The 57671-nt window shown below is 63.5% G+C and carries 51 protein-coding genes and 1 pseudogene (2 of these 52 running past the window's edge); 36 read left to right on the forward strand and 16 right to left on the reverse strand.

Going from position 1 to position 57671, the window contains the following annotated elements:
- The 27 genes and pseudogenes from nosZ to IPM16_11275 form a co-directional block, all read left to right on the forward strand.
- Nucleotides 1-679, forward strand: partial view of a Sec-dependent nitrous-oxide reductase gene (gene nosZ, locus IPM16_11145; protein ID MBK9123658.1) — the 3' portion only. The gene continues 1313 nt to the left of window position 1, outside the view; the window shows 679 of its 1992 coding nt (coding positions 1314-1992); its start codon lies off the left edge, out of view; the stop codon is at nucleotides 677-679.
- 93 nt (nucleotides 680-772) lie between these two features.
- Nucleotides 773-1447, forward strand: a complete 675-nt coding sequence (locus IPM16_11150) for a cytochrome C (protein MBK9123659.1) — start codon at nucleotides 773-775, stop codon at nucleotides 1445-1447.
- 3 nt (nucleotides 1448-1450) lie between these two features.
- A complete protein-coding gene (nosD, locus tag IPM16_11155; GenBank protein MBK9123660.1) occupies nucleotides 1451-2902 on the forward strand; it encodes a nitrous oxide reductase family maturation protein NosD in 1452 nt (483 codons plus the stop codon).
- The gene (locus tag IPM16_11160; GenBank protein ID MBK9123661.1) at nucleotides 2899-3783 is read left to right on the forward strand and encodes an ABC transporter ATP-binding protein; all 885 of its coding nucleotides are present in this window, start codon (nucleotides 2899-2901) and stop codon (nucleotides 3781-3783) included. Before nosD ends, IPM16_11160 begins: the two co-directional genes overlap by 4 nt.
- Nucleotides 3776-4630, forward strand: coding sequence for an ABC transporter permease subunit (locus IPM16_11165; protein MBK9123662.1), 855 nt, complete (start codon nucleotides 3776-3778; stop codon nucleotides 4628-4630). Before IPM16_11160 ends, IPM16_11165 begins: the two co-directional genes overlap by 8 nt.
- On the forward strand, nucleotides 4627-5373 hold the full coding sequence (locus IPM16_11170; protein ID MBK9123663.1) for a FixH family protein: 747 nt from the start codon (nucleotides 4627-4629) through the stop codon (nucleotides 5371-5373). The genes IPM16_11165 and IPM16_11170 overlap by 4 nt, the downstream gene beginning before the upstream one ends.
- 61 nt (nucleotides 5374-5434) lie before the next feature.
- Nucleotides 5435-6412: a c-type cytochrome gene (locus tag IPM16_11175; protein MBK9123664.1), complete on the forward strand. Its 978-nt coding sequence runs from the start codon at nucleotides 5435-5437 to the stop codon at nucleotides 6410-6412.
- Nucleotides 6413-6608: 196 nt separating this feature from the next.
- On the forward strand, nucleotides 6609-7619 hold the full coding sequence (locus IPM16_11180) for a LacI family DNA-binding transcriptional regulator (protein MBK9123665.1): 1011 nt from the start codon (nucleotides 6609-6611) through the stop codon (nucleotides 7617-7619).
- An 87-nt stretch (nucleotides 7620-7706) separates the two neighbouring features.
- Nucleotides 7707-8690, forward strand: coding sequence for an ADP-ribosylglycohydrolase family protein (locus IPM16_11185; protein ID MBK9123666.1), 984 nt, complete (start codon nucleotides 7707-7709; stop codon nucleotides 8688-8690).
- A 72-nt stretch (nucleotides 8691-8762) separates the two neighbouring features.
- Nucleotides 8763-9362, forward strand: coding sequence for a sugar ABC transporter permease (locus IPM16_11190; GenBank protein MBK9123667.1), 600 nt, complete (start codon nucleotides 8763-8765; stop codon nucleotides 9360-9362).
- Nucleotides 9355-9705 carry a sugar ABC transporter permease gene (locus IPM16_11195; protein ID MBK9123668.1) on the forward strand — a complete coding sequence of 117 codons (351 nt, stop codon included), beginning with the start codon at nucleotides 9355-9357 and terminating at the stop codon, nucleotides 9703-9705. Before IPM16_11190 ends, IPM16_11195 begins: the two co-directional genes overlap by 8 nt.
- A gap of 14 nt (nucleotides 9706-9719) precedes the next feature.
- Nucleotides 9720-10604 carry a carbohydrate ABC transporter permease gene (locus tag IPM16_11200; GenBank protein MBK9123669.1) on the forward strand — a complete coding sequence of 295 codons (885 nt, stop codon included), beginning with the start codon at nucleotides 9720-9722 and terminating at the stop codon, nucleotides 10602-10604.
- Nucleotides 10605-10650: 46 nt separating this feature from the next.
- Nucleotides 10651-11937 carry a sugar ABC transporter substrate-binding protein gene (locus tag IPM16_11205; protein ID MBK9123670.1) on the forward strand — a complete coding sequence of 429 codons (1287 nt, stop codon included), beginning with the start codon at nucleotides 10651-10653 and terminating at the stop codon, nucleotides 11935-11937.
- Between the two features lie 147 nt (nucleotides 11938-12084).
- Nucleotides 12085-14166, forward strand: a complete 2082-nt coding sequence (locus IPM16_11210; GenBank protein ID MBK9123671.1) for an ADP-ribosylglycohydrolase family protein — start codon at nucleotides 12085-12087, stop codon at nucleotides 14164-14166.
- Between the two features lie 18 nt (nucleotides 14167-14184).
- Nucleotides 14185-15705, forward strand: coding sequence for an acetate--CoA ligase family protein (locus IPM16_11215; GenBank protein ID MBK9123672.1), 1521 nt, complete (start codon nucleotides 14185-14187; stop codon nucleotides 15703-15705).
- Between the two features lie 3 nt (nucleotides 15706-15708).
- Nucleotides 15709-16605 (forward strand): annotated as a pseudogene (locus IPM16_11220) (CoA-binding protein).
- Entirely contained in the window at nucleotides 16603-17406 is an 804-nt protein-coding gene (locus IPM16_11225) for a citryl-CoA lyase (GenBank protein ID MBK9123673.1), read from the forward strand. The pseudogene IPM16_11220 and the gene IPM16_11225 overlap by 3 nt, the downstream one beginning before the upstream one ends.
- A 20-nt stretch (nucleotides 17407-17426) precedes the next feature.
- Entirely contained in the window at nucleotides 17427-19565 is a 2139-nt protein-coding gene (locus IPM16_11230) for an alpha/beta hydrolase (protein ID MBK9123674.1), read from the forward strand.
- A gap of 132 nt (nucleotides 19566-19697) precedes the next feature.
- Complete coding sequence (locus tag IPM16_11235; GenBank protein MBK9123675.1) at nucleotides 19698-20393, forward strand: M48 family metallopeptidase; 696 nt, start codon at nucleotides 19698-19700, stop codon at nucleotides 20391-20393.
- Between the two features lie 297 nt (nucleotides 20394-20690).
- Complete coding sequence (locus tag IPM16_11240; protein MBK9123676.1) at nucleotides 20691-21188, forward strand: CHRD domain-containing protein; 498 nt, start codon at nucleotides 20691-20693, stop codon at nucleotides 21186-21188.
- A 131-nt stretch (nucleotides 21189-21319) separates the two neighbouring features.
- The gene (locus tag IPM16_11245) at nucleotides 21320-21964 is read left to right on the forward strand and encodes a hypothetical protein (protein ID MBK9123677.1); all 645 of its coding nucleotides are present in this window, start codon (nucleotides 21320-21322) and stop codon (nucleotides 21962-21964) included.
- Nucleotides 21965-22089: 125 nt separating this feature from the next.
- Nucleotides 22090-22857: an IclR family transcriptional regulator gene (locus tag IPM16_11250; GenBank protein ID MBK9123678.1), complete on the forward strand. Its 768-nt coding sequence runs from the start codon at nucleotides 22090-22092 to the stop codon at nucleotides 22855-22857.
- A 141-nt stretch (nucleotides 22858-22998) separates the two neighbouring features.
- Nucleotides 22999-24576, forward strand: a complete 1578-nt coding sequence (locus tag IPM16_11255) for an ABC transporter substrate-binding protein (GenBank protein MBK9123679.1) — start codon at nucleotides 22999-23001, stop codon at nucleotides 24574-24576.
- Nucleotides 24577-24648: 72 nt separating this feature from the next.
- Nucleotides 24649-25605 (forward strand): ABC transporter permease, encoded by a 957-nt coding sequence (locus IPM16_11260; protein ID MBK9123680.1) that lies wholly within the window; start codon nucleotides 24649-24651, stop codon nucleotides 25603-25605.
- Complete coding sequence (locus IPM16_11265) at nucleotides 25598-26509, forward strand: ABC transporter permease (GenBank protein MBK9123681.1); 912 nt, start codon at nucleotides 25598-25600, stop codon at nucleotides 26507-26509. The genes IPM16_11260 and IPM16_11265 overlap by 8 nt, the downstream gene beginning before the upstream one ends.
- 18 nt (nucleotides 26510-26527) lie before the next feature.
- Nucleotides 26528-27319: an aldolase gene (locus IPM16_11270; protein ID MBK9123682.1), complete on the forward strand. Its 792-nt coding sequence runs from the start codon at nucleotides 26528-26530 to the stop codon at nucleotides 27317-27319.
- 32 nt (nucleotides 27320-27351) lie between these two features.
- A complete protein-coding gene (locus IPM16_11275) occupies nucleotides 27352-28242 on the forward strand; it encodes a dihydrodipicolinate synthase family protein (protein ID MBK9123683.1) in 891 nt (296 codons plus the stop codon).
- 9 nt (nucleotides 28243-28251) lie between these two features.
- Here the strand turns inward: IPM16_11275 and IPM16_11280 are convergent, their stop codons facing one another.
- From IPM16_11280 to IPM16_11325, 10 genes are all read right to left on the reverse strand, one after another.
- The gene (locus tag IPM16_11280; protein ID MBK9123684.1) at nucleotides 28252-30039 is read right to left on the reverse strand and encodes a fumarylacetoacetate hydrolase family protein; all 1788 of its coding nucleotides are present in this window, start codon (nucleotides 30037-30039) and stop codon (nucleotides 28252-28254) included.
- Nucleotides 30036-31910, reverse strand: coding sequence for an exo-alpha-sialidase (locus IPM16_11285; GenBank protein MBK9123685.1), 1875 nt, complete (start codon nucleotides 31908-31910; stop codon nucleotides 30036-30038). The genes IPM16_11280 and IPM16_11285 overlap by 4 nt, the downstream gene beginning before the upstream one ends.
- A gap of 3 nt (nucleotides 31911-31913) precedes the next feature.
- Nucleotides 31914-32921, reverse strand: a complete 1008-nt coding sequence (locus IPM16_11290) for a Gfo/Idh/MocA family oxidoreductase (GenBank protein MBK9123686.1) — start codon at nucleotides 32919-32921, stop codon at nucleotides 31914-31916.
- Nucleotides 32922-32944: 23 nt separating this feature from the next.
- The gene (locus IPM16_11295; protein MBK9123687.1) at nucleotides 32945-33613 is read right to left on the reverse strand and encodes a putative N-acetylmannosamine-6-phosphate 2-epimerase; all 669 of its coding nucleotides are present in this window, start codon (nucleotides 33611-33613) and stop codon (nucleotides 32945-32947) included.
- Between the two features lie 122 nt (nucleotides 33614-33735).
- A complete protein-coding gene (locus tag IPM16_11300) occupies nucleotides 33736-34413 on the reverse strand; it encodes an ABC transporter ATP-binding protein (protein MBK9123688.1) in 678 nt (225 codons plus the stop codon).
- A gap of 2 nt (nucleotides 34414-34415) precedes the next feature.
- Nucleotides 34416-35276, reverse strand: a complete 861-nt coding sequence (locus IPM16_11305) for an ABC transporter ATP-binding protein (protein MBK9123689.1) — start codon at nucleotides 35274-35276, stop codon at nucleotides 34416-34418.
- Nucleotides 35277-35287: 11 nt separating this feature from the next.
- Nucleotides 35288-38515, reverse strand: a complete 3228-nt coding sequence (locus IPM16_11310; GenBank protein MBK9123690.1) for an FtsX-like permease family protein — start codon at nucleotides 38513-38515, stop codon at nucleotides 35288-35290.
- On the reverse strand, nucleotides 38512-41922 hold the full coding sequence (locus IPM16_11315) for an FtsX-like permease family protein (protein ID MBK9123691.1): 3411 nt from the start codon (nucleotides 41920-41922) through the stop codon (nucleotides 38512-38514). The genes IPM16_11310 and IPM16_11315 overlap by 4 nt, the downstream gene beginning before the upstream one ends.
- 135 nt (nucleotides 41923-42057) lie before the next feature.
- Complete coding sequence (gene xylB, locus IPM16_11320; GenBank protein MBK9123692.1) at nucleotides 42058-43545, reverse strand: xylulokinase; 1488 nt, start codon at nucleotides 43543-43545, stop codon at nucleotides 42058-42060.
- Nucleotides 43542-45479 carry an alpha/beta fold hydrolase gene (locus IPM16_11325; protein MBK9123693.1) on the reverse strand — a complete coding sequence of 646 codons (1938 nt, stop codon included), beginning with the start codon at nucleotides 45477-45479 and terminating at the stop codon, nucleotides 43542-43544. The genes xylB and IPM16_11325 overlap by 4 nt, the downstream gene beginning before the upstream one ends.
- Before the next feature lie 213 nt (nucleotides 45480-45692).
- On the opposite strand from IPM16_11325, the gene IPM16_11330 reads away from it, so the two are divergent.
- Complete coding sequence (locus tag IPM16_11330; GenBank protein ID MBK9123694.1) at nucleotides 45693-46187, forward strand: GIY-YIG nuclease family protein; 495 nt, start codon at nucleotides 45693-45695, stop codon at nucleotides 46185-46187.
- A 76-nt stretch (nucleotides 46188-46263) separates the two neighbouring features.
- Complete coding sequence (locus IPM16_11335) at nucleotides 46264-47148, forward strand: hypothetical protein (GenBank protein ID MBK9123695.1); 885 nt, start codon at nucleotides 46264-46266, stop codon at nucleotides 47146-47148.
- Between the two features lie 84 nt (nucleotides 47149-47232).
- Here IPM16_11335 and IPM16_11340 read toward each other — a convergent pair whose 3' ends face one another.
- Complete coding sequence (locus IPM16_11340; GenBank protein MBK9123696.1) at nucleotides 47233-47796, reverse strand: DUF4203 domain-containing protein; 564 nt, start codon at nucleotides 47794-47796, stop codon at nucleotides 47233-47235.
- 371 nt (nucleotides 47797-48167) lie between these two features.
- On the opposite strand from IPM16_11340, the gene IPM16_11345 reads away from it, so the two are divergent.
- The 7 genes from IPM16_11345 (at nucleotide 48168) to IPM16_11375 (ending at nucleotide 53393) form a co-directional block, all read left to right on the forward strand.
- On the forward strand, nucleotides 48168-51338 hold the full coding sequence (locus IPM16_11345) for a tetratricopeptide repeat protein (GenBank protein ID MBK9123697.1): 3171 nt from the start codon (nucleotides 48168-48170) through the stop codon (nucleotides 51336-51338).
- A 296-nt stretch (nucleotides 51339-51634) separates the two neighbouring features.
- Nucleotides 51635-51802 carry a hypothetical protein gene (locus IPM16_11350; protein MBK9123698.1) on the forward strand — a complete coding sequence of 56 codons (168 nt, stop codon included), beginning with the start codon at nucleotides 51635-51637 and terminating at the stop codon, nucleotides 51800-51802.
- Nucleotides 51803-51846: 44 nt separating this feature from the next.
- Nucleotides 51847-52014 carry a hypothetical protein gene (locus IPM16_11355; GenBank protein ID MBK9123699.1) on the forward strand — a complete coding sequence of 56 codons (168 nt, stop codon included), beginning with the start codon at nucleotides 51847-51849 and terminating at the stop codon, nucleotides 52012-52014.
- 44 nt (nucleotides 52015-52058) lie between these two features.
- Nucleotides 52059-52226: a hypothetical protein gene (locus IPM16_11360; protein MBK9123700.1), complete on the forward strand. Its 168-nt coding sequence runs from the start codon at nucleotides 52059-52061 to the stop codon at nucleotides 52224-52226.
- Between the two features lie 39 nt (nucleotides 52227-52265).
- Nucleotides 52266-52433 carry a hypothetical protein gene (locus IPM16_11365; protein MBK9123701.1) on the forward strand — a complete coding sequence of 56 codons (168 nt, stop codon included), beginning with the start codon at nucleotides 52266-52268 and terminating at the stop codon, nucleotides 52431-52433.
- A 46-nt stretch (nucleotides 52434-52479) separates the two neighbouring features.
- Entirely contained in the window at nucleotides 52480-52794 is a 315-nt protein-coding gene (locus IPM16_11370; GenBank protein MBK9123702.1) for a hypothetical protein, read from the forward strand.
- A gap of 110 nt (nucleotides 52795-52904) precedes the next feature.
- Nucleotides 52905-53393: a hypothetical protein gene (locus IPM16_11375; protein ID MBK9123703.1), complete on the forward strand. Its 489-nt coding sequence runs from the start codon at nucleotides 52905-52907 to the stop codon at nucleotides 53391-53393.
- Here IPM16_11375 and IPM16_11380 read toward each other — a convergent pair.
- The 5 genes from IPM16_11380 to IPM16_11400 form a co-directional block, all read right to left on the reverse strand.
- Nucleotides 53369-53764 (reverse strand): hypothetical protein, encoded by a 396-nt coding sequence (locus IPM16_11380; GenBank protein MBK9123704.1) that lies wholly within the window; start codon nucleotides 53762-53764, stop codon nucleotides 53369-53371. The two genes, IPM16_11375 and IPM16_11380, sit on opposite strands and share 25 nt — an antisense overlap.
- 161 nt (nucleotides 53765-53925) lie before the next feature.
- Nucleotides 53926-54711, reverse strand: coding sequence for an inositol monophosphatase (locus IPM16_11385; GenBank protein ID MBK9123705.1), 786 nt, complete (start codon nucleotides 54709-54711; stop codon nucleotides 53926-53928).
- Nucleotides 54708-55793, reverse strand: a complete 1086-nt coding sequence (locus IPM16_11390) for an ABC transporter ATP-binding protein (GenBank protein MBK9123706.1) — start codon at nucleotides 55791-55793, stop codon at nucleotides 54708-54710. Before IPM16_11390 ends, IPM16_11385 begins: the two co-directional genes overlap by 4 nt.
- Nucleotides 55790-57532: an iron ABC transporter permease gene (locus IPM16_11395; GenBank protein MBK9123707.1), complete on the reverse strand. Its 1743-nt coding sequence runs from the start codon at nucleotides 57530-57532 to the stop codon at nucleotides 55790-55792. The genes IPM16_11390 and IPM16_11395 overlap by 4 nt, the downstream gene beginning before the upstream one ends.
- A gap of 81 nt (nucleotides 57533-57613) precedes the next feature.
- On the reverse strand, nucleotides 57614-57671 hold the 3' end of the coding sequence (locus IPM16_11400) for an ABC transporter substrate-binding protein (GenBank protein ID MBK9123708.1). Its footprint extends 1031 nt past the window's final position; the window shows 58 of its 1089 coding nt (coding positions 1032-1089); the start codon falls outside the window, past its right edge; it ends in the stop codon at nucleotides 57614-57616.

Raw genomic sequence — 57671 nt, forward strand, 5'->3', positions numbered from 1 at the left:
TTATCGCCCGCAGGATGGATGGTCGCTGATCAGCAAGGTGCCGGTGCAGTACAACGTCGGTCACATCGCGGCTGCCGAAGGCGACACGGTCTCGCCTGACGGTCAGTTCCTCGTCTCGCTCAACAAGTGGTCGGTCGACCGCTTCCTGAGCACCGGCCCGCTGCTGCCGCAGAACTTCCAGTTGGTCGACATCGGGCAGGAAGGCGACACGCTGCAAGTCCTGTACGACATGCCGATCACAGCCGGCGAACCGCACTACGCGCAGATCATTAAGGCGGACAAGCTGGCGCCGTGGGACGTGTACCCCGAGGTCGGCTGGAACCCGCTCACGCAGTCGGTCGACCCGAACTCGGTCACGCAAGGCACCGAGGGCGTCACTCGCGAGGGCAACGAGGTCACCGTCCGCATGACGGCCGTCCGCAGCCACTTCACGCCGGAGCACGTCGAAATCCAAGCCGGCGACAAGGTGACGTGGACGATCACCAACGTCGAACGCGCACGCGACGCCACGCACGGCTTCTCGATCCCCTACTACGGGATCAACCTGAGCATCGAACCGGGCGAGACCATCACGTTCGAGTTCGAAGCCACGGAACCGGGCGTCTTCAGTTGGTACTGCACTGAGTTCTGCTCGGCGCTGCACCTCGAAATGATGGGTTACCTCACGATCCAGCCGTAACAGGCGGCTCCCCCCGGACGGGACAGGCGCATGGGGCCTGTCCCGTCCCCCCGGGGAAGCAAACCACTGTGTCGGTAGGGAAGAGAGAAGAGAATGGCTACGCAGACCATGAACCAAGAACACGTTTACCCGCAGAGTACGCAAGCCACGGCGGCATCGTCACGTTTGGTGCGATGGCTGCCGACCGGCATGCTGCTGATCGCCGCCATACTGCTGGTCGCGTCGATCGCGTTCCCCTATTGGGGGTTGGTGCTCGAAGCACCGCAGTACCCCGGAGGCTTGGAGATGCGCGTATTCATCAACTACATGACGGGCGACGAAGATCCCCGCCTCGATGAAGTGCGTGAGATCGACGGCCTGAATCACTACATCGGCATGAAGTCGCTGTACGACGCTGCCACGGTCGAGCGCGCCATCGCAGTTCCGGGCGTGATCATCATGGTCGTATCGCTCGCGGCCGTCGCGTTTGTTCGCCGTCGCTGGCTGTGGTTGTTGGCTGTCCCGGCGATCGTGTTTCCAGCAGTGTTCCTCGGCGATCTGGCCTACTGGCTCAACCACTATGGTCAGAACCTCGACCCGTATGCTCCACTTTCGAGCGCGATCGGGCCGTTCACGCCGACCATCCTCGGCGAGGGCATCATCGGTCAGTTCCGTACCGTCGCGTACGTCAGCCCGGGCTGGATCATGGCTGCCACGGCTTCCGTTCTAGTGCTGGGCGCACTGCTGATCCGGTGGTTCGAACACACGCGAACCCGCAGGGGGCAGTAAGCCATGACGTTGAAGCGGATTGCCCCCGTATTCTCGCTGATCGCGCTGCTCGGGCTTACGATCGGCGGCGCGCACGCGCAGGCAGACAGCGTCCTAACTGTCGCTCCGGGCGCGGCTTACGAGACCATTGACGCCGCGATCGCCGCTGCCTCCGACGGCGACGTGATCGAAGTGCGCGGCGGTCAGTTCGACGCGCCGCTGCTCATCGACAAGTCGGTCACGCTGCGCGGCGTCGATCAGCCCGTGATCGATGGTCATGGCGAGGGCAGTCTCGTCCTCATCGCGGCGCCGGACGTGCGATTCGAGGGCTTCACAGTCCGCAATTCGGGCGCGAACGTCAACCACGAGGACACCGGTATCGTCGTGCAGGCCTCGCGGGTGACACTGGCCGATAACCGGGTCGAAGATGTCTTGTTCGGCATCTACTTCGCGGAGGGCCACGACGGAATCTCGCGCGGCAACACCGTCCGCTGCTATGACCGCGAACTCGGCCTGCGAGGCGACGGCATCCGGGTGTGGTACAGCAATCGTGTCACGATCACCGGCAACACGGCCATCAACTGCCGGGACACCCTGATCTGGTACGCGCAAGACATATTGATCGAAAACAACGTCTTCCAAGATGGCCGCTATGGGCTGCACTTCATGTACAGCAGCCACGCCACTGTCGAGAACAACACGTTCGAAGGCAATTCGGTCGGCAGCTACCTCATGTACTCTCAGCACCTCACCATGCGCGGCAATCACATGGTGGAAAATCGTGGGCCGAGCGGTTACGGCATCGCGCTCAAAGACATGGACTACGTCACTCTGCAAGACAATCTGCTCGTCGGCAATCGAGCTGGCATCTATATCGATAACTCACCAGCGCTGTACGGAATCACGAACTCCGTAACCGGCAACTTTGTCGCCTACAACGACATCGGCATAGCCGGGCTGCCGTCGACAGCGCGCAACGACGTACGGAATAACACCTTCCTTGAAAATACGCAGCAGGTGAGCGTGCTCGGGCGCGGCAATCTGCTGGCAAACACATGGTCGCAGAACTTCTGGAGCAATTACGTCGGCTATGACGGCGACGGCGACGGGATCGGCGACGTGCCGTTTCGCGCCGAGAAGCTGTTTGAAAGCCTGATCGACGGCGAACCTGCACTGCGGCTGTTCCTTTACAGCCCGGTCAGCCAAGCCATCGACTTCGCCGCGTCGGCGTTTCCATCGCTGCGCCCCGACCCGAAAGTCATCGACGAAGCGCCCGCCATGCACTACGCCATCCCCGCCGCCGCAGCGCAGTCCGCCCAAAGCGACGGACTGGCCCTGCTCCTCGCGGCAGGCGCGCTGATCGTCCTTGGCAGCGCCGTAGTCGTCTTCGGCATCGGCATCCAGCGCGGGGCTAGCCGCACGCGAAACCCCGTGAGTACATCGCAACATTTGACACCGGAAAGCGGGGCATCATGATTACTGCGAGCAACCTGACCAAGCGGTACGGCAAAGTCGCCGCTCTCAACGACGTTTCGTTCACCATTGAGGCAGGCGAAGCGGTCGCACTATGGGGCGCGAACGGGGCCGGCAAGACGACGACCCTGCGCTGTCTGCTGGGCGTGCAGGGCTTCGAAGGTTCGCTGACCATCAACAATATCGACGTGCAGCGGCACAGCAAAGCGGCGCGGGCAGCCATTGGATACGTGCCGCAGGAAGCCACGTTCTACGACATGACGGTCAACGAAACCGCGCAGTTCTACGCCCGCTTGAAGAAGGCCGATCCACATCGTGCCGCAGAGGTGCTGGAACAGGTGCAGTTGAGCGAACACGCCGGCAAACGCGTGTCGATGCTGTCCGGCGGCATGAAGCAGCGCCTTGCGCTGGCCGTCGCGCTGCTGGCCGATCCGCCAGTGCTGGTGCTTGACGAACCGACCGCCAATCTCGATGTCAAGGCACAGCGCGACTTCATCCGCACCATTCAGAGCCTCAATCATGCCGGTAAGACGATCGTGTTCTCCTCGCACCGGCTTGACGAAGTGGTCGCGCTCGGAACGCGCGTGCTGGTCCTGTCCGAAGGCCGCCTGATGCTCGAATGCCGTCCGCATGAGCTGGCGAGCAAGCTCGGCCTGCACCGCTGGCTTCGGCTTTGGGTTCCGGTCGAACACAAAGACAACACGCTGAACGTCCTCGGCCAAAACGGATTCACCACCATGCCCAACGGCACCAGCATCTACGTTCAGGTCAATGCCGACGGCAAGATCGCCCCGCTGCGCTCGCTTCAGCAGGCCAGCATCCCGGTCGAGGACTTCGAGCTGATCGACGGCGAATTGATGCCGCAAGGAGACAGCCATGCTTGAGTTTGCCAACGTCCGTGCCATAGCTCGCAAAGAACTGCGGGACGCCCTGCATAACCGCTGGTTTCTGGTGTTCACGATCGCGTTCGCCGGGTTGGCGCTCACGCTGTCGACGCTGACGCAGCCCGGAAGCAGCACGTTTCGCGCGATGAGCTACAGCCGCACCGCTGCCAGCCTGATCAACCTCGTGCTGCTGTTCGTCCCGCTGATCGGCCTGACACTCGGCGCGGCGAACATCGCCGGCGACCGCGAGACCGGCGCGCTGGCCTATTTGCTCGCACAGCCCGTCAACCGCGCCGAAATCCTGCTCGGCAAGTACGTCGGCATGGCGTCTGCGCTGCTGGCGACGTTGACGCTGGGCTTCGGTGCCGCGGGTTTCGTCCTCGCGCTTCAGCTCAGTCTGCAAGATGCCGGTGGCTACCTGCTCACCGTCGCGCTGGCCTACCTGCTCGCGCTGGCGATGCTGAGTCTGGGCTTCCTCATGTCCATTCTGGCGCGCAAGACAGCAACCGCGCTTGGCGGCGCGCTCTTCCTGTGGCTGCTGCTCGTATTCATCGGCGACCTCGGCATTATGGGCACAACCGTCTCGATGCGGCTGCCGATCGAGGCCGTCTTCTTCGTTTCCGTGCTCAATCCGCTGCAGATGTTCAAGATCGCCTCGATCCTGTCCGTTCAGGCCAACCTCGAAGTGCTCGGCCCGGCGGGTCTCTACGCAACAAACCAATTCGGCGCGCTGCTGCTTCCGCTGCTGGTCGCCGGATTGCTGGCTTGGGTTGTCATTCCGCTGGCTGCCGCTGTGCGCTTTTTCGGCCGACAGGAACGGTTTGTTATGAAAGCGAGCACCCGATGAAGACGCCGATCACCGTACTCTGTGCCGCTGCGCTGACGATCGCGCTCGCTGCATGCGGGCAGTCGAACGGTTCATCCGGCGCGGCGGTCGACATCGATGTCGCCGTGCGGGCGGAACCGGAACAACTGGCCGTCGGTGAAACCACCCTCGTCGTCACGCTTACGGACGCGACCGGCGCGCCGGTTGACGGCGCATCGGTCCGCGCCCATGGCGACATGGATCACGAAGGCATGGAGCCTATCGACGGCGAGGCCAGCTCAGGCAATCACGGCGAGTACCGCGTGCCGTTCGCATGGACGATGGGCGGTGGCTGGATCGTCACCGTCACGGCCAAGCTGTCGGACGGCTCGGAAACCTCGCAGACTTTCGAATTCTTTGTTGAGGCGATTTCCAGCGAGAGCGTCATCAACCGGCAAAGCACGTCCTCGACGGATGGCAGCGCCGTCACGATCGCCTATCAACCCGACAACAACCCCGCCCTTCTCGGCGATTCGACGGTGACGATTGTTGTGACCGACCACGCCGGCGCGCCAATAACCGATGCCACCGTGTCGGTGCGCGGCGATATGGCGCATCACGGCATGATGCCGTCGACCGGCGAGGGGTCGCACCACGACGACGGGCATTACGTCGTCCCGATTCAGTGGACGATGGTGGGCGACTGGCAGGTCACGGTGCACGTCACCTTGCCCGACGGGCGCATTGGCGAGCGCGTTTTCGACCAGCAAGTCGTCATTGAGTAAATCGGGCGCCGCCTGTAATTGCGAAGCAGGCACGTAACACGCGACAACGGAGAGCGTAATCATGTCTCAACAGAACGACAGCAGCAACCAAGTCAATCAGTACGGGCACGCCGCGGGCGCGATCATGGTGGTCCTGTTCATCGTCATCATTATGATGATCGCGCAGGAGTCGGCGGGCATTCCGGTGGCGTCGCTGCCACGCCCGGGCGACAAGTCGCCCACCCCGACGATCACCGCGACGCCGACCGAGACACCGTTGCCAACGGCTACTGCGACGTCGACCCCGACCGAAACGCCACTGCCCACCGCAACACTGACGCCTTCGCGCACACCGCTGCCGAGCAATACGCCCGTTCCCCCGAGCGAAACGCCGGCAACTGATTCAGGCGGCGGATCGACCACAAATTACGATCCGGCAGTCGTGTCTCGCGGCGAAATGCTGTTCGTCTCGTGCGCCGCATGCCACGGCCCCGACGCGCGCGGCATTCCGAACCTTGGCAAAGACCTGATCGACAGCGAGTTTGTCGCGGCCCAGACCGACGACGCGCTCGTGCAGTTCATCATCACCGGCCGGCCGATCTGGGACCCTCAAAACACAACCGGTATCGACATGCCCGGCAAGGGCGGTAATCCCACGCTGACGAGTGACGACATTCACGCGATCGTGGCCTACATCCGCACGCTGACCGCGGAGAGCAGCGGCCAGTCCGGCGCAGCTCCGGTATCGAACGCCGACGTCGCGTACGACCCTGCGCTGGTTGCCGAAGGCGAGCGTCAATACCCGGTATGCGCCGCATGTCACGGTCCGGATGCTCGCGGTATCCCGAACCTCGGCAAAGACCTCGTCGACAGCGAGTTCGTCGCCGGCCTCACCGACGAGGCGCTGCTGGACTTCATCAAGACCGGCCGACCGATCTGGGATCCGCAAAACACCACCGGTATCGATATGCCCGGCAAAGGCGGCAACCCGGCCCTGACCGACGACCAGATTCTCGGAATCATCGCGTATATCCGCACGTTGGCCGCGTCGGGAGAGTAGCGCCAACTAGCGACCGTTCCATTACTTACCATACACGAACTACGTACTGCGACGCGCAGTGCCACAGCGGAGGCCTTCGGTTCGACGGCCTCCGCTGCTTTGTCCACTCAATGCCGGACTGTGGAGCAGTTTGACAGATTCGGAATCCGTGTTATGCTCGAAATGAGCACGTTCTCATTTCGAGGTTTTGCACGAAATGTCACGTTGGCCCACCATCATCGATGTCGCAAAGCTCGCCGGAGTATCGAAGGCGACTGCGGCACGCGTACTGAATGGGCAGCAAGACCTCGTGCGCGAGAACACCCAGCAGCGCGTCCTCGCCGCGGCGAAGGAACTGGGCTACGTACGCAACGCCGTCGCAGGAAGCTTACGCACCGACCAGACCTACATGGTCGCACTCTCCATCCCTGACATCACCAACCCGTTCTGGCCCGACGTCGCGCGCGGCGTTCAGGACACGATGGAAGCAGAGGGTTACGCGACCGTCATCGTCAACAGTGACTGGAAATCCGAGCGCGAGACCAAGTTCCTGACCCTCGTCCGCCGCAACCGGTTCGACGGACTGATCATCAACGCGGTCGACACCTCGTCGCATGAACTGGAGACGCTCAACATCCCCGTCGTGATCCTCGGCAGCGGCAGCAATCACCCGCGCCTCGATGCGGTCGGCAGCGACACCGTACAGGGCACCGACGCCGCGCTTCAGCATCTTTACGACCTCGGCCACCGCAAAATCGGTTTGATCTCCGCGCTGAACCGCCGCCGCTTCTCGACTCAGGCCGACCGCTACATCGCCTTCCACGAACGGCATCATCTACCGCTGGAACGCGCAATCTTGATCGAAGGCGACTTCACGGAAGACGCGGGATACGACGCCATGCGGCGGCTGATGAGCCTTCCGCAGCCCCCGACTGCGGTGCTCGCGTCCAACGACAACATCGCCATCGGCGCAATGAAAGCGGCCCGCACGCTGGGACGTCGTATCCCCGAGGACGTGTCAATCGTGGGGATGGACGACATCCACGCCGCCGCTACGACCTCCCCTGCCCTTACGACCGTCGCCAAACCGAAGTACGACATCGGCGTGACGGCCGCACGCATCTTGATCCAACGAATTTCGGAACCGGAGGTGACTGTCGTCCAGAAACGGAAGCTGCCATGCGAGTTGATCATTCGGGAGTCGACGGCCGCGCCGCCGGCCCTGTAAGTTGCAGGACGAGTTTCTTGGCGTCGTGCTGAGAACGTTCTCAGTTCTTGGCGCAATCGGGTTTCTTGGCGAATAGGTGCAGGTTCTATGACAAGTTCTGTTTATGAAGATCGTGCAGCGGGGTGTCTGGTCGGGCTTGCGGTCGGCGACGCTTACGGCGACCTCGGCCGGCGTGACGCGTACCGTCAGCGCTACGGCATCATCACCAACCTCTACGACGACGCGCGCAGCACCGACGACACCGAGTTCGCCATGCTCACCGCGCAAACCCTGATCGACTGCGGCGGCGACTTGACGACCGAGCATCTGATCGCCTCGTGGCACAAGTACATCATCAGCGAGGGCGGCGTCGCGGAGCGTGGCGGCAAACCGCTGTACGGCGCGGTCGCTAACCTCGAACGCGGCATCCTCCCGCCCCTCTCCGGCAAAGACAACGTCCAGAACAACGACGATGGCGCGGCAATGCGCATCGCGCCTATTGGAATCGTTTGCGCGGGCAATCCGGCACGTGCGGCTGCCATGGCGCAGATCGAATCGGAGATCAGCCACGCCGCCGACGGCATCTGGGCGGCGCAGGCCGTCGCCGCCAGCGTGGCAGTGGCCGTCGACGGCGGCAGACCGGACGACATCATTCAGGCCGGACTCAACGTCATCCCGCACGACAGTTGGCTGAACCGCGCAATGATGCGGGCGTTCGGCATCTGCGATGCGGCGGGAAACATCGAGGACGCGTGGGAAGGCTTGCATACGCAGCTCTGGACTCCGGTGCACTCGATGGCCGCGGAAGCGATCCCGCAGGCTTACAGCATCTTCAAGCTGACCGGCGGAGACTTCAGGCGCGGCATGTTTTGGGCCGGCAATTTCGGGCGTGACGCCGACACGATTGGCGCGGTCGTCGGCGCGCTGTCCGGCGCAATCCACGGCCTAAAGGCGATTCCGCCCGAGTGGGTCGAGAAGGTGCGGCAGCCGGCCGGCGTCTGCCTGCGGTTCGCCGCCCGCATGGACATCGTCGAGACCGCACTTCAGCTCACGCGGCTTCGCACGTCGCGGCACACGTCGAACGGCACCTAGTGTCTCTGCAAATTACGCACCTCGCCGCGTCATCTCGCCCGCAGATAATCGGTGATTTGAAAGTATGTTGACATGATTACACTACCGAGAATAGGCATCTGGCGCGACCTTTCGGAAAGCCGGCGCAGGGAAGCGCTCACGGGCTACCTGTTTATCTCGCCGTGGATCATCGGCTTCATCGTGTTCTTTCTCGGGCCGATCATCGCTTCGCTAATCCTGAGCTTCACGCGCTGGAACATCGTGGGCGATCCGACGTGGGTCGGCCTCGACAACTACACGACGATCTTCACAGAAGACCTGCGCTTCAAGAAGTCGGTCGAGGTCACGCTGACCTACTCGCTGCTGTACCTGCCGCTCGAAGTGATGTGCGGCATCGGCTTGGCCGTACTGATGAACTTCAAGCTGCGCGGTATCGGCATTTTCCGCACGATCTTCTACATGCCGTCGGTGGTGCCGCAAGTCGCCGCCGCGCTGGTATGGGTGTGGATGCTGAATCAGCGCTACGGCGTCATCAACACGCTGCTGAGCAACGTCGGCGTCGACGGGCCGAACTGGCTCGGCAGCCCGCATTACGTCTTGCCCAGCCTGATCATGATCGCGTTGTGGGGCGTTGGTGGCAGCGCGATTATCTATCTTGCCGGCCTGCAAAACATCCCCGGCGGTGATGTATGAAGCCGCCACCGTGGACGGGGCCAACGCCTTCCAGAAGTTCTTCCGCATCACCCTGCCGCTGCTGTCACCGACGATCTTCTTCCAGTTCGTGCTGGGATTGATCGGCGTGTTCCAGACGTTCACGCCCGCCTTCATCGCCGCAGGCGAGACCGGTGGCCCGCTGCAGTCCGGCCTGTTCTACATGCTCTACATCTATAACCGCGGCTTCATCTCGCTGCGGATGGGTTACGCGTCGGCGCTGGCATGGATCATGACGGTCTTCATCTTGATCGTGACGGTATTCGTGCTGCGAAGCTCGCGCTATTGGGTGTACTACGAAACCGATCGCAGCCAGAACCGGTAAGAGGAGACGAGACAATGTTGGCCAACCGAATTGCCCGTCCCGAGTCCGGCATGGCGGGTCCCATGCCAGTCGGCAAGAACCGCTTTTGGCACAATGTCTTTGGCTACGGCCTCCTGCTGCTCGTCGCTGCAGCCCTCATGCTTCCGCTGTACTGGATGGTTTCGACGTCGATCAAAAGCGCCGAGCAGATGTTCGAAATCCCGCCGGTGTGGATCCCCAACCCGGTCGATTTCGGCAGCTTTCCGAAGGTCTTCCAGGAGGTGCCGTTCGGTCGCTTCCTACTCAACACCGCGATCATCGTCGCCCTCAACATCATCGGCCACTTGTTCTCGGTGACGCTGATCGCTTACGGCTTCGCGCGCATCCGGTTCCCGGGCCGCAGTGTCCTGTTTCTGATCATGCTCTCGACGCTGATGATCCCGTATCACGTCACGCTCGTGCCGCGGTTCATCCTGTTCTCGAAGCTGGGCTGGATCAATACGTACCTGCCGCTGACCGTGCCTGCGTTCACCGGCAGCGCGTTCCTGATCTTCCTTGTGCGCCAGTACATGATGAGCATCCCGTACGACCTCGACGAAGCGGCTTACATCGACGGCGCCAGCCGCTTCGATGTGTTCTGGCGGATCATCCTGCCACTGTCGCGGCCGGCGCTGATGCTAGTCGTCGTCTTTACTTTCGTCGGCACGTGGAACGATTTTCTTCAGCCGCTGATCTACCTCAACGACCCCAATATGTTCACGGTGTCGCTGGGCCTCAGTTTCTTTCAAGGAGCGCGCGAGACCAACTGGAACCTGCTGATGGCCGGTTCGCTGTTGGCAACCATCCCGCCGCTCATCCTGTTTTTCATCGCGCAGCGTCAGTTGATTGGAGGGATTTCTATCGAAGGACTTAAGGGCTAAATCGTCAATAAGCGCAAGACCGTTTCGTAAACGCAAGGAGAATGTCATGTCCAAGAGACTGCTTGTCGTCACCCTCGTACTCACGTTACTGCTGCCGCTTCTCGCCGTATCTGCGCAGGATGAGCCGATCGTGACAGTGACGTGGTGGGCCACCGAGCGCGGCCGCGACACCGCCGCCACCCGTGATATGCACTTCACGCTGGCGCGCACGTTCGAGGAGAGTCATCCGAACATCCGCGTCGCTCTATCGCTCTATCCAAGCCGGGCGTTCGCCACGCGCGTCCTGACCGCAATCGCCGCCGGTGAAGGCCCCGACGTGTTCTATCATTACTTCTCGCCGGACGTCGCGCTTCAGGGCTTCCTTGAAGACCTGACGCCGTACATCGAGGAGTCTGGCGCGGCCGCCAACTGGTTTGCCAGCGGTGTGAATCGTGGCGTCTATGAGGGCCGTACGTATGCCGTCCCGCGCGATGCAGTGTCGGGGTTCGTCGCCTATAACAAGGATCTGTTCGACGCGGCCGGCGTCGCCTACCCCGAGGATGGTTGGACGATCGCTGAATACCGCGCGCTTGCCAACCAGCTCACCGACCGCGACAACGACATTTATGGCGTCGGTGCGATCGTCGGCGGCGAAGGCTGCATGTTGTGGTCGCCGTTCTCGTTCAACCTTGGTGCCGAGCTGACCAGTCCGGACGGCCGCGATGTCGTCGGCTACATGGACACGCCCGAAACCGCCGCTGCAATGACGTGGTGCTTGGAACTGGTCACCGAAGATCAGGTCACGGCGCCGGCCGAACTGCAAGATCAGTTCGGTGAACTGGTGTTCCTGTCCGGCAACGTCGCCATGCAGTCGATCTCCGACTGGGAGCTGGCCGCGATCATGGAACAGGCCGACTTCAACTGGGGTGTCGTCGCACCGCCGCGCTTTAATGAGGACACCGAAGTGATCCCGTGGACCGACTCCTACATGTACTACATGTGGAACGGCAGCGATGACAAGGAAGCCGCGTGGGAGCTGATCGAATGGTTGTCCGGCCCTGAGGCGCAGCGTATCGCCGCCGAGGCGGGCGTGTGGTCGCCTAACGGCCCAGCCATTTGGGAAGAACTCGGCTGGAATGAGGACCCGATCCGCGGTGTGTCGTACAACCAGCTCGTCGCCTCGGAACTGGTGCCGAACTACCTGCGCAGCCAGTACTTCTGGGACTGCGTGGCCGGCCCGCTGAGCGACGTGCGCGTCCGTTGGATCGAAGGCGGCGAGCGTGACGTCGCTGCCATGCTGGCCGAAGGCGCCGCTCAAGCGCAGGCGTGCTTGGACGACAACTACGGCGAATAGCCTGAACGAGTGTCGAGTTTCACGGTTGTGGGCGGCCCGCGGGCTGCCCACAACTCGCGCGAACTACATATATATAATGGAAATGCGAAGCGTTTTAGCCTGCCGAAGTACTTGATCGAGAATAGACCGCATGTCGAAAGGATTTCGATGATCCCGCAAGACTACGACGAACGCGTTTATGCCGGATGGTTGGGCAAGTGCATCGGCGTCCGGTTCGGCGCGCCGCTCGAAGGCTGGTGGTACGAAAAGATCCGCGACAACGTGGGCGAGGTGCTCACCTACCTGCGCGAGGACAGCGGCAAAATCTTCAAGCCGGACGACGATACCGCGCTGCCGATGATCCTGATTCGCGCGTTCGAGCTGTTCGGAACGTCGACGGCGATCACGCCGCAGCAGTTCGGCGAGACGTGGCTCAACTTCCTCGGCGACGGGCACGGCACACTTTGGTGGGGCGGCTACGGTGTCTCGACCGAGCACACCGCCTATTGCAACTTGGCGGCAGGCATCCCTGCGCCGATGTCCGGCAGCATCGCGATGAACGGCGCGGCCGTTGCCGAACAGATCGGCGGCCAGATCTTCAGCGATATCTTCGGACTGATCGCGCCTGGCGACCCGGCACGTGCCGTCGATCTCGCCGAGAAAGCCTCGTCCGTCTCGCATGACGGTAACGGAATCTACGGCGGGCGATTCATCGCCGCGATGGTTAGCGCGGCCTTCAGCGAGCGCGACCCACGCGCCTTGCTCAACATCGGCCTCCGGCACATCCCGGCCGACAGCGAATACGCCCGCGTCATCACCGCCATGCAGCAGGTTCACGCGGGTCAGCCCGACGACTGGCACGCCGGCTACGCGCATCTTCGGGCGAATTTCGGCTACGATCGCTACCCCGGCGAGGTTCACATCATCCCCAACGCCGGCGTGATCGCGCTGGCGATGTTGTACGGCGACGGGAACTTCAGCCGCACGATCCAGATTGCCAATATGTGCGGGTGGGACACTGACTGCAACGTGGGCAACGTCGGCGCCATTATGGGCGTCGCGGTCGGGTTGGACGTCATCGATAATTCTTGGCGCGAGCCGATCAACGACCTGCTTATCACCGCCAGCAACACCGGCACGCGCAATATCTGGACGATCCCCCAATGCGCTGACCTGTTCGTCAAGGTCGGGCGGGCGCTGCAAGGTCAAGGCACGCGAGCCAAGCCGCGTTATCACTTTCAATATCCGGGATCAACCAGCAGTTTCCTGCCGACTCACGGCGAGCTTGGCAGGCCGATTCATCAGGCGCAGCGCGTCTACCTAGGCGTACCATGCCTACAGACCAGCATCCGCAAGCTGAACAAGAAGGGTGAAATCCGGGTCGGGACACGCACGTATTACAACCCGAAGGAACTCAGCGGAAACTACTACGGCGCGGCGTTCTCCCCGCTGATTTACACGGGCCAGACCCTACACGCCGAGGTTTGTGTTCCGACTGACGCGCCGACCACGATCCGCGCGGGGCTGTATGCCCAGGCACACGACTCGAGCATCGTTCAGGCCGAGGCCGTCGATCTTGTCCCCGGCCAATGGCAAACGCTGCAGTTCACGATTCCGCGCCTGCACGATGTGCGCATCGACGAGGTCGGGGTGACTCTGCGCAACCTCGGCGAGCCGTGGGAGACCGGCGCGTTCTACATCAAATCGCTGGACTGGGACGGAACCCCCGATTGGCTCACCACATTCGCCAACGACTACGCCGAGTCGGGCGGCATTAGCCAGTGGACGCGGGTGCGCGGGTATTGGCGGATCGAAGGCGGCGCGTACCACGGCAGCGGGGTCGGGCTGTGCGAGTCATACACCGGCGATCCGGACTGGACGGACTACCGGCTCAGCGTCGAACTCACGCCACTGCTGGGCGATCAGCACGGCGTGCTCGTGCGCGTGGGCGGGGCGCGCCGCAGCTATGCCGTGTGCTTGGACGCCGATCAAACGGTGCGGCTGTACCGCAACGAGTCCGGTTACGCGTGCAAAGCATCTGCGCCGTTCGCATGGACGCACGGGCGCACTTGTACACTCACGGTCACGGCCAGCGGAAGCACGATCCGCGCCGAAGTCTCCGACGGCGAGAACGCACAACATCTCGAGTGGACCGACGACTTTCCGCTGCTATACGGCCAGATCGGCCTGTGCGCGTGGAACAACAGTCACACGCGGTTCACGAAGGTCAGCCTTCAACCCATCCCCTAGCGCCAAGCGAGGACAGCGATGGCCAAACTTCACGAGTATCAAAGCAAGGCGCTGCTGCAGGCCGCCGGCATTGAGACGCCGCCGTCGCGCCTTGTGACGACCCCTGCCGAAGCGGCCTCCGCCGCGCAGGAATTCGGTCGGGTCGTCCTCAAGGCGCAGGTCTGGACGACTAGCCGTGCCGCACAGGGACTGATCCAATTCGCAAGCACACCCGACGAAGCCGAACGCCATGCTTCGGCGCTGCTGGGGCGGGCCATCGGCAGCTTCACGGTTGACCATTTGCTGGTCGAGGCGCAGGTCGGCATCGCCCGCGAGTGCTACCTCGGCATCATCCTCGATGACCGGCAGCGCGCGCCGGTGATGATTTTCAGCAGCATGGGCGGCAGCGGAATCGAAGATATCGCCAAGGCGCACCCCGACCGCATCGCCCGCCACACCATCGACATCGCCACCGGCCTACGGGACTATCACGCCCGCGACCTCGCGATTGCCGCAGGAGTCGACTCCGCGCAGATCAGCCGACTGTCGGACGTGATGCTGCGCCTCTGGGACGTCGCCCGCACGTACGAAGCACGCAGTGCCGAGATCAATCCGCTGGTACTGACGGGCGATGGCCGCTGGATGGCGCTGGACGCGCGCACCACCGTCGACGACTACGCCGTCTTCCGGCACGCCGATCTCGGCATCGAGATGGCGCGCGAGTTCGACCGTCCCCCCACGCCGCTCGAACGGATCGCGTGGAACGTCGAGAAGGACGATTACCGCGGCACGTTCTACTTCATCCAGATGGAGACCGGTTTCCAAAAAGGCGAGCGGGTCATCGGGTTTATGGGCAGCGGTGGCGGCGGCAGCATGATGAACATGGACGCGCTCGTCAGTGCCGGCTTCCGCATCGCCGACTTTGTCGACACGAGCGGCAACCCGCCGGCCAGCAAGGTCTATCGCGCCGCGCGGATCATCCTGAGTCAAAGCGGAATCGACGGCTTCTACGCCGGCGGCAGCGGCGTCGCGAGTCAGGAGCAGTACCTGTCCGCACGTGGATTGGTGAAGGCATTCATGGACGCGCCGCTGACCGTACCGGCGGTCATTCGCATTGGCGGCAACGGCGAAGAATTAGCCATCGCGACCCTGCACGACGCCAACGGCGCCTTCCCCGCGCCGGTCGAAGCCTACGGCCGCGACGCCTCGCCAGAGTTCTGCACCGACCGACTGCGCGACCTGATCAGCCACTACACGCCGCTCGATGCGCCGCCGGCTCGCAGCGAACCCGAACCCGCCGAACCGTACACCTTCGACACCGTGACCGGCGGGACGATTACGCTCGATCATGCCGTATGTCGCACGTGTGAATCTAAGGCGTGCATCACTGCGTGCGAGCCGCAAATTCTCTCGCTTGAGGACGGCGTTCCGGTGCTGAACATCACGCGCGAGGATGCACGCAAAGGACGCTGTACGGAGTGCCTCGGCTGCGAGGTGAACTGCCACCTGTACGGCAAGGGCGGCGGGCGAATCCGCCTTCCGATTATCGGACTGGATTAAACCATGGCGATCATCGCAACGTCACACAAGCGAGTCATCGTGCAAGGAATCACCGGCCGCGAAGGGATGTCGCGCGCCCGCTTGATGTTGGATTACGGCACGCAGATCGTCGGTGGTGTCACGCCCGGCAAAGGCGGACAAGACGTTGCCGGCGTCCCGGTGTTCGACTCCGTGAAACAAGCCTGCGGCGAACTCGGCGCGGTCGACACCAGCGTGTTGTTCATCCCGGCGCCGCTGGTGCGCAATGCGGCGCTGGAAGCGATCGACGCCGGAATCAAGACGCTGGTCATCGTGCCGGATCGCGTGCCCGTCTACGACGTGCTAGAGATCGACGCGGCAGCCCGCAGCAACGGCGCGCGGTTCGTCGGCCCCAACACGCTCGGGGTGCTCAGCCCCGAGCAGGCCGTTTTGGGCATGATGGGCGGACGGGCCGCGGCAATCCGCGAGTGGGCAATCGCCGGACCGGTCGGCATTACCAGCCGAAGCGGCGGTATCACGACCAGCATGGCGTACTATCTGGCGCGTGCCGGTATCGGCGTGTCGACCGCCGTGCACGTCGGAGGCGACAGCATCGTCGGTATGCCGCACGCCCGCGTGCTGGAACTCTTCGAGCGCGACCCGCAAACACGCCTCGTCGTCATGTTCGGTGAAATCGGCACCTCGCAGGAGGAGGAAGCGGCCGACCTGATCGAACGCGGGTTGTTCACCAAGCCGTTGATTGCGTATGTCGGCGGCAAAGGCGCAAAGGAAGGCACGCGCTTCAGCCATGCTGGGGCGATCATCGAAGGCGGGCGCGGAGGACATGCCGGCAAGGTCGCATGCCTGCGCGAGGTGGGCGCGCATATCGCTGAGCACTTCAACGACATACCGCAGATCGCCGCCGAAGTTCTGGCGGGTCTGCCAGCGCCCAAGCCCGCGACATCGTCCGCAAAAGACCCTGCACAGGCGTGGTCAACGGCGATCACTGATATTCAGCCCAACGCCATCCGACTGCGCGGCAAGCGTATCGATATGCTCATGGGCGAGGTCACGTTCAGCCAAGCGATTTTCCTCGCGCTGACCGGCCATCTGCCTAACGCGCATATCGCCCCGCTGCTGGACGCCATGTTCGTCTCCTCGATCGACCACGGCACGACACCGCCGTCGACGTTGGCCGCGCGCACCGCCGCCAGCACCGGCGCACCGATGAACGCCGCCATCGCAGCGGGACTGCTCAGCATCAACGCGTTCCACGGCGGCGCGGTGGAAGACGCCATGCGCATGATCGCCGACGTGCAGGCGCGCGTGTCGGGAGGAGCGACGCTCGACGACGCGGCGCAGGCATTGGTCGAGGAATACCGCGCCGCCAAGAAGGTGCTGTCTGGCATGGGGCACCGCGTCCACACCGCCGACCCGCGCACGCGTCAGCTTCTCGCGCTGGCGCATGAGAGCGGGGTCGCGGCCGCGGGTGTCGATACGATCCGAGCGTTGGAGCGCGCGTTCACGCGCGTCACCGGCAAGACCCTACCGATCAACGTGGACGGCGCGCTAGCCGCGATTCTCACCGACCTGCACATCCCGCCGGAACTTGGCAACGCGTTCTTTATGATCGCGCGCGTGCCCGGCCTCGTCGCTCATGTCGCTGAAGAGAAGACGCGCGAAAAACCCATGCGCGTGATCTACCCCAATCAGGCCGTTTACGACGGGCCGGAATCGGAATAATGGCATCGGAGTCCCTGCTGATGATGAAATTTGTACTTGCTGTTGCTTTTGTACTGCTCGTCCTCGGCAGCCTGATGACGGTCGTTGTGTCGGCTCAGAACGCGGGCGCGAGTCAGGTTCTCAGCGTGGACTTCGAGTCGGAGATTCTCGGACGCATCGCCCAGTACAACATCTACCTGCCCGCGGGATATGACTACACCGATCAGCGCTACCCCGTCGTTTATTTGCTGCATGGGCGCGGGGATACGATGGCCGCGTGGTTGAACGTACGCTCGACGCTCGACACATTAATCGCCGACGGCGACATGCCGCCGGTCATCGCAGTCATGCCCGACATGCCGTCATCGGATCGCGGCGGCTACTATGTCGACTCGGCGTATACCGGTATGCTCTACCGTGCCGAGCCGGTCGAAACCGCGTTCTTTGCCGACCTCATCCCACACATCGACTCGAGGTATCGCACCATCGCCGATCGCACCTCGCGGATCGTCGGCGGCTATTCAATGGGCGGCTACGGCGCGATCCGCTACGTCCTCGCGCATCCCGAGCATTTCATGGGTGCGATCATCCTCAGTCCGGCGGTATATACGCCGCTCCCGCCGGCCGACTCCAGCACGCGCGAGTTTGGGGCATTTGGCACCGATACGGCGCTGTTCGATGCGGACATCTACACTGCGCTTAACTATCCGGCCCTACTCGAACAGTTTACGGGTGAGTTTCGGCTCAACCTGTTCATCGCGGTCGGCGATGACGAGTGGCGGCATCCGAACCCCGACGACATCGAGCACGATCTCGACTTCGAGGCGCACCGGTTCTTCAACCGTGTGTCGCGAGTCGGCGGGATCGCCTCGGAGTTCCGTGTCTACAACGGCGGACATGATTGGGACGTCTGGGAGCCCGGATTCGCGGAAGGCATTCGCTACCTCTCCAACTTCCTGAACACGACGCCGCCCGACTCCGCTACCCGTTCATCGCCGCAAGGCTGGCTGACCGGCACGTCCAGCGATGACGTCGCCGGCGGAATCGCAACCGACGGGCACGGCAACACGATTCTGGCGCTTGGAGTGCAGGGCGGTCTCGACGGCCAGCCCTATGCAGGCGGCATGGACATCGCAGTCGTCAAGTACGGCCCCGACCGCGCGGTGCAGTGGGTGCGGCAGGTCGGCACATCCGGCAACGATCGACCGTACGGGCTTGTCGTGACACAGCAGCAGGAGATTGTCGTCGCGGGATACACGCAGGGCGATCTTGCCGGCACCGGTTCAGCGGGCGGCGACGACATCGTGGTCCTCAAGCTGAGCGCCAACGGCGACGTGCTCTGGACGACACAGATCGGGACGCCGGAGGCCGACCGCGGCTATGCGATTGCGCTGCTTCACAGTGACGAAGTCGTCGTCACGGGCTATACGAAAGGCGCGTTTGCCACGGAGAACGCGGGCGACAAGGATGTGATCGTTGCACGGGTGCGATCGGACGGTTCCATCGATTGGACCCATCAGTTCGGTGGCGAAGGTGAGGACAAAGGTCAGGCCGTCGCGGTTGGCCCGGATGGCACAGTCTACGTCGGTGGCATGAGCAGCAGCGCGCTGACGTCCGACTTCGCGGGTGGCATCGACGGATTCGTGGCTGCAATGTCCGCATCCGGCGAGCTTACGGCGTTGACGCAGTTCGGAACCGCCGAATGGGACGAGGTCACCGGAGTCGTCGCGACGGAAGCGCACGTTGCCGTGACGGGCTTCTCGGCTGGAGACTTCGTCGGCACGCTCGACGGGGACAAGGACATCACATTCGCCGCCTTTGACTCGAGTCTTCAGCGTGTGGCCGCCGACCAGCTTGGCAGCACCTTGAACGACAAAGGCGCGGCGATCACCACCCTGCCCGACGGGTCGTTCGTCGTCGCTGCGTACAGCGATGGCAGCGTCGCCGGCGCGGTCGGCGACTTCGATATCGTGATCGTCCGGTACTCACCCACGTTCGAACGGCAGTCCGTGATCCAGCTTGGCACGACCGAACGCGACGGCACCGACGAGTGGGCCGAAAAGAACTTGTTCATCTCGCGCGACGGCGAGTCCGTGCTGGTCTCGGGTCTCACGCTCGGCAGCTTGGATGCATCGGCCAATCAGGGCGGCAGCGACGTCTTCGTTGTTGTCATCGAATAGTCGCGTGAGCGTCGGCCGGGCGCGCTCGTACGGCGCGGGTCGGCTTGATACACTATGCCGGATGCGACCTTCGACAGTGGGATCGAAGTGCCACCCGTGACCCGAACAAGACGGACAACGCCAACCGACACGATCGACATCGCCGGCGTATCCGTCCGGGTTACGCGCAAGCGAATCAAGGCACTGCGCTTGACCGTCCATCCGCCGGACGGCGAGGTGCGCGTCTCCGCGCCGCACGCGGTTCCGATCAACGCAATTCATGCGTTCGTCGAGTCGCGCGTTGGCTGGATAAGAAAGCATCAAGAGCGCATCCGCGCCTCAGCGCCCGTTCTCCTTGACTACGCGACCGGCGAGATGATCGCGTTCGACGGACGGTTGTATCCGCTCGAGGTCGTTTACCGGGCTCAGCGGCCGACTGTCACACTGCTCCACGACTCGCGTATCGTGATGACGATCCCGCCCGATTTCGACCGATCAAAACGCGAGCGAACCCTGCACGCGTGGTATCGCGCGCACCTCGAAGCGGTCGTTCCGCCGATGATCGCTGCGTGGGAGCCACGCCTCGGTGTCTCCGTTGCCGAGTGGCGCATCCGCGAGATGAAGACGCGTTGGGGCACGTGCAGCATAAAGGCGCGCCGGATATGGCTCAACCTCGAACTGGCGACCAAACCCCCAGAGTGCTTGGAATACCTCGTCGTGCATGAATTGGTGCACTTGCTGGAGCCAAGCCACAACGCGCGGTTCAAGGCGCTGATGGACCGGCATCTTCCTGACTGGCGCGCGCTGCGGGCTGCGCTGAATCGCGGCCAGCACCGGCAGGACGATTAGCAGATCCGCCAATACGCGACTGCCGCGAGGTAGTTGTCGGACTTGCCGCATGTCGTTCGACATCACGTCCGATCGGGCGCGGTCACCGGAGTAACTCGGAGTGACCGTGAGATCGCGATGACCGACACGTTCCCGCACACGATCCCCGACATCAGCGACTCCAGAAATCCTAATGAAACCAAATCACCGGCAGCAGACGATTGATATATGTCGGGTGTTAGACGTTTCCAGCACCCGAGCGATGCGAGCCATCGAATGGTTTCGTATCGCACTAGGCAGTAAAGGGAGGATGACCCCATGAGAAAGTTCGCTTTTCCGATTCTCGTATTGTTGATCGTGGTTGCAGCAGCAACGGCCTTGGCCGCACCGAACAAGTTCATTGCGCATCTAGCGGGTCAGAACGAGGTGCCACCAGTAGACAGCAGCGCACAGGGGCAAGTGAAGTTCAAACTGGCAGACGATGGGCTGCACTTCAAGCTCATCACGGCCAACATCATAGGCGTAACTCAGGCACACATCCATTGTGGCCCGGAGGGCGCCAATGGCCCTGTGGTTGCGTTCCTCTATGGCTTCAACGCCGCAGGTGTCGATAACAACGGCGTGCTTGCCGAGGGTGTCATTACTCCGGCTAACGTGATCCCCCGGCCCCACTCGGCGGTCTGTCCGGGAGGAGTCGCAGACTTCGATGATCTGCTCGAGAAGATGAGCAGCGGCGGAACGTATGTCAATACGCATACGCTGTCTGTGCCGTCCGGTGAAATCCGCGGCCAGATCCGTCCGATCGGCAGTAAGTAACCCTGTCTGAAATGGGACGCCGCGTGCAGGCGCGGCGTCCAGATACAACAGCAGGCCACGTGCGGAGACCACTCACGAGTCGGGAGTACTATAGATTGTAGTCTTGCGCTGGCGTTCAAAGGTTGCCTCCCATGGTTAGCCTGCTGCCCTCCACGAACCGAACGTTCATCTTCGTCCTCGCCGCCGTTATCGTGGTATCCATCGGAATTGTCGCAGCAGCTGTCACGCAGGGATTGAACGCGCGAACGGTTGCCGCTGCGCTGCTCACGTTCAGTTTCGTGCAGTTTCTGATCTGCGGGACGCTGTTCACCGGCCGAGCAATCCTAATGTGGACCATCGCAGATGCGACACGCTTCATGCGCTGGGAGCGCGGGTCAAACATCATCTCCGTATGTGCGTCCGCGTTGGGATTGGTTCTGCTTGCCCTGTTCATCGGCAGTGCCGAGACCGCCTATCTCGCCGTGCTCGGCGCATCCGCTTACCTCATCGGCGCCGTTCTGATCATCGTGGCAGAGACGCGCTTCCTCAGCGACGGCACGTGGATCAACCCGCAGGTCGTCATCCACATGATCTCTGAGTTTGCCGCCCAAGCCTGCGTTGGAGCAACCCTGATCGGCACCGGATTGGTTCCGACATGGGTGGGCTGGGCTGCAATCGGGTGGAACATCGCCTGTCCGGTCGGGCTTGTGCTGATGCGTCCGAAGGACTTCTACTTCCCCGTGATGCATTACGTTGCGCCGCTGATCATCGGCATTGCGCTGTTCGCCGCCGCGTAGACCTGTATTCACATCGCCATAACCCTCACCAAAGTGCGGTTTCCGCATGGTGGAATTGAAAATTGACATGCGAAAATCCGCGGTGTTACGCTGTGATGAAAGATGCTTTTTGGGGTTTCTTGTTTATGTCGCGTCCGGTACAGTCTGTTGAACGTGCATTAGGCATTCTCGAACTGCTCGGGAACGCAGACTATCATCTCGGCATCTCCGAGATCGCCGAAGCCAGCGACCTCCCCTTATCGACCGCCCACCGCCTGCTCTCCACGCTTATGCAGATGGGTTACGTCGAGCAAAACCCGGAGACGAACAAGTACACCCTCGGCGTTCGCATCTTGCAGCTTCGCGGCGCGGCTATCGGCCACTTGACTCTCGGTGTCCATGCCATGCCGATCATGAAGGCGCTGATGAACAGGGTCAACGAGACCGTCCATCTCGCCATCCTCAACGAAGGCGAAGTCGTGTACATCGAACGCGTCGAAGGGCTGAAGACTCAGGGCATGTACACCCGCATCGGCAAGCGTGCGCCCGCCCACTGTACCGCGCTTGGCAAGGTCATACTCGCCTTCACGCCGCAGCACGTGTGGTACGACGAAGTGGTCAACCGGCGCGGACTCAAGCGGTTCTCGCCGACGACCATCACGACCGAAGCGGGCCTGATAAACGAGCTGAGCTGCATTCGTCAGCAGGGCTACGCTGTGGACAACGGCGAAACCGGCGAGGTCGTTCGGTGCGTCGCGGGACCGATCTACGACTATACCGGCGGGGTCGTCGCCGCGCTCAGCGTGTCCGGCCCTCAGGCGCAGGTGACAACCGCGCGCGTCCCTGAGTTGAGCAAGGCCGTCTTGTGGGCATGCCACGCCATTTCCGAGAAGCTGGGCTACCGCAAGGAGTAATCACCGAAGTGTCTCGCGCCCCACGGCGCGTTGCATGAATGTCAGACCGGATCGAGAGGAGCAGCCTAACGCTAGACCCGCTTTCCGACTCAACCCTGCCCGATCTCGGGCACACGCTATGGTTTTCAAGGAGCTTCAGCGATGTGGAATAGACGCCTTACACTGACCATCCTACTTGCACTTCTCCTCACGCTCGTGCCTGTGCACGCCCAAGACGCCGGTGGCGGCGGCACCCTGATCGGCGCGTTCGACGTCGGGCCGGGCGGCGCCCCGAAGGTCATCCCGTTCATGGACACGGCCGGCCGTACTTGGCTGTCCAAGATCTTCAGCCCGCTCATTAGCTGGAACGCCGACATGAGCGCGCTCGAGCCGCAGCTCGCGACCGAGTGGTCGTCCAACGAAGACTCGACAGTCTGGACGTTCACGCTGCGCGAGGGCGTGGTGTGGCACGACGGCGAAGCCTTCGACTCCGAAGACGTCGTGTTCTCGCTCAACCTCGCGCTCAACCCGGACGCGGCCACCAACTTCCCCGGCTTCTCGTCGCTCTCGCGCGAATCGGTCGCCTCGATCACCGCGGTCGACGCCTTTACCGTGGAAGTTGCGCTGAATGCACCGAACCCGCGCCTCCCGTTCTTTATGATCTTTGCGTGGGTACTGCCGCAGCACGCGCTGGCGGACCTGAACCCGGCCGACTATCAGACCACCGATTGGTTCTTCACCAACCCGGTTGGCACCGGCCCGTTCATGCACGACGAATACGTCGCCGATCAGTTCTGGGCACTCGTCCCGAACCCGAACTACTTCCGCGGCGCGCCCAAGCTTGACCGGCTGATCAACCGCTACTTCGCCGATGAGACGTCCGCGCTGCTCGCGCTGGAAAGCGGCGAAATCAACTTCACGTACGTCAGCGGTGACGTCGCCCTGCGCTTGCAGGAAGAAGGCACGTATCAAATCTACGACGGCCCGTCGGGCGTCACCAACTACTTCATCTTCAACCTGCGCAATCCGGTCTTCCAGGACGTACGTGTACGGCAGGCGTTCCTGTACGCCATTGACCGCACGGCAATCGCCGAGACCGTGCTGAAGGGCACCGCGGCCGTCGTGCCGTGCATCGGCGCCTTCCCGTCGATGTGGCCGGACGCCAGCGAGCTGAACGACTACGCGTACGACCCGGCCATGGCGGCCGATCTGCTGCAGCAGGCCGGGTATGACACGGCAGCGAGCTACGAGCTGGTGACCTACTACAACAACCAGTTCCACCTCGACGCGATGGCGGCCCAGCAGGCATTCCTGGCCGCCGCTGGCATCAACATCGTCCCGCTGGCGCAGGACGTGCCCACCTATAACTCGTACTTCTATACGGGCGAAGGTTGGGACATCTCGTACCGCGGTGTAGGCGTAAACGTCGGCAACTTCCCGTTCAGCTTCTATGAGGTCGGCGGCCAACCCACGACCGACGGCGCGCCGCTCATGGGCGAGCTGTTCCCCGAGCTGCAGGCGTTGATCGACGCCGCTCGTGTCGAAGCCGACGCGGATGCGTACCTCGGTCTGCTGCAGGACATCTGCAAATTCCAGAACGAGAACGCGCTCGAAGGGTACATGTGGACGGCTGTGCGCTTTGGCGCCGGCTCCAACGACCTGCAGGACTTCTACTGGTTCCCGGCAGCAGGCGGCGGCCCGTATGAGGATCACGCCGAGCTGTGGTCGGTCGGTGAGTAATTCGCGTTAAGCTATGGAGGGGAGGACGCCGTTCTCCCCTCCTTGCATTCTGAAAAACGCGGGATAGACGCCATGCTCAAGTATCTGATGCGACGCATCTTGATCTCGATCCCGGTGCTGCTGATGATCACCATCATCATCTTTGCGCTGATGGAAATCGCGCCCGGTGACGTGGTCGACTACTTTCGCAGCCCGGACCTGGAGATGACCGCCGAGGCTGAGGAGGCATTGCGAGAGCGGTTCGGCCTCAACCAGCCGCCGACAGTGCGCTACCTCCAGTGGCTAGCCAACGTGGCGCAGGGTGACCTCGGCTTCCGCTTCACGGATGGCGAGCCGGTTGCGCAGGTCATCGGTCGCCGCCTGAGCGCCAGCCTGCTGCTGATGGGGACGGCGCTCGCGATAGGCGTGCTCGTCGGCGTGCCGCTCGGCGTGTTTATCGGCCAACGCCAGTACTCCTTCTGGGACTTTTCGCTCACCGGGTTTTCGTTCCTCGGCATCTCGACTCCGGCCTTCGTCACCGGCATCGTAGCCCTGCTGATATTCTCGATCAACCTGCGACTGTTCCCTGCCGGGGGGATGCGCCCGGTCGCGACCGAGGCGACGTTCTGGTCGACGGTCCATCACTTGCTGCTGCCGAGCATCGTGCTGAGCCTCAACTTCATCGCGACGTTCATGCGCTACACGCGGTTCAGTATGCTCGAAGTGGTACGCCTCGACTACGTCAATACGGCGCGCGCCAAGGGGCTCACGCCGACCGCGGTGACATGGCGCCACATCGTCCCAAATGCGATTCTTCCTGTCATAACCGTCATTGGACTGAGTGTTCCGACGCTCGTCGTTGGCGCCGTTTTTACCGAAACGATTTTTAGCTGGCCGGGCATGGGCAGCCTGTATCTGGAAGCCGTGCGCGGCCGTGACGTCCCATTACTTATGGGCATGAATCTGGTGATCGCCTTGTTCGTGCTGGGCGCCAATATTCTGACCGACGTAGCTTATGCGGTGGTTGACCCGCGGATCCGCTATGACTGACGCCACCCGTTCCAACCCCGGCGCGGCAAGAGACGTCACGCAGCTCGACGTGCACGACCGCCCGCAGAAAAACCGCGCGCTTCGCCGCTTCATGCGCCATCGACTCGCAATTGTCGCCGTGATCGTCTTGATCGTGGTCACCGTGACGTCGATCCTCGCGCCGGTGTTTGCGCCGTATCCATACGACAAAATCGACCTCGCCGCCACCGCACAACCGCCCTCGGGCGAGCATCTCTTCGGGACCGATCGCGTCGGGCGCGACATCCTGACGCGCACGCTGTACGGCGGGCAAGTCTCACTGCTGGTCGGCATGGGCGCCACGGCAATCGCCACGATGATCGGCACGGTCATCGGCGCCCTGGCCGGTTACTACCGCGGCTGGGTCGACACGATCCTGATGCGCATCACCGATACCGTGATGACCTTCCCGAGCATCGTCATCATGCTGACGTTGGCGGCGCTGCTGCCGCGCAGCGTGTGGAATATTGTGCTGATCATTGGCTTGTTGAGCTGGCCGGGTGTCGCGCGCCTTGTCCGTGCCCAGTTCATGTCGCTGCGCGAGTCCGAGTTCGTGCTGGCGGCGCGCTGCCTCGGCGTGCCGGATCGGCGCATCATCGTCGTACACATCTTCCCCAACGTGCTCGCGCCGATGATCGCGCTGATCACGTTCAGCGTCGGCGGTGCCATTCTGACTGAGGCCGGCTTGAGCTTTCTCGGCCTTGGCGTCGCACCACCCACACCGAGCTGGGGCAATATGCTCGAGGCCGCGCGAAACCTCGACATTCTGGAAAACCTGACATGGACGTGGATACCCCCCGCGGCGATGACGGTCCTCACCGTGCTGTGCGTCAACTTCGTCGGCGATGGCATCCGCGATGCGATCGACCCAAGACTTGTCCTCTAGAGAGCGAGACGAAACAACATGCGTGGTCTGGAATTGAAGCAGCAGCTCAAAGCAGGCAAACCGGTGTTCGGCGTGTGCATGGAAGGCTACGGGCAAGCGCGCTGGCCGAAGTTCTTCGCGAACTATGCCCCAGTCGATTATGTTTTCCTCGACAGCGAACACTCGCCTGCCGACCGCGAGACGATCGCATGGGCGTGCCAGTGTTACGCGGCGTACGGGATCGCGCCGCTGGTACGCATCCCTGAGATCTCGGCATCGCAGGCCGCCATGGTGCTGGATGCCGGCGCGCACGGCGTCATCGTGCCGTATCTGGAGACGGTCGAACAGGCGCGAGAAGTCGTAGGCGCGGCCAAGTACCGCCCGCTCAAGGGCAAGGTGCTGGCCGACGCAGTCGCATCCGGGCGCTTTCCGAACTCCGAAACCAAGACGTATCTTGACGCGTGGAACGCCGACTCGGTGCTGGTCGTGATGATCGAAAGCACGCCGGGCATCGATAACCTGCCGGATATTCTTGCCGTCGGTGGGATCGACGCCATTTTCATGGGCCCGCACGATCTGTCGATCAACCTCGGCGTGCCCGAGCAGTACGATCACCCGCGCTTCGTCGAAGCGGTCGATACGATCATCGCGGCTTGTAAGGCGGCTGGCGTCGGGGTCGGTATGCACATTCCGTATACCGACGCGAAGTCGGCCGCTGCCATGTTCAACCGCGGCATGAACTTCATCAGCTTCCGCGGCGATACGCTGTTTGTCGCAGAAGCACTCCGAAACGAACTCGGCCACTTGCGGTCGGTGATCACGGCAGGCTAACTCACAATGTTTGGATGTGGAAGAAGGACACCATGAACGTTTTCAGCGGCATTTGGCCGGCGCTCGTCACGCCTTCGAATGCGGACGGCACCGTCAACCTCGACAGCTTGCACGCGTTGATCGACTACCTGATCGGAAAGGGCGTGTATGGGTTCTATGTCGGGGGCACAACCGGCGAGGGCGTGTTTACGTCCTTCGCCGAACGTCAAAAGCTGGTCGAATCGTCGCTGCGGCACATCAACGGGCGTGTACCGGTGATCGTACACGTCGGCGCGGTCGCCGCTGGCGATGCGGAAGCCTACGCTCGCCACGCGTGCGATCATGGTGCGGTGGCGATCAGCAGCATCATCCCGCCGTTGTACGAGTCGCTCGAAAGCATTGGGCGCTATTACCGTGCAATCGCCGCAGCGGCACCCAGCCTTCCGCTTCTGATCTACCTGCTCAACCCACGCCTCGACAGCGTCGCGCTCATGCGCAGTGTCATGGACATTCCGAATCTCGGCGGCGCGAAATACACCGGACCCAACATGTACGAAATGCGCAGCATCATCGACCTCGGCGGCAGCGCGTGGACGATGTTCTCCGGCATGGACGAGCAGGCCACGTTTGGCCTGATGACCGGCGCAAACGGCCTGATCGGGTCGACACTTAATTTCATGCCGGGCGCATATCTCAACATCTATCGCGCGGTGCAAGAAGGCCGCTTCGCCGACGCGCACGCGCTCCAACTGCGCGCCAACCGCGTGACGTCCGCGATGATCGAGATCGGATTTAGCGGCTCGTTGAAAGCGGTCTTGAGCGATATCGTCGGCGTGGAGATGGGCAGTCCGCGGCTACCGGGTTTGCCGCTGTCGGCGGAAAAGCGCAGCGCGCTGCGTGACCTGTTGGCCCGCACCGACTATGAGCAGCTTGTGGCGATGTAAAGCGGGCAGCTATCCAATCGTGAACGTCACGCGGCCAAGCCCGCTGATTTCAGCGTATCCCGCAAGGTTTGGACCGCGTGACGCCACATCAGGCAGCGCGAGCTCGCGCCCCAGCGGCCCCAACGCCAGCACGTCGCCCGGGAACAACGTGATGTAGCGCGTGATGTACGCGATCACCTGCGCGGCACTGAACAAGTAGTCGGCTGTGTTCGTCTCGACCGCCCCGACGCCGTCGACAGCGATCGTGCACGCCCTGCCCCGCCACGAATCATTTTCCAGCGGCGCAACCGGCCCGACGACGTTGAACCCGTCCGCCCAGCGCGCATAGACCGCCGGCAGGTGCCGCTCCTGCAGCGATGCGGGCTCGACCACGGCATCCTTGAACGACGAGTCGCGAATCACGGCCATTGGCGTGAAGCCCAGAATGGCGGCAGCGGCGTCCTCGACCGAGACACGGCTTGTCACCTGCCCGATCACGCATGCCAGCTCGCAGCCGACCGACAAGGTGCGCGCCCGTGACGGGATGCGCACCGATGCCCCGCTGGCGGCGAGCGCCGTATTCGGCGCGGCCAGAAAGCGCGGGTATGGCCGGCTCGTCATCCCTTCGGCCTGATCGGCCGTGGCATAGTTGCCGAACACTGTCCAGAAGTGCCGCGCGCGTTCAACCGACCACACCTCGGCCGATGCAATCGATTCATCAGGCGTTCCGACGAGGACGCGCACCGCAGGCGGGACGACCTCCACCGGCGCGGCATCGGTCCGGCCCGTCTCGGGTTCAGGCAGGTACGTCACCGGATTGCGCAGCACACCGAGCCGTTCGATCTCGCTTTCGATCACGTCGCCCTCGACCGGGTCGAACAGGAACGGCGACCCGTCGTAGCCCATCGTCCCCATGTGAATCACGTCGCCGGGGTGCAGCGCGCGAAACGAGGACAGCCAACTGATCGTCCGCTCGATGCCGATGTGCATCGCGCCGGTGTGCGACCGGTCGCGCAGGTGGCCGGACTGCCGCGTGTAGATCATCAGGTCGTACGGGTTGCCGACCTCGTCCATCGTGACCAGATATGGCCCCATCGGGAAGCGCGAGTCGGACTTCTTGTCCCCCCACGACGTCATCGCATCCTCGAACCAGTCCCACGGCTCGGGTTGGGCGAACATGTCGTTGCGGAAGTAGTCGACCGTCACGTCCGACACGATCGTCAGGCCGGCGACGTGCGCCATCGCCTGCGACACCGGGATGTCGCGCCCGCCGGTGCCGATCACGACCGCCAGTTCGGGATTCCAACCGCCACTAACCCGCTCGGAATTTGGCAGCACGACCGGATCGCCCGGGTCGATGACAGTGCCTTGCGGCCGCTGATGCCCTTGCGGGAACACGTTGAGATGCTGGCGTTCCGGCACGTGCCGCCAGACGGTCGGACTGTTCTGCACAAGGCCCAAGATCAAGCGCGGGCGCGGGATCGGTGCGCGCAGTTTGACGTCGGCGATACGATGCCCGGCGCCCAGCAGGATAAATGTGTCGTTCTTGGCGAGGAATATTAGGAGGAAGTCGTGGAAGCGGCGCATCCGCGCCATGCCGTCCGCGCCCGATTCGAGGAAGCCGATCATATCGGCCGGCGGCGAGTCCCAGAACACCGGCCGGGTCCCGAAATATGGCGACGTGCCGCGCTTGGCATACTCGGCAAGCCGCACCTGCGACGGTCCCGGCTCGAAGACCCAGTCCTCGCCGGTCAGCGGGTGCGTGACGACCAGCCCAAAACGCTCCGTGCCCTGCGAATCAAACGTCGCCAGCTTCATGGTGTTCCCCTAGAGTCGAACCTTGACGGATCGCGGACCAGCCAGTCGAGGTCGAAATTGACGTACACGATCCCGCCCTGATTGCCGCGCTCGTACAGCACGCCAACTTTGTCGTCCGCTTGCTGAACGAGGTCGCTGTAGGCCGCTGGCCCGGCGTCAATCACGCGCCCGAGCAACCATACGTGCCCGCCATCGGCGCTCACGTGCACGGCTAACCGCCGGCGCGCCTTCGGATGCGCGGGGTTCGAAAACAGCAGGTACGAGCCGACCTTTAGGATGCTGGCCTGCACGGCCGAGTCGATCAACAACGGATGATAAACCGTCTCGCCATATTGCACCGAATCGTCCGATTCGAACATTGCGCGAGTCAGCGCGCGTAAGCCCACCGGCTGACCGTTCAAATACGCCCGGCAGTTGATGAGCACGGTACCGCCATCCAGCACCGCGGCGGTGGCCTCGTTGAGTCCGATCGTCGGGCACGGATCGGCATGGCGCCACGTCTCGCCGAGGTCGTCCGACCACACGAGCACGTTCTGCGAATCGAACACGCTGGAGTCGCCGACGGTGATTGTGCTGGCGTGGAGGATGCGACCGTCGGCGCGCTGTACGGCGTGGCCCAACGTCGGCCGCTGAATCCGCCATTCGGGCCGGCCGATCTGGTCACTGATGTCGCGCGGAAGGCTCCACGTCACGCCGTGGTCGTCGCTGACGATGCAGTATGTGTGGTTGCGGCCCTCGCCGCGCGCCAGCGCCCATTCGTTCGCCGTCATCAGGTTGTACAGCAGGATCACGCGGCCGGTCCCACCCGCCATATCCACCACCGGCGAGGCGTTCATCAGCGCGTGCTCGCCGCCGTCGAATGTGTGCCGCGCGACGATCTGCAATGGCCCCCATGTCGCGCCGTTGTCGGTGCTGCGCTTGCCGACAATGCGAATGACCGGCGTCGAGTCGCTGCACGAGTCGCGCCGGCCTTCGGCAAACGCGAGCAAATCGCCGTTCGCCGCCCGGACGATGCTCGGAATGCGGTAGCACGCGTGGCCTTCCGTCCCATTGATGAACACCGGCACGCGCGTCAGCGGGTCGGCCGCGCCCGCCAGAGTCACTGTCGCATGCGCCACCGCCTGCTGGTGCCCTGTACCAATCACAGTCGCGCGCACGTCATACGATCCAGCGTAGGCGTAACGATGCGCAACCTTTCGGCCAACCGCGCTCGTCCCGTCGCCGAAGTCCCACATTACTCCGCGCGCGGCAACGGCGCCGGCCGCCTCAAAGTGCACGTCACAGGGTGCGTCACCGTCCGGCCGAAACTCAATGCGGGCCGTCGGTGCCGAGCCACCTACGACGGCGAGCGCTGCCAATTCGCCGGCATCCATGACGCGGTCGTACATGCATACGTCATCGACCCAGCCCGTGCCGCCGCGTCCGAAGGTGTGATCGTAGTGCCCGCCGGCAGCGTCGGTGTATCCGCCGACGATCAGCAGATTCGGCGAAACCGCCGCGGTATCGACCTGTGCCTCAGCGTGAACCGCGCCGACCGTTAACTGCATCGTACCGGCCGCAGCGTCCATTGTCAGCGCGGTGAACGTCCACTGCACCATGTCGACACGTGGCCCGTCAACGCGCGCCGCGACCGTCTCGGCCGTGCCGAACTCGGCCGACAAGCGACCGCCGTCCAGCACCATACTCCACCCCGGCACGTCCGGCGCGTTCAGCCGGATCACGACCTGCCGGCCCGCCGACCGGACGGGATACATCCATGCAGTGAGTGTGAACGAGCGCGGCCACGTGCCCAGTCCGGCGCGGTAACTCGTCTCGTCCAGCGTGCCGATCTCGTCAATCAGCCAGCGCGCCTGCGGCCCGTGCCTCTCCATAAATCAGCCCGGCGTCCACAGCGACTCGATCGCGATTTCGGACTTCGTCGCGCTCGATTCCTCTGCGGCGAACATGATCTGCATGATGTGCAGCGCGAAATCGGGCGGAACAGGTGTCGGCGCGCCGCTGTCCAGCGCGTCGAGGAACCCCACCCACTCGCCGACCAGTGCTTCGAGCATCCAGTCGCCCGCCGGCACCGACTCCGGCACCGTGCGCCACGAATCGCCGCGGCCGATACTCACGCCGCCCGCGTAATCGACGTTCATCCCGCCGCGGGTGCACACCAATTCGGTGAGGTGCTTGGGCGCGCCGTCCGAATACCCGACCGACACAACCGTGCCTGCCGCACCGCTGGCATAGCGCAAGAAGGCCATGCCGGTATCGTCGGCCTGCTGGTCGTAGAAGCGCGTCGACAACTGCGCCGACACATGCGTGACCGGCGAGTCGATCAGCCACGTCATGCGGTCGACCGGATGGATGCCTACCGTGAGCCACACCCCGCCGCCGACCGAACGGTCGAGGTGCCACTCGCGCCGGTTCGACTCCATCCACTGCTTCTGCATGGTCGCCGTGCCCAGCACGACGTCGCCCATCTCGCCAGATTCGAGGATCGATTTGGCGACCCGGTACGCCGGCGCGAAGTGGTTGACGTGACCCAGCATCAGCTGCACGCCCGCGTCGCGCGCGGCGTCGGCGATCTGCTGGCATTCGGCCAGCGTCGGCGCCATGGGCTTTTCGAGCAGGATGTGTTTGCCGGCTCGGGCCGCCGCGATAGCGATGTCGGTGTGTAGATGATGCGGCGTGGCGATCACTACCGCGTCGACCGCCGGATCGCGCAGCAGGTCGGCGTAGTCGGTGTAGCCGCTGCCACCGTAGCGATCCGTGAAGGCCCGCAGGGCTTCGGCGTTGGTGCGTGACGCTGCGGTGATCGCAGCGCGGTCGATCTGCGCCAACGCTCGCGCGTGCTGTTCGCCGTAATGGCCCGCGCCGATGATCCCGATCCGCCACATGCGCCGCTCCTTCCCATCCGCGCTCAGGATGTCGACCCGCGGATGAAATACTCGACGATCTTCCACGGCCGCGTGATGGCCGAGCCGATCACGACTGCGTGCGCGCCGGCATCGAACGCTCGGCGCACATCCTGCGGCGTCCAGAAATTCCCCTCGGCGATCACCGGGACGCTCCAGCGCCGGACCAGTTCGGAGACGAGCGCTATATCCGGCACATAGTCGGGGAGGTCCCATACCGAAAGCGTCGTCGCGAGCGCATCCGCGCCGGCATCAAGTGCGCCCTCGGCGTCTGACGCGTGCCGCAGATCGGCCAGCGCCAGTGCACCGCACGCGTGCATTTCGTCAATGATTTCGTTCAACGACGACGGGCGGGTGCGTGGCGTCGCGTCGAACGCGACGATTTGCGCGCCGGCGTTGACCAGCGACGCGACCTGCCGCCGGTCACCCGTGATCAGGACTGGCGCGTCGGCCGAGTACTGCTTGTCAATTCCGATGATGGGAACGGCGATCCCTGCCGACCGAACGGCGGCGATGTGCTCGGCGCCGGCAAGTCGAAGGCCCGCCGCACCGCCTAGCACGGCCGACTGGGCGAACGCGATGATAGTCTCGAGGCGGTCGGTCGGCGTGCCGGCCTCCGCCTGACACGAGACGATGATCGAGCGTGTTGGGATGAGCGAAACGATGGCTGTCATGGCGGCAGTACGTCGGGCCCAGACCTGGACCCTTTCTATTGTACGCCGATCCACGCACGCACCAACGCCGCGCTTTCTACAATGCGGAAACTGCCTTCCACGACGTCAGGCGGTGAAACGGCCTAGCCATCCACGATCCGCCCGTCGCGCAGATGAATCACGACATCTGCGGTGTCCCGCACCTGCACGTCATGAGTCACGACGATGAGCGTGATCCCGAGTTCGTCGACCAATTGACGCATCACCGCCAGCACCTTCTTGCCGGTCAAACTGTCAAGCTGACCGGTCGGTTCGTCGGCCAGCATCAGCGCAGGACGTGCGGCCAACGCACGCGCCAGCGCCACGCGCTGCTGCTCGCCGCCGGACAGTTCATGTGGCCGATGGTCGGCGCGCGGACGCAGTCCCACCCACTCCAACGCCTCGGTGACACGCCGTTCGCGCTCCGTCCGCGCGACATGCTGCATGCGCAGCGGGATGCTCACGTTTTCCGCCGCGGTGAGCAGCGGCAGCAGACCGAAGCTCTGGAACACGAAGCTCAGCTTGTCGCGTCGCAGCGTGGCTTTCTCGTCCTCGCCCAGCGCCGTGACATCGCTGCCGTCGATCCATACCCGGCCCTCGGTGGGCCGGTCCAGCCCTGCGATCAGGTTGAGCAGCGTGGTCTTGCCTGCTCCGCTGCGCCCGACGACGGCCGTCATCCGCCCGCGCTCGAACGCCTGCGAGACATCGCTCAACGCGTGCACCGGCGCCTCGGCCCGCCCGAATACGCGCGACAGCCCTTCTACGCACACCATCGCGTCCATCGTCACGCCTCCTTCTCGGTCGGATACACAGCGACGTGATCGTCTTCCAGATGCAGGCGGACGAGGTTGCGCATACCCAGCCTTTCGATGAACGCGTGCGGAAGTTGCAGCCTGCCGGCCCGGTCGAGCACGGTGAATTCTTCCTCGTCAAGCAGGACTCCGCCCTCGCCGTCCTGCCGCAGCACCTCGATACTGGCGCGCCCGTCGCGCATGCCGATCACGCGGTTGACCCGCTTGCTGACGTTGTGGTCATGCGTGACGATCACAATCGTGACGCCATACGCGCGGTTGAGCGCGCGCAGCGTGTCGAAGATCTGTTCCGCCGCTTCGCTGTCGACCTCGCCGGTAGGCTCGTCGGCCAACAGAAGCTGCGGCCGGTTGGCCATCGCCACCGCCAATGCGGTGCGCTGCTGCTCGCCGCCAGACAGTTGACTCGGGCGCGCGCGGTCGCGGCCAGCCATGTCGACCGCCTCAAGCAGTTCACTGGCGCGTCGGGCGCGCTCCGGGGCCGACACACCGGCGAAGATCATCGGCAGTTCGACGTTCTCGCGCACGGACAGGTAGCCGATCAGGTTGTACGATGTCTGCTGCCACACGAAACCGATCGCACTGCGGCGGTACTCCACACGCGACCGCCGGTTGAGTTCGGTCAGGTTAAAGTCGCCGACCGTCACCCGCCCCGCTGACGGCACGTCCAGCCCGCCCAACACGTTCATCAGCGTCGACTTGCCGCTGCCGCTCGGCCCGATCAGGGCGATGATCTCGCCTTGATCGACGATCAGGTCGAGGCCTTGGAGCGCCACGACCTCGAGCGTCGCTACTTTATAGATCTTGACGAGGTTGTCACATTCAATAAACGCCATCGGCCCTGTCCTTATCCGTTCGCACGCAGCACATCGACCAGTTCGATCCGCCGAACCACTGCGCTTGACCAGCCGACCAGCACGACGAACAGCGTCGCCACCAGCCCGATCAACACGCCGATCCCGGCGATCGGCACAACCATCCGCGCCGGATCGCTACCTAGCAGCGACAGCAGGAACACCGCGGACCCGAGCCCAAACGCCGTACCGACGACTAGCGCAGGCACGACAACCGCCGCATACTCGGCCGCCAGCATGCGTGTGATCTGCCGCTGCTGCCAGCCCAACGACCGCAGCACGCCCAACGACTCGGCGCGCCGGCGCAGCGACACCGCCGCGAAGTAACCGCTCTGCACGATCAGCAGGGCAAGCCCGGCCCAGAACCCGCCAAACAACAGTCCGGTTATCGCATTCGCCAATGGATCGCGCTGCTGCGCGGCGAACAATTCGCCGGCCGTGGTTATCCCCAATGCGCCCGGCGACCGCATCAGCGCGTCCCGGATTCCGGCTGGCTCGCGTTCGGTAAAGTCGAACACCACCCGGTTCACCGCGACGCCAACTTGCAGCGAAGCGCGCGTCGGGTTGATCGCGCTTTGCAGCCAGTCGGCGCGTGTAAACACCATCGCCTGGTCGGACCTGTACGGTGGCGGCGCGGGAATGACCGCCTCGACTACGTACGACATGCGCAGCCGTCCGATGGGCGACGACGGATCGTCAAGTTGCACAGACCCCGTGTCCCCCGGCGCTAACGGCCGCCGCAGTGCGCTGCGTCCGCCGACGTCGTCGGCAAACGCCGTCGTGACGACAACGGGAAGCGGCTGATCGACCGCGAATAGCAGCAGTGTCGGCGTCGACGATGAAAACCCGATGCTGCGGCTGTAGAGCACGCGCAGCGCGCTGCCACCCGCGGGCGCCGCGATGTCGCTCCGCTCGAAGCTCAGCACGGTGTCGGTAAATCGTCCTGCGGCCTCCGGCCTCGACCAGACTTCCGGCGGTGCAGCGCCGTCGGAGACGAGGGCGATCTCGCCGTCGTCCGCGCCCACAGCACGGATCTCGCCCAGCAGGACGGCGTGGTCAAAGGAGGTGACGCGCGACCCTTCAACCGGTTCTTCGCGCGCGCTTGGCAGTTCGATCCCGATCAGCCGCCATGGCGTACGGCCAAGGCGGCCCGGTTCCAGCGGTGCGGCATACGTCTGCCACCTGTCGGTCAACGTCTCGTCCGGCGCATCCAACGGCACACGCGCGACGATCGAATCAGCGTTCATGATCAGCGCCGTCACCGCGGCCGTCGTCACGGCGTCGTCGGCCGGGCTGAACACGTCGACCGCCACGCTTACGGCATCGGCAGGAAGTTCGACACCCGCCACAGGGCGTTCGATCGCCTCAAGCGCCTGAATCGGCGGTTCGTCCGCCCGCCCATAGCCGATCACAATAAGTTGGGGCCGATCCGGCGTACCGCCGCTGTTCAACTCGACGCGCGGCGCGGCGCGCGAAATCCCGTCAATCGCTTCGTAGTCGAAGGCCGGATCGAACGCCGTCGGTGCAACTGTAAGCACGGCATCGGCGCCCAGCGCCGCTTGCGCCGCCTCCCATGCCGTATCCGAACGGGTCTGCGCGATCACCAGCGATGCGATCCCAAGCGACAGCGTACCCACCACCAGCAGAACAAGCTGACCAAAGGTCGCCGGGCTGCGTTCGACCCCCCACAAGGCGAGCCTGACACTCACGCTTTGCAGGCCGGCAGTTACCGCCCCCAGAACGCGGGTTACGACGGGGAACACGCGCAGCCACAGCAGCGCACCGCCGACAATGACGAGGACCGGTCCGGCCATGCTGAACGGATCGTTGAGCGCATCTATAGCACCGGCGCGGGCTGTGAACGCAATGCCGAGCGCCAGCGCCGCGATGTCGACGTAGAACCGCGCCCATACAGGCCGGCCAAATGTGCGTCCCGCGCTCTGGCGCAACCGGGCGAAGTCGGTCAACGCCAGCGGCACAGCCGGCAGTGTGAGCACGACGACGGACGTCACAGCAGCGGCCCCGCCCCACAGCCACGATTCGGCAGGTAGATCGGCGGCCGAAGGCGCGGCAATCACCGACGCTTGCGGCCCGACTGCCGTGAGCAGCCCCGCTAGCACGAACGCGACGGCCTGCCCCACCAGCCACGCCGCAACCGACAGCAAGCCCATCGACACGGCATGCGCAACGACCAACTGCCGCGCGCTTGCACCACGACCGCCCATTTGCGCCCACGCGCCGCGTGCCCGCTCAAGCGCGAGCGATCCCGTGATCACCAGGGTATACAGCAGCAGCGCCAGCACCATGCCAACCAGCAGCAGGACCGGTCCAGCAATCGAACCCATGCGGGCGCGCACCGCGTCGATCAACGTCGACAGCGGCGAATTGATCTCAAGCGTCGGATCGGTCGTGCGCAGCGCATCCAAACCGGCATCGAGCTGGCGTTCGATGGCGTCGAGGTCGCGGCCTTCGATGTGGTCCAGCCGCAGCACTGCGCGGCTAACGTACGCACGCGGCGATGTGCGGTTGAGCGCGCCGGCCAGCGTGTCGGGGTGGACGATGATGCCCCAGTCGAGTTCGTCCGGCGCGTTGTCGAACGACTTGATGATCGACCCGAAAATCGACTCCTGCGCGTCCCAGCGCGGCGATGCTTGGGCCTCCACCGGCGCGAGAATCCCCACCAGTTCGAGTGACTTGAGCTGCAGGCCATCCGAGGTGGCGAAACGCGACCCCACGACCGGGCGCAAGTTCGGGTCGAGCGTCACGGCCGCATCGAGAGCGGCTTGCGTCAGCGCAAACTCGATGACATCCTCGCGCGGTTCCGGCAGCCGCCCGTCCAGCACAGTAAAGTCACGCTCTATGTCGGGATAGGCGTACTGCCGGTAGCACGGCATCAACCATGCCGACGACTCGCCGGACAGCGCAAGGCTGCACGTCCGCGCCGGTGCGTAAGCGAAACGGTGTTCGCTGACGATGTACGATCCGATCTGTGCGCGTATCGGCTCAAGCAAGTCGGTTTCCGGCGGGGAGTCACGGGTGACTTCAAGGCGCTGCTGCCGGTCGGTCAATGAATCGAGGCGGGCATCCAACTCGGCGGACCGGAGCATGCGCATATACAATGGCGCGAACGCGGCGAATCCGGTCACGATGGTGATAGCGGCGAGGAGAATGATCGCCACATGCCGTTCACGAGCGAGCTGCCGCACAGCCAACCGGATCATTCGAGACCGCCTTCACGAACCGCCGTGACGCCTTGACGGACGATCAACAGGCCGCTCACGGCGACTTGCACGGCCAGCACGGCCAGCATGACTCCGGCAAACGCCAGCACCGCCACCGGTTCCTGACGTATCGCGTATGGCAAGGCGTTACCCGGCTCGGCGCCGGCCAGCAGCGGCAGCACTTGCCCGCTCAGGAATATGCCGATCGCCTGCCCAAGCGCGATCCCGACGACCGCCACGACGGCCTGCTCGACGACGATGCTGGCGACCACCAGACGCCGCCCCCAGCCCAACGCGCGCAGCACCGCGAACTCTCGCTGGCGCGATTGCAGCGTGATGGCCGCGTAGGCGATCAGGCTGAACACGGCCAGCACGAGCGCGACCACGAATCCCAGCAGCAGCAGGCCGATCAGGCCCGTCGTGAGCAAGTCGGCCTGCACGGTCTCAAGCACCGAGTCGATGCTGACGCTCTCGCTGTACGCCGGGATTCCGGTGGCGGACTCCAGCGCATCCGTCCACGTCGCAGCATCGACCGACGGGTCGAGCCGGACCCACGCTTCGCCGGGCTGCACGGCCGAGCGCGGCCGGCTGCCGAGCCACTGTTCCAAACCGTCCAGATCGGTCACCACAACCAGCCCGTCGCCAGCGTCCAACGTCGGTACGAACGGAGCAACGCCGTCCACCCGCAGCCACACCTCGGCGCGATTGATCCCGAGACTGAACAGGTCGCCCGGTTCGAGTTCGTTTTGTGCTGCATACGCCGGGCTGACGAGCGCGGACAGCGCGTACTGCTGTGCATTCTCTTCATCGGCGACGATGGCCGCGTAATCCGCCCCATCCACATAGAGTACCCACTGACCCGGGCTGGGAGCAGGCGCCTGCTCCCACGTGACCGACGTCACGCTGCCCTCCGGCGCATCCGGCCCGCCACCTAGCGGCTCCATGTTCACGCCAGTCAGCCCGGCCTCGCTCCAGCCGCTGCTGAACCAGTCGCCGGCAGCGTCGGCGCCGTCGAACTGAAATCCGCGCAGCCCAAGCGTGGCGCCAGACGCGAAGTACAGCGACCGGTCGCCTCCGCTTTCGACACCGATTCCGATCAGCGTCCACCCGGCGTCGGACTCGGGCAGGTCGGCACGGTACTGTATCCACGTGATCGCCGCTAGCGCACGATCGCGCTCCTCCACGCCTTCCGTTTGAAACGGGCTGCGGTTGGCGAGTTCGACGATTGTCTCCGGAACGTCAACCGCGAACGGCACCGTCTGGTACCGTCCAGCGGAATCGCGCAGGATTGCGGAGAACCGCATTTCGGTCACAAGGGCTGCGGTGGCCTGCGCATCACTTTGCGATTCAACGCCGGCAAGGCGGGCCTCGAACACAATCGACGTCGCGCCTTCAGGCAGGATGCGCCCGACAGGTGGGAAATTCGCCGCAGAGGGAAGCGGCAGCGGGCCAAGATCGTCACGCCAGCGCACGACCGATTCGAACGCGGCGGGTTCCACGGCAAGCAGCGTACCCGTGTCCAGCGACACGCTGCCACCCGGTGCCAAGCTGATTCCGTCGAGACGGAGCACGCGCGAGACGGCCGACGTCCCTTCCAGCCGTGAGATAGCGTCGACCGGCGGCAGGTCCGACCTGCCGTAGGTCAGGCGAACATCCGCGCCAACGGCGTACTCCGCTTGCGACACGCGGTTATCCTCCACGACGGCGCGGTACGTCGTGCCGAACCATCCGATGACGACCGCCAGCGCCAGCAGCAGTGTGAGGCGCGCATAGTGCAGCGGCTCGCGGCTGATTTGCCACCCGGCTAGGCCGGCAGGAAGCGCGCTGGATCGCGTCAGCAGGCGGGAGAGCGCCGACGTCAGCACGGGGAACAGGCGCAGCGCAAGGCTCGACAACGCGAACAGCAGCAGCGCAGGCACAAGCAGCAGCAGCGGATCGCCGCGGTCGGTCGTGCTGTCGCGGGCAGCCGAAAGCTGGATCAACGCGGCGAGGCCGACAACCAGCAGCACGATGTCGAGGTAGTAGCGTTGAAAGGTCGCGGCCACGTCGCTGCGCCGGCGCGCCCCGCCCGCGTCGATCAACGGTAGGTTAAGCGGCCCCCACATCGTGACGAGCTGAACGGCGAAGGCAGCTGCGGCAGCCACCGCGCTGAAAACATAGGCATCCGCGGTGAGATCCAGCCTCAGCCGCTCGACTCCAGTCACAAGCGGGATGAACACGAGCAGAAACGCGCGAGCGGCGATGGGTGCCGCCAGCGCGGCGGCCCCGCTGATCAATGCAGCCTCGACCCCGCGCATTACCAGAATCTGCCGGCGCAGCGCGCCCCGTGTCTGCAGCACGGACAGTTCGCGGCGTTCGCGGCGGCGCGTCAGCGCGCCCATCACCAACAGGAAGTACAGGACGAGCACCCCAACCATCAGCAGGATGATGACCGTCGGAACGCCGATCGCCGCGACGTTAGCCCCTGCCCCGCGCAGAACCTCCGGCAGCCGCGTCTGCACGACCACGCCGCTTGATGCAGCACCGAGCGTGCTGGTGAACGCGATCTCCGCCGCGTCGCCGAAGGACGCCACCGACTCTGCCGCCGCGATCAATTCGGTAAAAGGCAGCGCGCTGGGATCGAACACGAGCCACCATGCCATGGTAAGCCGGGTGTCTGGAAGATTCTGTGTCGCGACTCGTACCAACGCATCGCGATCGACGAGCACGGCGACCTCGTTTTGCGCCGCGCGCGATGGAAGCGGTCGCCATCCGTCCGACTCTGCCGGCGTCCAGATTCCGACGACCTCGACGTCGATCGGCTGACTCGTTTCCCAGCCGCGCTGATCGAGCGTCAGGCGATCTCCCACGCCGACGTCGAGCCTTTCTGCGCCAAGGTCGCTCAGTGCGACCTCCATGGGGTCGGCTGTGGCGGTGGGTGGCCGGCCCTCCCAATCAACCGCGTCCGCCACACCGTCGTAGGCCGCCAGCCGCGCCTTGAGTCCGGCAGCGTCGACGCCGTCCAAGACGATGAACAGGTCGCTGCTCTCGGTCGTGGTGTGTGTCGCCCGAAGCCAATCGCCGTACGGTTTGATCGATGCGGCCGATTGTTCCGCGATCAGGGCGTCAAGCGCGGCACGCCGACCGGCCACGTCCGGCGCGGGCAGGCTGGTGCGGATGAAGATGCTGGTGTCTGCCGGCGGGCGCGACTCGATGCGCTGCACGGTGCCGTACTGCGTGAGCGCCGCGCTGTACAGCGGCATGGCAGCGGCGATCGCGGCCGTGAGGAACACGCCGACAATAATCGTCGCCAACGCGCGCCACTCGGCGGTCAGGCGTTCGGCCGCCGACCGGATAATCCACAGCGGTGCAGGCAGCGCGCGCGGCAGTCGGGCCGCACTCGGCGTGTCGGTCGGAGAAGCGTTCAAATTGGCCGTGATTCGTCCTCGGTGGCGGTAATCATGCCGGCAAGGGAATACCCCACCCCACCATCGCGTATCAACAAATCCAACACGAACCTAACCAGAGTCCGCCATGTTGGCCCGTCGTTCGCCGCCGATTCGTCACACGGCGGAGTCGCGCACGCGGCGGTAGCCGTGAAGGCGCTCTCGATAGATCCTCGTCACATCCGGGTTCGGCGCCAGCGTCTCGCGACAGGCCGCCCATGCCTTAACAGCCGCAGCCGCGTCATACAGCCCGGCCCCGTCACCGGCCAGCACCGCCGCGCCGAACGCCGACTGATCTCCCGCCGCAAGCCAGCATGTCGGCAGCGCGAATGCATCGGCAAGCATCTGCCGCCATGCGGACACGTTGGCCCCACCACCAGACACGACCAATTGGCGCGGCTGAGCGCCCAACGCCTCGAATGTCGAATACCCGTCGAGCAGCGCCAGCACGACACCTTCCAGTACCGCGCGCACCAGTTCAGGCTGGCCGTGTTCCGGCGACAGCCCGTGAAACATGCCGCGCGCCAGCGGGTCGCGGCGCGGCGTGCGCTCGCCGATCAACGTCGGCACGAACGTCAGCCCGCCCGCACCCGGCCCGACAGTCTCAGCTGCCGCAAGTATCGCATCGCGATCCTCGGCCGAGCGCGCCCCGACGACTCGCTCCAGCACCCAGTTGAGCGCCAGTCCTGCCGCCAACGGCCCGCCCAGCACGTACCATCCCGCCGCGCCGCTCGCCGGGTCGAGCGCCGAGCAGAACGTGTATGCGCGGCCCGCTGCATCGACAGTCGCTTCGCGCTGCGGCCACACCATCTGTCCGCCAGTGCTGAGCGTGACGAGCAGCGTATCCGGCGATGTCGCCGCGGCGCACAGCACACTGCACGCCGTGTCGGCTGCGCCGTTCACGACTGGCAGACCATGCGGCAAGCCCAGCGCATCCGCGGCCGTCGGCTGAAGCGCCCCCACTACGGCCCGCGACGGGTGAAGTTGCGGGAGCTGGCTCTGCTGAACGTCCGCGGCGGCGCACACATCCGCCGACCACGACCGTGCCCGGATATCGAGCAGGCCGGTACCGCATGCGTCGCTGGGATCGGTCGACAACACGCCGGTCAGCCGCCAGCGGATGGTGTCTTTCGGCAGCAGCACGTGACGAGTCTGCGCCCATATGTCCGGCTCGTGCGTCTGAATCCACCGCAGCGTCGCGATCTGAAAACCCGTCGCGGGTAGGCCGCCTGTGTGCGACAAGAACCACGCCTCGCCGTGCGTCGATAGCATGGCATCGACCTCGCGCGACGAGCGCTGATCAGGCCAGATGACCGCGGGACGAAGCGGCTCGCCGTCCGCACCAAGCAGCACAGTTCCGTGCATCTGCCCGCTCAGGCCGATGGCGACGATGGCCGATGGTTCGGGCAATGCGTCTACGACGCGGCGCACAGCAGCGACAACCGCTTCCCACCATACGCCGGGGTCTTGTTCGGCGTGGGAGGGCTGCGGCCGAAGCACGGGATACGCCGCCGTTCCGCTGGCGGCGACTCCGCCGCGGTCGTCCACAGCGACGACCTTCACCGACGACGTACCGAGGTCGATCCCGAGCGTCAGCGGAGTCACGGCGTCCAGAAGTCGGCGTCCATAGATGAAATGCACGACGAGTCTGGCGCTGCCAGCGGATCCTCGACGAACGCCTGCACCATCGACATCGGGCACGGCCCACCGTCAATCACGCCGTGTCCGACCATCGGAAACTCGAAGCTGAAGCCGTTGCTTAACGTCGCGGCGGCTAGCTCGCCCCACCACGGCGGCGTTGCGGTATCGTAGCGAGCGTTCAGTACGAGCGTCGGGATGTCGCTCACCACCGGCTGATTCTCGTTCACATCCAGTTGCCCAACCGGCCAAACGGCGCACTGCTCGAATTCGATAAGGGTACCGACCTTGAGCTCGTCGCGCAGCAGCTCCGGCATGTCGATTGCGTCGGCGCGCCTGTCGGCTTCCTCGACCGACATGAACGGCATTTCTTCGCTGCACTGCACGCTGAGGTTCATGCCTTCGCTGTCGTCGTCGATGTCGGGCGGTTCGACAGCTTCGACTGTGTCGACATCCACGCCAAGGTCGATGAATCCGCGCGCCGCGATGCCGACCTCCTCGTCGGTCAGTTCGAAGATGTCGGCCAGAAGTTGGGCGATAGCCGCCATGTCGTTATCGGCCGCAAGCGCCCGGATTTCGTTCAGTTCGTCTTCGGTCAGCTCCTGCGCCAATTCCTGCGCCAGCTCAGATGAACTACTGAGGCTGTCGCCCGCCCCGTTGGTGAACAAGTCAACATAGGTGTCGAAATCGCCGGACGCGAACGCGTCGAGCGTTGCCGGAATCGCGCTGATCAGGCCGGTCGTCTTGAGCTGGTCGATCAACTGGAGGATGACGTCTTCGGCGTACAACTCGACCAATTCACCGTCGGCATTCTCGATCTCAGGCGGACTGGCCGATATCGCCTCGAGTTGGTCGTAGAAGCGCACTTCGAGGTCGGGGTACGCTGCGCTGCAAGCCGGATCGGCGGCACAGTCGGCAAACATGCGGCTGATCAATTCGTAGGTGTCGGACACGACGTTATAGTTCGTGTCGATGTTCGGCGGATATACACTGTCGAGGATGACCGACCGCACGCCGTCGGGATAGTCACGCATGACGGTCAGCGCGAGACGCGTGCCATAACTGATGCCGAGCAGATTAACCTGTTCGTAGCCTAGCGCAAGCCGAAGCGCCTCGACATCGGCGGCGTTCTCGGCACTGGTGTAGGCCGTGAGGTCGACGCCGTTCGCCAACAGCCGATCGCGGCATTCCTCTACCGCCTCTACCGACGTGTCCTCGTCCATCTCCGGGCAGTTGAGCGAAGGCTCGCTGAAGCCGGTACCGCGTTGATCGAACAGAACGAGGTCGCGGCGGTCGAGGAGTGGTGAGTTGAACCACGTGTCGACCGCGGCCAACGCACTGCCGCCCGGTCCGCCTTCGAGATAGACGATCGGGTCAGGCGCGGGGCTGGGCGAGCGCGATGGAATCACGGCGACCATGAGCTGGATCGTCGCGCTGTTTGGATCGCTGCGGTTCTCCGGAACGCTCAACGTCCCGCACCGCACGTCGAGGTTGCGCTGCACGTCAAACGGGCACTCGACAGCGCCGAAGTCGCCACCGGCGGTCGTCGCGGGGGGCGAAACAGGCGCGTCGTCCGGAGCGAGTACGCGCAGCACACCTTGGGCCTCACTGTAGGAGTAGATCTCGATCGTCAGCGTGCCGTCGAATGGAGCGATGAAATCGTCGAGTGACTCGCCTTCGAATAGGTCGCCGCCGTCGCTGTAGATGTAGAAGTAGATGCCTTCTCCGTTCTCGATCTCCACGTCGAGCGTCGCGCCTGCAATCACGTCGACATCGAGCACTACATAGAAGTCATCAGCGTCTTCGTCATACTCGAAGAGCAGTGGATAGTCGCCAGACTGGCCGACGACGGGAACGACAGCGAACAGGAGAAACGCGATCAGAACGGCCAGGTTGCGCATCGGAGTGCCTCGATCCCGCCAGGGAAGTGCCGGTATACGGGTTGCGCTCAGGATGCGATCCCTCGGGAATCGTTGCAGACGAGCGGCAAGCCACAGCTCGATTGTAATGTGCTTCGTGACAATCCGCTTTCGGACCTGCGGCGAACTGTGCGCGTAACCTGCCGCCGCGCGTACAATGGAGCGACCGCTTCACACCGCAAGGCATCCGTCGGCTTGGCTACGAAACCCGAGACCCAACGCAGATACCCGATCGAGGCCGTTCCATCCGCCCCCGGTACATACGTGCTGATCCTGTGCGCCGACACGGGCACGACGCTGCAAATCGGGCGGCTTGGCACGTTCGACGTTGCGGCCGGATGGTATGCCTACGTCGGCAGCGCGTTCGGGAGCGGCGGACTGCGCGGACGCATCCGGCATCACCTCGCGCCGGTGCGACGCCCGCACTGGCACATCGACTGGTTCCGCACGGCGGCGGTAGTCCGTGAAGTATGGTACGCACAGGATGCGGCATCGGAGCATGGATGGGCCAGCGACCTGCTTGGACTGCCCGAGTCCTTCGTGCCGATCCCGCGTTTCGGCGCGTCGGATTGTGCGTGCGTGTCGCACCTGATCGGTTTTCCGCGCCCGGTCCAAGTCGACATGCTTCGGCGGGTTGCTGGCGAGTCGATAGTCGTCTGGGCTGTGGAAAACTCGCCTCGAATCTTGTGACGCCGCCGCAGCTTGTCGCTATACTCGTCGCAGGGGAACTTGCATCCGTGTCACCCAATGCACTGGAGGTGCTGTTGTGGCCAATCGTATCGCGCACGGTGTAGAGCTTAGCCGGCAGTCGTGGAATGCTTTGATGCAGAACAAGCAGCTCCTTATGTTTCCGCTGATTTCCGGGATCGCGATGATCATCGTCACCATCGTGTTCATCATTCCGATGTTGGGGATTGGCATCGTTGACGCTCTCACGTCAGAGGGGCGTGAAGTCAGCAGCGGGCAGAGCATCGCCGGCACCATCATCACGTTCATCTATCTGTTCGCCAGCTATACCGTCGTGATCTTCTCGAATACGGCACTGGTTGGCGCGGTGTTGAAGATCCTCAACGGCGAGAAGGCCACCGTCCAAGACGGAATCAACATCGCTTCGGCGCGCATCGGCAAGATCCTTGTCTACGCGTTCATTTCCGCCACCGTCGGCATGATTGCGCGCGCGATCACGCAGTCCGGTCGTGACTCGAAGAACGTCGTGGTGGCCATCCTCGCGGCCATCCTCGGCAGCATTATTCAAGGCGCGTGGAACCTCGTCGTGTTCTTTGCCATTCCGGTGCTTGTGGTCGAAGACGTCGGCGTCATCGACTCGCTCAAGCGCAGCTTCGAGGTGTTCAAGCGGACGTGGGGCGAAGGCTTCGTCGGCAGCATGGCGATCGGCGGCATCTCGTGCCTCGTTCAGATTGCGATTCTGCTCGTCGGAGGCCTATTGATCGTCGGCGCGATTGCGACCAAGTCGGTCGTTCTGATCGTCGGCGCGGTCGCGCTCGTGGTTATCGCGTTGGTAGCGCTGGCATTGGTCAGCGGGGCGGTCAACGGTGTGTTCCAGGCGTCGCTGTACAAGTACGCCACGACCGGCGACGCCGGCCCGTACATCAGCAACGAATACGCGGCAAGCGCCTTCCGCGCGGTTTGATCGCCGGCAGAGACTTCCTACACCTAAACACGCTTCTGCAAATCGTGAAAGAGGGCATCCGGTCGGATGCCCTCGCGTTTCAGCCTAGATTCTACGGCTTCGGAACTGGAACACAGCGCCGATAACCGTAAGCACGACGACAACCGCCAGCGAGACGACGCTCTCCGTCGTGCCCGTACCGGGGCGCACGAGCGGCAGCGTGGGCGCCAACGTGCCGACTCCGGTGACAACCGCCGTCGCGCCGCCAAACGCCGAGCCAATCACGATCACGGGGTCTTTGAGCAGCGTTCCGACAATCGCGCCAAGGACAGCACCGACGACCACGACAAGCAGCCCTCCGATGCCGGTCACGCCGAGGATCGGGAGCAGGATGATCCCGAAAGCGGCCCCGAAGATCGCACCGAACAACGCAAACGCCAGCCCATAAAACCAGTACAGCAAGACGCCGACAAGAATCGCACCGACAATACCGAGGATGAGCTGTACGGTTCCGGTCTGGTTGATCGCGTCGGCAATCGCGTGACCCGCAGCCCATCCGAGCACGACTCCGGACAGCCCGAGGACGATGCGATAGAACGACTTGCCGAAGAACATCGCGATGAGGCCGATGACGATCGAAACGACGGCCAGAATCTGTGTGCTTTCCATGAGTCCACTCCCACGCGTAATCCACCCGCGAGCGTCGATCGCTGGACGCGCCGTGATTGAGCGCGCGGCCCACAGGTGAGTATAGCGCGCTGGCACAACGTAGCAATGGCCTTGAGCGGCAATGTCGTTCCGACACTTTCGGGCAATTTGGTGCACTCCTTGGGCCGCTTTGAGGGTCTCGGCTAAGCCAGCCGAACTGCGCTGCCCAAGCTCGTGTGCCCTAGTTGGCATCACCAGCCATCTCGGTTACAATCGTTTGACCGTGGATCCACGGTGTATTTGCCGTGCAGCGGTTATTTGCGTTTTCGCTGTCGTGGAGACTCCGGCAACGACCGTAGTGATCGGGTCTGCGCCGGACGGAAGCGTGGGCTATGAACAACGAGGCGAACAGCCCCAACCTACGCAACCCCGACATTCCTGTCTATGGGGTCGTGGCCGAACGCGCCTCACTCCACGCCGTCCTCGAGAACATCCGCCATCACCGCCTGACGCTCGTCAGCGCCCCGCCCGGCTACGGCAAAACGACCGCCGTCGCGCAGTTTGTCCATGACACCGACCTGCTGACCGCGTGGCACGGCCTGCAGGAACGCGAGCGCGACCTTCCGGCGCTGTTCTGGCATAGTCTGCAAGCGCTTGAGTTCGTTGCTCCGGGCATTTCCGTCGCGGCCGAAAGTGTTACCGGGGCGGACGAGTGCGCTGCCTACATCGCAGACTACCTGCGCGACCATCTCACCCAGCACATCATTTACGTGCTGGACGACCTACACTATCTGGCCTCTGCGCCACAGGCAGAACGATGGCTGCGCGAGCTGGTGCGTCAGATTCCGCCGACGTGCCACCTTGTCCTAATCAGCCGCGCCCTGCCCGACCTGCCCCTTGCGGAACTCATCGCTCGGGGCGATGTGTTTGCTATTGGGCAAGAACAGCTCAAGTTCACCGCCGAGGACGCGACCCGGTTGGCCAGCAAGGTCGGCTCGGACCTGCCCGACAGCGTGCTCAAGGCGCGTGTCCGTCAGCTCGAAGGGTGGCCTGTCGGCGTGGCAATGTCGCTGCGCCCGCTGCCGGAAGACATCGAGATCGGATCGCTGCGCGGAAGCGGTGGGCCGGAAGGCCTATTCGACGCGCTCGCCAACGGTATCTTGCGGTCGCTTCCACCCATGTTGGGCGACTTCCTTCTCGCCGCGTCGACGTTCGCGCGTGTCACGCCGGACGTATGCACCGAAGTGCTCGGCATGCCGCAGAGCACGCTGATGATGACCGATATCGTGCGCCGCAACCTGTTCGTTTCGCAGGTGTCCGGCGGCGTGATGATGCACCGCCTGTTCCGCAACTTCTTGCAGCGACGGCTCAACGAAACCGATCCTGAGCGATACGTCAGCCTGCACGCGCGCGCCGCCGAATGGCTCAGGCAGGGCAATCAGGACGACGAAGCGTTCTACCACTATGTGGCCGCGGGCTGCATCGACGACGCGTTGGACATCGTGCAGCGTACCCACAACGCATACTATCAGCAGGGCAACATGGAAACCCTGCTCGGCTGGCGCACCGCGCTTGGCGAGCACGCGGAACGAATTCCGCATTTCCTCCACACCTGCGCGCTGATTTTGACCGATCGCTATCTGTACGCAGACGCCGCCGCCGAGCTGGACTTGGCCGAGGCAGGGTTCGCGGCGATGGGCGACAGCGCGTGGGTCGCGGAAGCGCGTTTGCAGCGCGCGATGATTCATATTTGGCGCGCCGAGTATGCAGAAGCACGCGCGCTGGCCGAACCTGTCGCGGCTGACAGCGAGCAGAAGGACTCCGTCGTTGGGCGCGCGCGACACATGCTGGCACTGGTCGAAATGGCGATCGGCAGCCTCGACACCGCGATCGACCACCTCGAAGACATTCTGCCGTTCTTTGAAGGCAGCAACGCGTCCTACTACGTGTCGGCCGTCCTGCAAGACCTTGCCATCGCCTATGCGCGCAGCGGCAGCATGGCTTCCGCCAGTCACTGCTTGCAGCGATTGGTGTCCATACGGCGCACCCTCGGTCAAGCGAACGCGTTGGCGCTGGCCCTCAACAATCTCGGCTACCACTATCACGAGATGGGCGATTACGACTTGGCGCTGTCGACGCTGGAAGAAGGGCTGCAGATCGTCTCGCAGTCGCAGAACCAGCGCGCCGAGAGTTACATCCGCTGGTCGATGGGCGACCTGCAGCGCGATCTGGGAAACGCCGACGCGGCCATTCGCCTGTACGAAGGCGCCTACGAATTGAGCGCCGGCACCGAGCCTGTTCTTCAGCAGTCGGTGGCGCTGAGCATGGCGGCGTTGTATCGCTGGCGCGGCGACATGCGGCTGGCGCAGTGGCTTGTCCGCGACGTAAACGACACGATCCGGAAGCTTGACGTGTCCGATGCCTCGATCAGCCGGCTTGCACGCGCGCATCAGTTGATGATCGACATGGTAAGCGGCGACCTGAAGACCGCAGCGTCGCAATTGTGCACGATGTGGGAGGAGATTGCCGACCGCCCGTTTTCGGCTGAATCGATGCAAATCGCGATGTTCGCAGCGGGCGCGGCCCTGCGAGTCGGCGAGGAGTCGCACGCCCATGCACTTCTCGAACGGTGTGCCAAAGCGTGTGAAATGGGCGTCGGTCGTAGTGTCGCCGCCATCGAGACCTACAATTCGGCGGAACTCGCCGAATACGTGCGACGCACTCCGGAATTCAAACCGCTAGTGGCTGCACTGGATCGCCTGCGCTCGGCGTACAGCGCCGCGGCAGGTCCGGCGCGGCCGGAAAGCACGGCGCCTAGCGACGCGACGTTCAGTCTACGGGTCTACACACTCGGCGACGAGACAATCGAACGCGACGGGGTCACCGTATCGACGCACGAGTGGCGGTCGAGCCGTGCCAAGGAGTTCTTCCTCTATCTGCTGTTCGAGGGCGCCAGCAGCAGAGAGAAACTGAGTCTCATATTCTGGCCTGACAGTTCATCGAGCAAGGTGCGCTCGAACTTCCACACCACGCTGTATCGCGCACGCCGCGCGCTGGGCGAGAACGTCATTTTGTTCGAGAACGACATTTACCGCATCAACCCCGACGTGTCGATCTGGTGCGATGCGCTGGTGTTCCGCCGCTACGTGCAGGAAGCGAAGATGCTGCCGTATCTCGACGCACGCACCGACGACCTGTACCGCAAGGCAATCGCGCTGTACCGAGGCGAGTTCCTGCCGGGGCTCGACACCGAATGGACGATGGCGCACCGCGAGGCGCTCTATGAGATGAACATTGGCGCGCTGATCGGATCGGGCCACTGCGCACGCGCGCGCGGCGAGTTCAACGACGCCATCATCCAGTTCAAGCAGGCCATCAAGATCGACCAGTTCCGCGAAGAAGCGTACCGCGCGATGTTTACCTGCTACGCCGGCATGGGCGAACTCAACTCCGTCCTCAAGCAGTACAACGTGATGTCCCACATGTTCCAGACCGAGTTGGGCATCAAACCTTCGCAAGAAACCGCACGGCATGTCCAGCAGCTCACCCAGCGGATTTCCTAGGCATCACACGACATAGCCAATAGGTACTGGTCGCTCAGACTCGCCTTGAAGGCCTCTATTCTTGTGCGTTAGGATTCTGTAACTCAAGGCGTTCGGATCAGCTTCAACTAGCTGTCGGAACCGCACCTGCGCCCACATTATCCCTCTTATCGGCGCGGGAATCCCACACCGTTGTCAGCGATCAGCGCTGTTCGTGCAGTGTTTACGCTTGGTAAGCAGTTTGTTGCACACCCACCGCAATACTCGTCGCAATTGGTTCACACATCTCGTTGTGCGTCTGTTCACGGAGGTTTGTCATGTTGGCTTACGCTCTCAACACCCTTAGCCTGTTCTCGTTCAACAAGCGCGTGCTGGTCGTCGTGTTCACGGCGATTCTGCTCACCATCGCCTTGATGGCCATTACCGGCACGGTCTTCGCCGGCCCGGCCACGTCGCCCAGCGCCTGCGGCGCCTGCTCCGGCTAATTCACTTTCCGACCCGCCTTCACACTCTCTTGAGGAGACTACTCATGTTCGCCATCGCTCTCAACACCCTCAGCATGTTCTCGGTCAACAAGCGCGTCTTGGTCATCGTCTTCACCGCCATCCTACTTACGATCGCGCTGATGGCAGTCTCCGGCACGGTCTTTGCCGGCCCGGCCACCTCGCCCAGCGCCTGCGGCGCCTGCTCCGGTTGATTCAGCTTTCTACCCGACATTACACACTTTTGAGGAGACCACTCATGTTCACCACCGCTCTCAACACCCTCAGCCTGTTCTCGATCAACAAGCGCGTTTTGGTCATCGTCTTCACCGCCATCCTGCTGACTATCGCCCTGATGGCGATCACCGGCACCGCCTTCGCCGGCCCGGCCACTTCGCCCAGCGCCTGCGGCGCGTGCTCCGGCTAACCTTCTACCGATAACACCGACTCTACGAGGAGATCTCTCATGTTCGCTTACGCTCTCAACACCCTCAGCCTGTTCTCGATCAACAAGCGCGTCTTGGTCATCGTCTTCACCGCGGTTCTGCTTACCGTCGCTCTGATGGCGATCTCCGGCACCGCCTTCGCGGGCCCGGCCACGTCGCCCAGCGCCTGCGGCGCTTGCTCCGGCTAGACATCACCCTTCGACCTACGACTTTGCGAGTGCATAGGAGTCAACAATGAACGCTCATCGTCTCCCGCAGGATATGGTTCTGGACATCACCTCTGTCGGTGGCAAGCGTGGATTTACCGGCGCCGACGAATGGTGGAGCCACGTGCGCAATCAGGACGAACGCCGCCGCCTCGACAACCTGCTCGGTGTCGCTCTGCTCGATGAAAACGTGCGCCGCCGTCTCGTAGACAATCGCGACGACGAACTGCTCAACCAGTTCGGCCTGTCCGAGTCGACCAAGTGGTGGATCGGTACGCTGTCCGCCAATTCGCTCAGCGACATTGCGCGTGAAGTTGCCGCCAACTTCCAGAAAAGCGCCTAGCGATGAACGCCTTGCGTAGTCCCCAGAACGGGCGGCACATCGAAGTGCGCCGGCCCAAAGGGACCACCGAGCCGTTCGGGTCTCCGGCGCGATCTGAGGAAAGATTGAAGATGGGTTCAAAGACCATCTCCGTCAATCGAGACGTCTCTGTCCAGAGGATGCTGCGGCTGGACGCGACCGACAATCTTCTCATCAACGGGTTCGACTCGTTGTGGAAGTGTCACGCGATGCTGCAGGCACGCCTCAACAACACCGACAGGCGCGATGTCCGGATCCATCTGCGGCCCGAGCTGCTCAACGCAGTCCCCGATCAGTATGCGCAGTTCGCCCGCGATGGGTTGCAGATGTGGGTTTGGCAGGACGAGCCGGCCTCGGACTTCAAACCGTCGCCCAACTTGACCGTAATCAACGCGCCGCATACGCCGGCGACGGCCGAGGGCTTCCTCGTCATCAACACGCCGTCGTGGAGCCGGGTGCTGGCGGCATGGATCGATGAAGACGGTAATTTGGCGGGCGTGCTTGTCACCAACCCGCAGACGATTGTGGAGATATCAAGCTATCTGGACGCGATCGTTCAGTCGGCTTCCGTTCGGACGTAGTCGCGCCGCCGTGCCAGACGCTGCGCGACGTGGCTCAGAAGCTCGTCAACGACGACCGGCCGATTGAGTATGACCGTCCACAGGTCATGGGTATCGACCTGAGCGGTATCTGTCACGACAAGGGCATCGGAGTTTTCGACCGAGGACACAGATGGCGCTGTATAGCCCCCAACCACCGCGTACCGCAGCGCGTCAATGAGTTCCGATGCGCAGATCACCAGTTGCACGCGTACTTGATTCAGAACGTAGAGCGCGTCGAGAACCCCTGCCGCTGTCAGCACCTGATAGCCTGCACGCTTGAGCAGGTCGCCAAGGTCAAGCCGCATCCTGGCATCCGGCTCGATAATCAGAACCTGACACTCGCTGAGCATATGCACATCCGCAGAACAAAAACACTACTCCTAAAATATACAAAACTCTAACAACACTTTCAATTAGTGTAATGGTCCGGGTTACAGGCCCGCTCTCTCATTATTCAATTTGATGCCATCTTCCTCACTTCGCCCCTCACGTGACCCACATTGTCACTACGTCATCTCAAAGCCGCCCCCCGCATGAGTGCATGCAGCGCATCGTGAACAAGACCGTTTGACGCCAGCATGCCGGTCTTTTTGGGCGGGGCGTCGTCGCGCACCGTGCCGATTCTTCCCCCAGCCTCCTCGACCAGCAGCGCCCCAGCGGCGATATCCCACGCGCTCAGCCCGAACTCCCAGAACGCCTCGATGCGTCCACATGCGATCTGTGTCAAATCAAACGCGGCCGAACCCGAGCGCCGCAAGTCCGCGATGTGCGGGACCACGGCGTTGACCTCGGCGAGGTTGTTGTCGGGATCGGTCGCTTTGGTCGTCGGAAAACCGGTCGTGATCAACGCGTCTGCCAGTTCCGACACCGTCGACACTTTCAGCACGCGATCGCCGAGATGGGCGCCGTGCCCGCGCCGCGCGGTGTACAGCTCCCCGAGCGCGGGCACGTTTACAGCCCCCCACTCCGTCACGCCGTCCACCTTGAAGGCGATCGACACGCTGAACAGCGGGTAGCGATGAGCGAAGTTCATCGTCCCGTCGAGCGGGTCGATCACCCACTGATAGCGCGGGTCTCCATTGGTCTCACCGGACTCCTCCGCGAGGATCGAATGACTCGGAAATGCCTCACGAATGCGCGCCACGATCAGGGCTTCGGCGCGGCGGTCGAACTCGGTCACTAAGTCCTGCCGGTTCGCCTTGGATCCGACCTGAAAGTTAGTGCTGCGTCCCTCCAGCAAAAGGGAACCGGCGGCAATCGCGGCGCCGGTCCCCACCGTTGTTACGTTATCGATCATGCTTGCGCGCTCAACAGGTGCACCGATGTCTCGTCGAATATTACGCCAACCTGCCGGCCTTCTTCGTAGAAGTGGCCAAGGCGCGGGCTGGTGTCAACCACGACCAAGCGGTGTTCGCCGTACTGGACGACGTACTCCGTCTCCGACCCAAGGTACATCGCCTGTGTGATCGTGACCTGCGGAAGGGAGGGATCGACCGCAAGGTCAATCGTCTCGGGCCGAATCATTGCAGTCAGCGCAGCACCGTCGCTGTGGGCAAACGAGTTGGCGACTTCCATGCGCTGTCCGAGCAGGTCGATCGTCGCTTTCGCGCCCGTCTTCGCCAACACGGTTGCGGGAAGGAAATTGGCACGACCGATGAAGTCGGCCACGAAGCGCGTGCGCGGAAGGTGATAAATCTCCTGCGGCGATCCCACCTGTTCGATGCGGCCCGCATTCATCACGATGATTCGGTCGGACAGCGCCATCGCCTCGATCTGATCGTGCGTGACATATACGCTGGTGATGCCAAGCCGGCGCTGCAGGCCGTGAATCTCGGCGCGCATCTGCACGCGCAGCTTGGCATCGAGGTTCGAGAGCGGCTCGTCAAACAGCAGAATGCGAGGTTCCATGACCAAGCAGCGTGCAAGCGCGACGCGCTGCTGCTGCCCGCCTGAGAGCTGATTGGGTCGCCGTTCCTCCAGCCCTTGCAGACCGATCGATGTCAGCATGTCGCTGACTTTGCGGCGAATTTCGGCCTTGGGCAAACCACGCGTTTGCAGACCGTACGCGACGTTGTCGGCCACGCTCATGTGTGGGAACAGCGCGTAGTTTTGGAACACCAGCGCCATGTCGCGCTTGTTCGGCGGCAGGCTGGTGACGTCGCGCCCGTCAAGCAGGATTTCTCCGCCGGACGGCAGCTCGAAACCGGCGATCAAGCGCAGTGTCGTGGTCTTGCCGCAGCCCGACGGTCCCAGCAGCGTGACAAACTCGCCGGACGCGATCTCCAGCGAGACATCGTCGACGGCGCGCAGCGTACCGCTGCCCCCACGAGCCGGAAATACCTTGACCAGATTCTTGAGCATTAACCGGGCATCGCTCATCGCCCACCTCCTTCGATGCGCCGTTCTGCACCCGTGCGTGAGCCGACAAGCACGTACATTATGCCAATCGCCAACATCACAATGCCAATGAGGATCACACAGTACGCAAACGCGTTGCCATAACGCCCGTTCTCGACCTCGTTGAGAATCTGCTGCGTCATGATCTTCGTCTGCGGTGTGGTTAAGAACACGACCGCCGAAATGGTCGTCATCGACCGCGCGAACGCGAAGATCAACCCCGCCAGAAATGCCGGCCGAATCAGCGGCAGCGTGATGCGCCGGAACGTACGCGCATTGTCCGCGCCGAGACTGATCGACGCCTCCTCTATGGCCGGATCGATCTGCGAAAGCGCAGCGGTGCCGGTTCGCAGCGCCGCCGGGGTACTTCGGATGACGTACACGATGACGATCGCCAGCGCGCCGCCAAGCAGTCCCTGCCCGCCCGTCAGCTTGGGTAAGAGCGTGATCTCGCCGAGGATCGGCAGCGTCGCGGTGATCGGGCTGTTGAAGCTCAGCACATAGCCGATGCCGATGATCGTCCCCGGCACGGCGATCCCCAACATCACGCCGAAGTCGAGCGCCTGCCGGCCGAGAAACTCTTTGCGGACGACCAGGAACGCGACGACCATCCCTATTAAACCCGCCAGCGGTGTTGCGACGATCGAAAGGAGCGTGGTGTCCTGCATCGCCTCGGCGCCGATGCCGTTGATGACGAAGTCGAAGTGCGACAGCGTGAATTCGTTGCGCACGCCCGGCACCTGCACGAACGCACCGTGGAAGATCGTCCCGTAGATCAGCAGGATCAGCAGGCACAGGAACATCACGACACCGAACAGCCCCCACCGGACCGGCGGGAACTTGATCGTATCCGGCCGTCCGGACGGCTTCCCCGTGACAGATACGACGTTGGCCCGGCTGACCCAATACCGCTGCACCATAAAAACTGTCAACGATGGGACGAGAAGGATCACGGACAAGACCGCCGCCGCGGTCGTGTCGTACAGGCCGATGACACTGACGTAAATGCGCGTCGCCAAGACTTCGTAGTTGCCGCCCAACACCAACGGATTGCCGAGGTCGGCAATGCTCTCGACGAAGATCAGCAGGAACGACGACGCAATCCCCGGAATGAGCATCGGCAGTGTAACGCGGAAGAACGTACGAAACTTGCCCGCGCCCAAATTGGCCGATGCCTCGTCAAGCGCCGGATCGAGCGCCTCCATCATGCCCTTGAGGTTGAGGTAGGCGACGGTGAACAACGAGAGCGACAGCGCCAGCGTCAGGCCATCGAGGCCGTAGATGTCGTACCGCACGCCGAACACGCCGCGCGAGATCATGCCACTGCGGCCGAATAGCACGATCGTCGCTGTGGCTACCGCGAACGGCGGGGAGATCACCGGCAGCAGCGCCATGATGTGCATGAAACGCTTGAACGGTACGTCGAGCTTGACCTGTACGAACGCAAACAGGAAGCCGACCAGCGTACCAACCGCACCGACCACAACGCCCATCACGAGCGTATTGGAGATGATGGTCTGATACACCGGGCTTCCGATGTAGTTTGTTAGCTTTTCCGCGCCTTCTGTCGACACGCTTGCGCCGACCATCGACAGCAGCGGAAGAATGATCGTCAGGCCGACGAAGATGACGCTGCCGATCAGTGCGACAGTCAGAATTGGATCCTGAAAGATGCGCCTGAACTGTGCCCGGACACTGGGCCTTGCACGGACATCTTGCATAAGGATTAGGTTCCGTTAACTAAAATAAGTGCCCCCGGTCGTGCAAGTCCGGGGGCATTAGATGGCGACGTCAGTCCGCCTCTATTCGGTCGGAGCCGGGGCGATCTCGGCGTCGAAGCGCTCAGTGATGGCGATGCGG

Source organism: Candidatus Flexicrinis affinis (genome assembly GCA_016716525.1).
Classification (GTDB): Bacteria; Chloroflexota; Anaerolineae; order Aggregatilineales; family Phototrophicaceae; genus Flexicrinis; species Flexicrinis affinis.

Excerpts from the sequence above, each read along its gene's own strand:
- IPM16_11150 (MBK9123659.1), top strand. The coding sequence starts at position 773 with ATGGCTACGCAGACCATGAACCAAGAACACGTTTACCCGCAGAGTACG.
- nosD (MBK9123660.1), top strand. The coding sequence starts at position 1,451 with ATGACGTTGAAGCGGATTGCCCCCGTATTCTCGCTGATCGCGCTGCTC.
- IPM16_11160 (MBK9123661.1), top strand. The coding sequence starts at position 2,899 with ATGATTACTGCGAGCAACCTGACCAAGCGGTACGGCAAAGTCGCCGCT.
- IPM16_11165 (MBK9123662.1), top strand. The coding sequence starts at position 3,776 with ATGCTTGAGTTTGCCAACGTCCGTGCCATAGCTCGCAAAGAACTGCGG.
- IPM16_11170 (MBK9123663.1), top strand. The coding sequence starts at position 4,627 with ATGAAGACGCCGATCACCGTACTCTGTGCCGCTGCGCTGACGATCGCG.
- IPM16_11175 (MBK9123664.1), top strand. The coding sequence starts at position 5,435 with ATGTCTCAACAGAACGACAGCAGCAACCAAGTCAATCAGTACGGGCAC.
- IPM16_11180 (MBK9123665.1), top strand. The coding sequence starts at position 6,609 with ATGTCACGTTGGCCCACCATCATCGATGTCGCAAAGCTCGCCGGAGTA.
- IPM16_11185 (MBK9123666.1), top strand. The coding sequence starts at position 7,707 with ATGACAAGTTCTGTTTATGAAGATCGTGCAGCGGGGTGTCTGGTCGGG.
- IPM16_11190 (MBK9123667.1), top strand. The coding sequence starts at position 8,763 with ATGATTACACTACCGAGAATAGGCATCTGGCGCGACCTTTCGGAAAGC.
- IPM16_11195 (MBK9123668.1), top strand. The coding sequence starts at position 9,355 with ATGTATGAAGCCGCCACCGTGGACGGGGCCAACGCCTTCCAGAAGTTC.
- IPM16_11200 (MBK9123669.1), top strand. The coding sequence starts at position 9,720 with ATGTTGGCCAACCGAATTGCCCGTCCCGAGTCCGGCATGGCGGGTCCC.
- IPM16_11205 (MBK9123670.1), top strand. The coding sequence starts at position 10,651 with ATGTCCAAGAGACTGCTTGTCGTCACCCTCGTACTCACGTTACTGCTG.
- IPM16_11210 (MBK9123671.1), top strand. The coding sequence starts at position 12,085 with ATGATCCCGCAAGACTACGACGAACGCGTTTATGCCGGATGGTTGGGC.
- IPM16_11215 (MBK9123672.1), top strand. The coding sequence starts at position 14,185 with ATGGCCAAACTTCACGAGTATCAAAGCAAGGCGCTGCTGCAGGCCGCC.
- IPM16_11230 (MBK9123674.1), top strand. The coding sequence starts at position 17,427 with ATGATGAAATTTGTACTTGCTGTTGCTTTTGTACTGCTCGTCCTCGGC.
- IPM16_11240 (MBK9123676.1), top strand. The coding sequence starts at position 20,691 with ATGAGAAAGTTCGCTTTTCCGATTCTCGTATTGTTGATCGTGGTTGCA.
- IPM16_11245 (MBK9123677.1), top strand. The coding sequence starts at position 21,320 with ATGGTTAGCCTGCTGCCCTCCACGAACCGAACGTTCATCTTCGTCCTC.
- IPM16_11250 (MBK9123678.1), top strand. The coding sequence starts at position 22,090 with ATGTCGCGTCCGGTACAGTCTGTTGAACGTGCATTAGGCATTCTCGAA.
- IPM16_11255 (MBK9123679.1), top strand. The coding sequence starts at position 22,999 with ATGTGGAATAGACGCCTTACACTGACCATCCTACTTGCACTTCTCCTC.
- IPM16_11260 (MBK9123680.1), top strand. The coding sequence starts at position 24,649 with ATGCTCAAGTATCTGATGCGACGCATCTTGATCTCGATCCCGGTGCTG.
- IPM16_11265 (MBK9123681.1), top strand. The coding sequence starts at position 25,598 with ATGACTGACGCCACCCGTTCCAACCCCGGCGCGGCAAGAGACGTCACG.
- IPM16_11270 (MBK9123682.1), top strand. The coding sequence starts at position 26,528 with ATGCGTGGTCTGGAATTGAAGCAGCAGCTCAAAGCAGGCAAACCGGTG.
- IPM16_11275 (MBK9123683.1), top strand. The coding sequence starts at position 27,352 with ATGAACGTTTTCAGCGGCATTTGGCCGGCGCTCGTCACGCCTTCGAAT.
- IPM16_11280 (MBK9123684.1), bottom strand. The coding sequence starts at position 30,039 with ATGAAGCTGGCGACGTTTGATTCGCAGGGCACGGAGCGTTTTGGGCTG.
- IPM16_11285 (MBK9123685.1), bottom strand. The coding sequence starts at position 31,910 with ATGGAGAGGCACGGGCCGCAGGCGCGCTGGCTGATTGACGAGATCGGC.
- IPM16_11290 (MBK9123686.1), bottom strand. The coding sequence starts at position 32,921 with ATGTGGCGGATCGGGATCATCGGCGCGGGCCATTACGGCGAACAGCAC.
- IPM16_11295 (MBK9123687.1), bottom strand. The coding sequence starts at position 33,613 with ATGACAGCCATCGTTTCGCTCATCCCAACACGCTCGATCATCGTCTCG.
- IPM16_11300 (MBK9123688.1), bottom strand. The coding sequence starts at position 34,413 with ATGGACGCGATGGTGTGCGTAGAAGGGCTGTCGCGCGTATTCGGGCGG.
- IPM16_11305 (MBK9123689.1), bottom strand. The coding sequence starts at position 35,276 with ATGGCGTTTATTGAATGTGACAACCTCGTCAAGATCTATAAAGTAGCG.
- IPM16_11310 (MBK9123690.1), bottom strand. The coding sequence starts at position 38,515 with ATGATCCGGTTGGCTGTGCGGCAGCTCGCTCGTGAACGGCATGTGGCG.
- IPM16_11325 (MBK9123693.1), bottom strand. The coding sequence starts at position 45,479 with ATGCGCAACCTGGCCGTTCTGATCGCGTTTCTCCTGTTCGCTGTCGTT.
- IPM16_11340 (MBK9123696.1), bottom strand. The coding sequence starts at position 47,796 with ATGGAAAGCACACAGATTCTGGCCGTCGTTTCGATCGTCATCGGCCTC.
- IPM16_11345 (MBK9123697.1), top strand. The coding sequence starts at position 48,168 with ATGAACAACGAGGCGAACAGCCCCAACCTACGCAACCCCGACATTCCT.
- IPM16_11350 (MBK9123698.1), top strand. The coding sequence starts at position 51,635 with ATGTTGGCTTACGCTCTCAACACCCTTAGCCTGTTCTCGTTCAACAAG.
- IPM16_11355 (MBK9123699.1), top strand. The coding sequence starts at position 51,847 with ATGTTCGCCATCGCTCTCAACACCCTCAGCATGTTCTCGGTCAACAAG.
- IPM16_11360 (MBK9123700.1), top strand. The coding sequence starts at position 52,059 with ATGTTCACCACCGCTCTCAACACCCTCAGCCTGTTCTCGATCAACAAG.
- IPM16_11365 (MBK9123701.1), top strand. The coding sequence starts at position 52,266 with ATGTTCGCTTACGCTCTCAACACCCTCAGCCTGTTCTCGATCAACAAG.
- IPM16_11370 (MBK9123702.1), top strand. The coding sequence starts at position 52,480 with ATGAACGCTCATCGTCTCCCGCAGGATATGGTTCTGGACATCACCTCT.
- IPM16_11375 (MBK9123703.1), top strand. The coding sequence starts at position 52,905 with ATGGGTTCAAAGACCATCTCCGTCAATCGAGACGTCTCTGTCCAGAGG.
- IPM16_11380 (MBK9123704.1), bottom strand. The coding sequence starts at position 53,764 with ATGCTCAGCGAGTGTCAGGTTCTGATTATCGAGCCGGATGCCAGGATG.
- IPM16_11385 (MBK9123705.1), bottom strand. The coding sequence starts at position 54,711 with ATGATCGATAACGTAACAACGGTGGGGACCGGCGCCGCGATTGCCGCC.
- IPM16_11390 (MBK9123706.1), bottom strand. The coding sequence starts at position 55,793 with ATGAGCGATGCCCGGTTAATGCTCAAGAATCTGGTCAAGGTATTTCCG.
- IPM16_11395 (MBK9123707.1), bottom strand. The coding sequence starts at position 57,532 with ATGCAAGATGTCCGTGCAAGGCCCAGTGTCCGGGCACAGTTCAGGCGC.